50 protein-coding genes, 3 pseudogenes and 3 other annotated features (1 of these 56 cut by a window edge) are annotated in these 57,671 nt (G+C 34.8%); of the genes and pseudogenes, 38 read left to right on the top strand and 15 right to left on the bottom strand.

Annotated elements, in window-relative coordinates; translation table 11 throughout:
- The 9 genes and pseudogenes from V7S50_RS19440 to V7S50_RS19400 form a co-directional block, all read left to right on the top strand.
- Positions 1-956, top strand: partial view of a molybdopterin-synthase adenylyltransferase MoeB gene (locus V7S50_RS19440; RefSeq protein ID WP_242251727.1) — the 3' portion only. The gene continues 58 nt to the left of window position 1, outside the view; the window shows 956 of its 1,014 coding nt (coding positions 59-1,014); the start codon falls outside the window, past its left edge; it ends in the stop codon at positions 954-956.
- Positions 957-999: 43 nt separating this feature from the next.
- Positions 1,000-2,289, top strand: a complete 1,290-nt coding sequence (locus V7S50_RS19435; RefSeq protein WP_242251728.1) for a molybdopterin molybdotransferase MoeA — start codon at positions 1,000-1,002, stop codon at positions 2,287-2,289.
- A 44-nt stretch (positions 2,290-2,333) separates the two neighbouring features.
- On the top strand, positions 2,334-2,804 hold the full coding sequence (locus V7S50_RS19430) for a molybdenum cofactor biosynthesis protein MoaE (protein ID WP_098198684.1): 471 nt from the start codon (positions 2,334-2,336) through the stop codon (positions 2,802-2,804).
- Positions 2,801-3,031 (top strand): molybdopterin converting factor subunit 1, encoded by a 231-nt coding sequence (moaD, locus tag V7S50_RS19425; protein ID WP_063222701.1) that lies wholly within the window; start codon positions 2,801-2,803, stop codon positions 3,029-3,031. The genes V7S50_RS19430 and moaD overlap by 4 nt, the downstream gene beginning before the upstream one ends.
- 80 nt (positions 3,032-3,111) lie before the next feature.
- Entirely contained in the window at positions 3,112-4,281 is a 1,170-nt protein-coding gene (gene narK, locus V7S50_RS19420) for a nitrate transporter NarK (protein ID WP_063222700.1), read from the top strand.
- Between the two features lie 271 nt (positions 4,282-4,552).
- Positions 4,553-4,750, top strand: a complete 198-nt coding sequence (locus V7S50_RS19415) for a PspC domain-containing protein (RefSeq protein ID WP_097949668.1) — start codon at positions 4,553-4,555, stop codon at positions 4,748-4,750.
- A 501-nt stretch (positions 4,751-5,251) separates the two neighbouring features.
- Positions 5,252-5,461, top strand: a pseudogene (locus tag V7S50_RS19410) (amidohydrolase family protein); the annotation flags it as partial.
- A gap of 90 nt (positions 5,462-5,551) precedes the next feature.
- The gene (locus V7S50_RS19405) at positions 5,552-6,469 is read left to right on the top strand and encodes an AEC family transporter (protein WP_242251927.1); all 918 of its coding nucleotides are present in this window, start codon (positions 5,552-5,554) and stop codon (positions 6,467-6,469) included.
- A gap of 303 nt (positions 6,470-6,772) precedes the next feature.
- Positions 6,773-7,195: an STAS/SEC14 domain-containing protein gene (locus V7S50_RS19400; RefSeq protein ID WP_097949747.1), complete on the top strand. Its 423-nt coding sequence runs from the start codon at positions 6,773-6,775 to the stop codon at positions 7,193-7,195.
- A 193-nt stretch (positions 7,196-7,388) separates the two neighbouring features.
- Here V7S50_RS19400 and V7S50_RS19395 read toward each other — a convergent pair whose 3' ends face one another.
- The 7 genes from V7S50_RS19395 to V7S50_RS19365 form a co-directional block, all read right to left on the bottom strand.
- On the bottom strand, positions 7,389-7,859 hold the full coding sequence (locus tag V7S50_RS19395) for a precorrin-2 dehydrogenase (RefSeq protein WP_097949665.1): 471 nt from the start codon (positions 7,857-7,859) through the stop codon (positions 7,389-7,391).
- On the bottom strand, positions 7,852-8,562 hold the full coding sequence (locus V7S50_RS19390) for a sirohydrochlorin chelatase (protein ID WP_242251729.1): 711 nt from the start codon (positions 8,560-8,562) through the stop codon (positions 7,852-7,854). Before V7S50_RS19390 ends, V7S50_RS19395 begins: the two co-directional genes overlap by 8 nt.
- Positions 8,559-9,983: a uroporphyrin-III C-methyltransferase gene (locus tag V7S50_RS19385; protein ID WP_097949663.1), complete on the bottom strand. Its 1,425-nt coding sequence runs from the start codon at positions 9,981-9,983 to the stop codon at positions 8,559-8,561. The genes V7S50_RS19390 and V7S50_RS19385 overlap by 4 nt, the downstream gene beginning before the upstream one ends.
- Positions 9,984-10,042: 59 nt before the next feature.
- Positions 10,043-10,360 (bottom strand): nitrite reductase small subunit NirD, encoded by a 318-nt coding sequence (gene nirD / locus V7S50_RS19380; protein ID WP_000616692.1) that lies wholly within the window; start codon positions 10,358-10,360, stop codon positions 10,043-10,045.
- A gap of 15 nt (positions 10,361-10,375) precedes the next feature.
- Complete coding sequence (nirB, locus tag V7S50_RS19375) at positions 10,376-12,781, bottom strand: NADPH-nitrite reductase large subunit (RefSeq protein ID WP_242251730.1); 2,406 nt, start codon at positions 12,779-12,781, stop codon at positions 10,376-10,378.
- A gap of 208 nt (positions 12,782-12,989) precedes the next feature.
- Complete coding sequence (gene ric / locus V7S50_RS19370) at positions 12,990-13,697, bottom strand: iron-sulfur cluster repair di-iron protein (RefSeq protein ID WP_242251731.1); 708 nt, start codon at positions 13,695-13,697, stop codon at positions 12,990-12,992.
- 202 nt (positions 13,698-13,899) lie between these two features.
- On the bottom strand, positions 13,900-14,763 hold the full coding sequence (locus V7S50_RS19365; protein ID WP_252209209.1) for an excalibur calcium-binding domain-containing protein: 864 nt from the start codon (positions 14,761-14,763) through the stop codon (positions 13,900-13,902).
- A 206-nt stretch (positions 14,764-14,969) separates the two neighbouring features.
- Between V7S50_RS19365 and exsG the strand changes: the two genes are divergently transcribed.
- Both exsG and V7S50_RS19355 read left to right on the top strand, forming a co-directional pair.
- Positions 14,970-15,122 carry an exosporium protein ExsG gene (exsG, locus tag V7S50_RS19360; RefSeq protein WP_000395678.1) on the top strand — a complete coding sequence of 51 codons (153 nt, stop codon included), beginning with the start codon at positions 14,970-14,972 and terminating at the stop codon, positions 15,120-15,122.
- Between the two features lie 182 nt (positions 15,123-15,304).
- On the top strand, positions 15,305-15,514 hold the full coding sequence (locus V7S50_RS19355; protein WP_000830253.1) for a hypothetical protein: 210 nt from the start codon (positions 15,305-15,307) through the stop codon (positions 15,512-15,514).
- A 94-nt stretch (positions 15,515-15,608) separates the two neighbouring features.
- Here the strand turns inward: V7S50_RS19355 and V7S50_RS19350 are convergent, their stop codons facing one another.
- Positions 15,609-16,448, bottom strand: a complete 840-nt coding sequence (locus tag V7S50_RS19350) for an arylamine N-acetyltransferase family protein (protein WP_242251735.1) — start codon at positions 16,446-16,448, stop codon at positions 15,609-15,611.
- 549 nt (positions 16,449-16,997) lie between these two features.
- Between V7S50_RS19350 and V7S50_RS19345 the strand changes: the two genes are divergently transcribed.
- On the top strand, positions 16,998-18,599 hold the full coding sequence (locus tag V7S50_RS19345; protein WP_242251737.1) for a lipase family alpha/beta hydrolase: 1,602 nt from the start codon (positions 16,998-17,000) through the stop codon (positions 18,597-18,599).
- A gap of 169 nt (positions 18,600-18,768) precedes the next feature.
- Here V7S50_RS19345 and V7S50_RS19340 read toward each other — a convergent pair.
- Positions 18,769-18,852 (bottom strand): annotated as a pseudogene (locus V7S50_RS19340) (preprotein translocase); the annotation flags it as partial.
- 235 nt (positions 18,853-19,087) lie between these two features.
- Here V7S50_RS19340 and spoVS point away from each other — a divergent pair.
- Positions 19,088-19,363, top strand: a complete 276-nt coding sequence (spoVS, locus tag V7S50_RS19335; protein WP_016088106.1) for a stage V sporulation protein SpoVS — start codon at positions 19,088-19,090, stop codon at positions 19,361-19,363.
- A gap of 96 nt (positions 19,364-19,459) precedes the next feature.
- Here spoVS and V7S50_RS19330 read toward each other — a convergent pair whose 3' ends face one another.
- From V7S50_RS19330 to V7S50_RS19320, 3 genes are all read right to left on the bottom strand, one after another.
- Positions 19,460-19,960, bottom strand: coding sequence for a YxiF family protein (locus tag V7S50_RS19330; RefSeq protein ID WP_242251739.1), 501 nt, complete (start codon positions 19,958-19,960; stop codon positions 19,460-19,462).
- 157 nt (positions 19,961-20,117) lie between these two features.
- Positions 20,118-20,375: a hypothetical protein gene (locus V7S50_RS19325; RefSeq protein ID WP_063222818.1), complete on the bottom strand. Its 258-nt coding sequence runs from the start codon at positions 20,373-20,375 to the stop codon at positions 20,118-20,120.
- 255 nt (positions 20,376-20,630) lie between these two features.
- Positions 20,631-21,431, bottom strand: coding sequence for a hypothetical protein (locus tag V7S50_RS19320; protein WP_242251741.1), 801 nt, complete (start codon positions 21,429-21,431; stop codon positions 20,631-20,633).
- 109 nt (positions 21,432-21,540) lie between these two features.
- On the opposite strand from V7S50_RS19320, the gene V7S50_RS19315 reads away from it, so the two are divergent.
- The 15 genes from V7S50_RS19315 (at position 21,541) to ileS (ending at position 40,475) form a co-directional block, all read left to right on the top strand.
- On the top strand, positions 21,541-22,188 hold the full coding sequence (locus tag V7S50_RS19315; protein ID WP_242251743.1) for an HD domain-containing protein: 648 nt from the start codon (positions 21,541-21,543) through the stop codon (positions 22,186-22,188).
- Positions 22,185-24,080 (top strand): ABC-F family ATP-binding cassette domain-containing protein, encoded by a 1,896-nt coding sequence (locus V7S50_RS19310; protein WP_242251745.1) that lies wholly within the window; start codon positions 22,185-22,187, stop codon positions 24,078-24,080. Before V7S50_RS19315 ends, V7S50_RS19310 begins: the two co-directional genes overlap by 4 nt.
- Before the next feature lie 75 nt (positions 24,081-24,155).
- The gene (locus V7S50_RS19305; protein WP_242251746.1) at positions 24,156-24,887 is read left to right on the top strand and encodes a Bax inhibitor-1/YccA family protein; all 732 of its coding nucleotides are present in this window, start codon (positions 24,156-24,158) and stop codon (positions 24,885-24,887) included.
- A 106-nt stretch (positions 24,888-24,993) separates the two neighbouring features.
- On the top strand, positions 24,994-25,248 hold the full coding sequence (locus tag V7S50_RS19300) for a DUF4318 domain-containing protein (protein ID WP_242251748.1): 255 nt from the start codon (positions 24,994-24,996) through the stop codon (positions 25,246-25,248).
- Between the two features lie 158 nt (positions 25,249-25,406).
- On the top strand, positions 25,407-25,745 hold the full coding sequence (locus V7S50_RS19295) for a single-stranded DNA-binding protein (RefSeq protein WP_098264272.1): 339 nt from the start codon (positions 25,407-25,409) through the stop codon (positions 25,743-25,745).
- Positions 25,746-25,909: 164 nt separating this feature from the next.
- Positions 25,910-27,037: a conserved virulence factor C family protein gene (locus V7S50_RS19290; protein WP_242251749.1), complete on the top strand. Its 1,128-nt coding sequence runs from the start codon at positions 25,910-25,912 to the stop codon at positions 27,035-27,037.
- A gap of 3 nt (positions 27,038-27,040) precedes the next feature.
- Positions 27,041-27,424, top strand: coding sequence for a thiol-disulfide oxidoreductase DCC family protein (locus tag V7S50_RS19285; RefSeq protein ID WP_063223264.1), 384 nt, complete (start codon positions 27,041-27,043; stop codon positions 27,422-27,424).
- Between the two features lie 83 nt (positions 27,425-27,507).
- Positions 27,508-27,942 (top strand): BrxA/BrxB family bacilliredoxin, encoded by a 435-nt coding sequence (locus V7S50_RS19280; protein WP_000063705.1) that lies wholly within the window; start codon positions 27,508-27,510, stop codon positions 27,940-27,942.
- Between the two features lie 49 nt (positions 27,943-27,991).
- Entirely contained in the window at positions 27,992-28,768 is a 777-nt protein-coding gene (locus V7S50_RS19275; RefSeq protein WP_242251751.1) for a class I SAM-dependent methyltransferase, read from the top strand.
- A gap of 40 nt (positions 28,769-28,808) precedes the next feature.
- Positions 28,809-29,023, top strand: a binding site (T-box leader).
- Positions 29,024-29,068: 45 nt separating this feature from the next.
- Positions 29,069-30,757 (top strand): arginine--tRNA ligase, encoded by a 1,689-nt coding sequence (argS, locus tag V7S50_RS19270; RefSeq protein WP_242251754.1) that lies wholly within the window; start codon positions 29,069-29,071, stop codon positions 30,755-30,757.
- A 112-nt stretch (positions 30,758-30,869) separates the two neighbouring features.
- Positions 30,870-31,199, top strand: a complete 330-nt coding sequence (locus tag V7S50_RS19265) for a DUF2085 domain-containing protein (protein ID WP_242251755.1) — start codon at positions 30,870-30,872, stop codon at positions 31,197-31,199.
- A 29-nt stretch (positions 31,200-31,228) separates the two neighbouring features.
- Positions 31,229-31,447 carry a hypothetical protein gene (locus V7S50_RS19260; RefSeq protein WP_242251756.1) on the top strand — a complete coding sequence of 73 codons (219 nt, stop codon included), beginning with the start codon at positions 31,229-31,231 and terminating at the stop codon, positions 31,445-31,447.
- 149 nt (positions 31,448-31,596) lie between these two features.
- Positions 31,597-32,475 carry a class I SAM-dependent methyltransferase gene (locus V7S50_RS19255; protein WP_242251757.1) on the top strand — a complete coding sequence of 293 codons (879 nt, stop codon included), beginning with the start codon at positions 31,597-31,599 and terminating at the stop codon, positions 32,473-32,475.
- Between the two features lie 310 nt (positions 32,476-32,785).
- Positions 32,786-36,988: a bacteriocin-processing peptidase family protein gene (locus tag V7S50_RS19250; RefSeq protein ID WP_242251758.1), complete on the top strand. Its 4,203-nt coding sequence runs from the start codon at positions 32,786-32,788 to the stop codon at positions 36,986-36,988.
- Between the two features lie 92 nt (positions 36,989-37,080).
- Positions 37,081-37,320: a binding site (T-box leader), on the top strand.
- Positions 37,321-37,373: 53 nt separating this feature from the next.
- Positions 37,374-40,475: an isoleucine--tRNA ligase gene (ileS, locus tag V7S50_RS19245; RefSeq protein ID WP_242251760.1), complete on the top strand. Its 3,102-nt coding sequence runs from the start codon at positions 37,374-37,376 to the stop codon at positions 40,473-40,475.
- Between the two features lie 51 nt (positions 40,476-40,526).
- Here the strand turns inward: ileS and V7S50_RS19240 are convergent, their stop codons facing one another.
- Entirely contained in the window at positions 40,527-41,612 is a 1,086-nt protein-coding gene (locus V7S50_RS19240) for a DUF418 domain-containing protein (RefSeq protein WP_242251762.1), read from the bottom strand.
- A 1-nt stretch (position 41,613) separates the two neighbouring features.
- Entirely contained in the window at positions 41,614-42,198 is a 585-nt protein-coding gene (locus V7S50_RS19235; protein ID WP_242251763.1) for a TetR/AcrR family transcriptional regulator, read from the bottom strand.
- A 277-nt stretch (positions 42,199-42,475) separates the two neighbouring features.
- Between V7S50_RS19235 and V7S50_RS19230 the strand changes: the two genes are divergently transcribed.
- Complete coding sequence (locus V7S50_RS19230) at positions 42,476-43,987, top strand: M36 family metallopeptidase (protein ID WP_242251766.1); 1,512 nt, start codon at positions 42,476-42,478, stop codon at positions 43,985-43,987.
- 106 nt (positions 43,988-44,093) lie between these two features.
- Here the strand turns inward: V7S50_RS19230 and V7S50_RS19225 are convergent, their stop codons facing one another.
- Positions 44,094-44,573, bottom strand: coding sequence for a hypothetical protein (locus tag V7S50_RS19225; protein WP_242251768.1), 480 nt, complete (start codon positions 44,571-44,573; stop codon positions 44,094-44,096).
- 63 nt (positions 44,574-44,636) lie between these two features.
- On the opposite strand from V7S50_RS19225, the gene V7S50_RS19220 reads away from it, so the two are divergent.
- From V7S50_RS19220 to V7S50_RS19180, 9 genes and pseudogenes are all read left to right on the top strand, one after another.
- Positions 44,637-46,019, top strand: coding sequence for a UDP-N-acetylmuramoyl-tripeptide--D-alanyl-D-alanine ligase (locus tag V7S50_RS19220; protein ID WP_242251770.1), 1,383 nt, complete (start codon positions 44,637-44,639; stop codon positions 46,017-46,019).
- A gap of 66 nt (positions 46,020-46,085) precedes the next feature.
- Positions 46,086-46,297: a binding site (T-box leader), on the top strand.
- A gap of 108 nt (positions 46,298-46,405) precedes the next feature.
- Positions 46,406-47,704, top strand: a complete 1,299-nt coding sequence (gene aspS, locus V7S50_RS19215) for an aspartate--tRNA(Asn) ligase (protein ID WP_242251772.1) — start codon at positions 46,406-46,408, stop codon at positions 47,702-47,704.
- Positions 47,705-47,900: 196 nt separating this feature from the next.
- Positions 47,901-48,665, top strand: a complete 765-nt coding sequence (locus tag V7S50_RS19210; protein WP_242251774.1) for a vWA domain-containing protein — start codon at positions 47,901-47,903, stop codon at positions 48,663-48,665.
- Positions 48,666-48,676: 11 nt separating this feature from the next.
- Positions 48,677-49,450 (top strand): hypothetical protein, encoded by a 774-nt coding sequence (locus V7S50_RS19205; protein WP_242251776.1) that lies wholly within the window; start codon positions 48,677-48,679, stop codon positions 49,448-49,450.
- A gap of 29 nt (positions 49,451-49,479) precedes the next feature.
- Positions 49,480-49,842 carry a hypothetical protein gene (locus V7S50_RS19200; protein ID WP_060630646.1) on the top strand — a complete coding sequence of 121 codons (363 nt, stop codon included), beginning with the start codon at positions 49,480-49,482 and terminating at the stop codon, positions 49,840-49,842.
- A 31-nt stretch (positions 49,843-49,873) separates the two neighbouring features.
- Positions 49,874-53,881 carry a type VII secretion protein EssC gene (gene essC / locus V7S50_RS19195; RefSeq protein WP_242251778.1) on the top strand — a complete coding sequence of 1,336 codons (4,008 nt, stop codon included), beginning with the start codon at positions 49,874-49,876 and terminating at the stop codon, positions 53,879-53,881.
- A gap of 127 nt (positions 53,882-54,008) precedes the next feature.
- Positions 54,009-54,281 carry a WXG100 family type VII secretion target gene (locus V7S50_RS19190; protein ID WP_000807831.1) on the top strand — a complete coding sequence of 91 codons (273 nt, stop codon included), beginning with the start codon at positions 54,009-54,011 and terminating at the stop codon, positions 54,279-54,281.
- Positions 54,282-54,364: 83 nt separating this feature from the next.
- The gene (locus tag V7S50_RS19185) at positions 54,365-57,040 is read left to right on the top strand and encodes a tetratricopeptide repeat protein (RefSeq protein WP_242251779.1); all 2,676 of its coding nucleotides are present in this window, start codon (positions 54,365-54,367) and stop codon (positions 57,038-57,040) included.
- A gap of 23 nt (positions 57,041-57,063) precedes the next feature.
- Positions 57,064-57,671 (top strand): annotated as a pseudogene (locus V7S50_RS19180) (hypothetical protein); the annotation flags it as partial.

Below are 57,671 nucleotides of genomic sequence, written 5' to 3'. Positions count from 1 at the left end.
GAAAAATAAGAGAAAAGCATGTGCTCCTAATTGGTGCGGGGGCATTAGGGGCTGCAAATGCAGAAGCGCTCGTTAGGATGGGAATTGGGAAATTGACAATTGCTGACCGTGACTACGTAGAATGGAGTAATTTACAGCGGCAACAGTTATATACAGAAGAAGATGCAAAGCAGTGTAAACCAAAAGCAATTGCAGCGGCAGAACATTTAAGAAAGATTAATTCTGAAGTGGAAATTGAACCAATTGTAACGGATGTCACAATGCAAGAAATAGAAGAGTTAACAAAAGAAGTGGATCTCATATTAGATGCGACTGACAATTTTGATACGCGTCTACTTATAAATGATATTTCACATAAAGAAAGTATACCTTGGATATACGGTGGGTGCATTGGAAGTTACGGTGTAACGTATACAATTCTTCCAGGGAAAACACCTTGTTTTCGCTGCTTAATGGATCATCCAATGGGTGGTGCAACATGCGATACAGCAGGGATCATTCAGCCAGCTGTACAAATGGTTGTTGCTCATCAAGTAACAGAGGCGATGAAAATATTGGTGGACGATTATAAGGCGCTACGAGGAACAATGTTATCATTTGATATTTGGAGTAATCAATATCTCTCATTAAAAGTAAATAGACAGAAGAAAAGCACATGTCCATCTTGCGGAAATGCACGTACGTACCCAAGTTTAACATTTGAATCACAGATGAAAACGGAAGTGCTATGCGGCCGGAATACAGTTCAAATCCGTCCAGGAATAAAGGGAGTTCTAAATTTAAACGACATTCAAAAACGATTACAAAAAAGTGTACATGTCCAAAAAACGCCGTACTTATTAACGTTTCTAATTGATGAATATCGTTTCGTTTTATTTGCAGACGGTAGGGCATTTATTCATGGAACAAATGATGTGAAAATAGCAAAACGATTATATGCAAAATATATAGGATGAATATAGAGAAAGAGTCCCCTTATTAAAACGAGGTGAAAAAGGAATGTTACAAACACGTATACCAGTTTCAGTGGCAGAAGCAGTTGCACGAGTAATGAAATACGCTCATCAAGGTGAAATAGAAGAGGTTTCTCTTATAGAAAGTTACGGAAGAATTCTTGGAGAAGATGTTATTGCAGATCATGATATCCCTCATTTTAATCGCTCTCCATACGACGGGTTTGCGATTCGAGCAGAAGATACAAAAGAAGCAAGTAGCAGTAATCCCATTCTGTTTGAAGTGATTGGTGAAATTGGAGCAGGTTTTGTTTTTACAGAAGAAGTGAAAGCATTTCAAGCTGTCCGTATTATGACAGGAGCCGCAATTCCGAAAGGGTGTAATGCGGTTGTTATGTTAGAGCTAACGGAAGGATTTGAAGAAAAAGAAAAGACGTATATGAAATTAAAACGCTCCTTCGCCGCCGGTGATAACATTTCTTTTAAAGGAGAAGATGTAAAACAAAATAGCATCCTTGTGAAAAAAGGGACTGTTATTAATCCTGGAGTGGCAGCACTTCTTGCTACGTTTGGTTATAGTGCAGTACATGTTGTAAAACAGCCGGTTATTGGAATTGTAACGACAGGAAGCGAACTGCTTGAAGTACATGAACAATTAAAGCCAGGGAAGATTCGAAATAGTAACTCCTATATGATAGCTGCACAAATTGAACGAGCGGGCGGAGTTGTACAGTATTATGGACAATTCGCTGACGATTTTGAGACGTGTTATAACACTGTGAAAAAAGCGATAAAAGAAGTCGATATTTTAATTACAACTGGTGGCGTTTCGGTAGGAGACTATGACTATTTACCTGCTATTTATGAGAGATTACAAGCTAATGTACTTTTCAATAAAATAGCAATGCGACCAGGAAGTGTGACAACTGTAGCTGAGTTAGAAGGAAAACTATTATTTGGTCTATCTGGTAATCCTTCAGCTTGTTATGTCGGATGTGAATTATATGTTCGACCAGTCATTGGAACATACTTGCATAGAAAAGATCCGCACGTATATCGTGCAGAGGCAATTTTACAGAAAGACTTTCCGAAAGCAAATCCGTTTACTCGGTTTGTAAGAGGGAGAGTAGAGATTGTAGATGGTCAATTACAAGTTACACCAGTTGGTTTAGATAAATCTAGCGCAATTTCTTCCCTTGCAGAAGCGAATACATTTATCGTTCTACCGGGAGGGACGAGAGGATTTGAAGCAGGGATAACTGTTTCGGTATTATTATTGGAATCGAACATGGGAAGTGAGTGGCCATGGAAAGAACCACTTCGATCATACAAGTAATAGAAAAATAGATTGCTAACTTATACGAAGATAAGAGGTGCAAAATGACACATACGTATTATGAAGTAATTGATACACCTATTTCAATTGAAGTAGTTACAAACAAAGTAATTCGGCGTGAGTGTGGTGCGGTTACTACTTTTATTGGCACTGTTAGAGAATTTACGAAAGGCCGTCGTACGCTTTATTTAGAGTATGTAGCTTATAAAACAATGGCGGAGAAACAGCTTGAGAGAATTGGTACCGAAGTAGGGGAGAAATGGCCTGGAACATATGTGGCAATTACACATCGCATTGGTACATTACAAATTTCTGATTTGGCTGTTGTCGTTGCTGTTGCTACACCACATCGGAAAGCGGCCTATGAAGCAAATGAATATATTATGAAGCGTATAAAACAAATTGTTCCGATTTGGAAAAAAGAGTTTTGGGAAGATGGAGAGTCATGGATAGGCGATCAGTTAGAGAAAACAGAATATGGTAATGGTGAGCCTGGAAAGGAGATGAGAATATGATTGAAGTACTATTATTTGCACATTTGCAAGAAGCAAGTAAGCCGTCCTTGCACATAGATTGTGAAAACATTACGGTTGCTGAACTAAAGGAAGTTCTCATAAAGAAATACAACGTAGTGATTTCAAGTGAGATAATGGTCGCTATAAATGAAGAGTATGCAAATGAGGGTGACATCATTCAAACTGGCGATGTCGTAGCAATGATTCCGCCAGTAAGTGGTGGTTGATTCTTTTCAGCCTAATCATGTAAGTACGTGATTAGGCTGGAGGGAATGAATATAACTATGCATACATAGGAGGGAACAGGATGAAAAGTCCTAATTTTCAATTAAGTTTACAAACTTCCAATCTAGTTATCGGTTTTATGGTGTGGGTTATTTTATCATCATTAATGCCCTATATTAAAGCGGATATCCCATTAACTGCGGGACAAATTTCTATGGTAACAGCAGTACCGGTTATTTTAGGTTCTGTTCTTCGCATTCCAATTGGTTATTGGACAAATCGTTTCGGAGCAAGAAAATTATTCTTTATTAGTTTTATTCTATTATTATTTCCTGTCTTTTATATTAGTGTTGCCAATTCTATGATGGATTTAATTATTGGTGGATTATTTGTAGGAATCGGTGGTGCTGTATTCTCTGTAGGAGTAACTTCTTTACCAAAATACTTTCCGAAAGAGAGTCACGGTTTTGTAAATGGTATTTACGGTGTCGGTAACGCTGGAACAGCAATTACTTCATTTTTAGCACCAGTTATCGCAACTTCAGTTGGCTGGAGAACGACAGTACAATGTTATTTAGTTTTACTTGCAGCGTTTGCACTTATGAACTTTTTATTAGGTGATCGTAAGGAGAAAAAGGTGAATACACCATTAATGGAACAAATAAAAGGTGTATATAAAAATGAAAAACTTTGGTTTTTATGTATCTTTTACTTTTTAACATTCGGATCATTTGTCGCATTTACAGTATACTTACCAAACTTCTTAGTATCTCACTTCGGCTTAGATAAAGTAGATGCAGGTATGCGGACAGCAGGATTCATCGTATTAGCAACAATTATGCGTCCGATTGGTGGTTGGCTCGGTGATAAGTTTAATCCATTTAAAATATTAATCTTCGTATTTATCGGTTTAACACTTTCAGGTATTATTTTATCATTTATGCCTAGTATGAACGTGTATACATTTGGTTGCCTACTAGTCGCATTTTGTGCAGGTATCGGTAATGGTACAATCTTCAAACTCGTTCCAATGTATTTCTCAGAACAAGCTGGTATTGTAAATGGCCTCGTTTCAGCTTTAGGCGGACTAGGAGGTTTCTTCCCGCCTCTAATTTTAACTTTACTATTCCAACTAACAGGTCATTATGCAATTGGATTTATGGCATTATCAGAAGTTGCACTTGCTTGTTTAATCATTACAGTATGGATGTATAGCCAAGAGAAACTGTTAGTGATGTTAAAGAATCATTAATAAAGAAAAAGAGCCGTCCCAAAGTATTTTGGGATGGTTCTTTTAGTAATAGGTTTCAACATGTTTTTATTGCTATCTCAACAAACGCTTGTTTTCTAAAAGAATGTGGTTTTAAAATGAAAAACAGAAGGCTTATGGGATTTTATGTTAAAATATAGATGTCAGAAGTTATTCAATTAAAGGGCTGGTTAGTTAAAGGAATCTTAAAATTCTTCCAAAGATCGAACTAATTTTTAGAATATAAACATTTAATTGGATCGGGGGTGTTTAGATGAAAAAACTATATAAGTCCACTAAAGATAAACAAGTATCAGGTGTATTAGGTGGCTTAAGCGACAAGTATGGAATTGATGTAAGTATCCTTCGTATAGTAACTGCATTATCAGCCTTTTTTACTAGTGGATTAACAGTGTTAATTTATATAATAGCTGCAATTGTTTTGCCTACAGATAAAGAAATTAAGAGATAAATGTATGAACTTAAATCTAATTCTACAATCGAGAACTCAGTTTTTTGTTTATTGAAAGTTTCCAAAGTAAAAGCAACAGTACGATTGTTATAAGACTGAAATGAACAAACGAAAAATCCTCATAAAACATTCGGAATATATCGAGAACGAAAATATTAACTTTTGAATTAAACGATGACTATTGATCACTAACGAATCGATAAATAGTCGCTCCTTTCTAAAGGTTATCTATTAATCTATATAAAAATATAATATATATTAATATTACAAAGTTTTAACAACATATGACTGTATTTATAACAAGAAAAACTTCATATTTTTAGGGCCAGATTTTTTGGTAAGGCTAATGGATATTGTGAAAAAGTACACTTAAAATAAAGAATAAAGTTTAGGTCGATAAGATAAAATTATGAATTTGTATAAATAATCCATAATTTTCTTTATGAGTCATATTTGATATGTTAAAGAAAAGAGAGGGAGGGAAATTGTGAAAGCTATTGATTTGGTCGTGGCAAATTAGATGTTGAGAATGCCTTAAAGTTGATTTATGAAGTGAACCCAGATGCACTTATGTTTGGAACAGATTTACCATCTACAAGAGCAAAAATACCTTTTGAGTATGGAGATGTCAAATTAATTCAACAGCTATTTGATGAACAAGCTACTGAAAACATTCTGTGTACGAATGCTTTCAAATGGTATTTTAGGTAGCGTCAGGGGCTACATTTGAATTAAATTTGTCCATTCCATATTTAGTAAAGAGTTTAATCCAACTATAATATATTTGGAATGAGGTTTTACATGTTTGTTTTTATTATATTAGACGTGATATTACCAATATTAATATTGATGCTAATTGGTGCAATCTTACAAAGAAAGTTTCAATTTAACTTAAAGCAGCTATCTACACTTATTACTTATTGCTTGATGCCAGCAGCTGTATTTGTGAATATATATGATATTAGTATAGAAATAGATCTGTTGCTCCAAATAATATACTATTTAATGCTTTATAGTCTGAGTCTGATCATAGTAAGTCATTTCATTTCGAAAATATTAAAGTTAGAAAAAGGAGAAAGTGCAGCTCTAAAAAATAGCATTTCGTTAATGAATTCCGGTAATTATGGATTACCAGTAAGTCAATTGATTTTCAGTCACAATCCAGTGGGGGTTTCCATTCAGATTTTTATTGTGATCTTCCAGAATCTTCTAACTTATTCATATGGGATATATAACTTACTATCAGCAACAAAAACAATCGGAAGTATTATTCAATCATTTCTAAGACTGCCTGTATTTCATGCGCTCGTATTAGGGGGTCTCTTTCAATCTTTTACAATTCAAATACCTAATTCTATCTTTCTACCTCTTAATCAGCTTGCGAATAGTTTTGTTGCAATAGCACTCATATTGCTAGGAGCGCAATTATCCAACATTAAGCTTAATTTTTCCCATCGAGTCATAACATGGGCTTTAATTGGAAGGTTACTGATGGGACCATTATTAGCACTTGCCATGATCTACCTACTAAACATTGATGGTATTGTTGCACAATCATTATTTATTGCAAGTTCTTTTCCTACTTCAAGAAATACATCAACCATTGCTATGGAGTATCAAATAGAGCCTGAATTACATGCACAAATCGTTTTATTTTCAACACTTTTCAGCATTATTACAGTAACTGTCGTTATTTATTTGTCATATATTTTGTTTTGAATATACGTGCAAAAACGAATAGATTTGAGGCGGTAAATGATGGACGGAAATCCCATCGATATGAGAAGAAAACTGTCTTTAATATATTGGGTTTCGTTTCCAATTGTACGATGTCTGATAATCAAGCGACTTAATTCAAAAAAGGAAACTCATTAGGGGTTATTTCGTATGCAAATCTTTAAAGCATCTACATATAGACTTGCGAAAAAAGACACAATCTCGCTTATAATTGACGTTACATGAGCTTAGGTTGATAGCGATGGGGTGGGTGTGTCAAGTAAGAATTTTATCTTTATTGATTTTATGCGGTTTTTCCGCATAATTGTAACTAAGGGGGATGATTCTAAGTTGAGTAAACAGAATATTAGCACAACGGTTTCGGGAGATTTGATTGTTACCCATCTAATTGGCCAGATTAAAACAGACGATGTGTATGAATGGTTTAATAGCTTTGAGCAGGTTTGTCAGCAATTTATTTCCGAGGGGCGGAAATACAAATTATTGGTAGATAGAAAAGGATACACTCCAAATCATTTTTCTGTTCAAAAAGTATGGAAAGATAAGTTCTTCAATGAAACTATTTTGAATCATAGTAAGGCAATTGCATTTCTTCTTGAAGAAGGGGAGATACTGAATTATTTGCAACAATCCAATACAAAAGAATCTGTGAGATTTTTTGATGATTATGAACAAGCGCTAATTTGGTTGAATGAATACCCAATATAAAAACTGAATTGGACGAGTTGCTCGTAATGTTGCACTTGTCATAAAATTTACTTGTTTACAAGTTGCCAACACCATTCATTTTCTGCGCAGATTACCTGTGGAATTTCAAAAAAGGAACCAAAACAAAAAGGACAAACGTTTCTAAAAAACGTTTGTCCAAAGGTAATTACTATTTTAGCTAAGAAATAGATTATTATTTGTGAGTACGAGAAAGCTTTTTTATAAGTTTAGGAAAAATAGATGTTAGTTCTTGCTTCAAACGCTTTGTAAACGATGGATCTTTACCTGAAGTTGAAATAGTGACAACATATTCATCATGTCGGATGACACCAGGTGTGTGAAACGATGATTCTGTACCATCACTTACAACGTTAACCCACTGGAAATCATGGGCGGCTTGTTTGACCATCATATTTATAGCATGTTGATTTGTAGCTGCATAAATAAGATGAGCATCTTTAATATCATCATTAGAAAAAGTTTTTTGCTTCCAATTAATATAAGGAAGTTCTTTCATTTCCTTGCAAATTTCTGGGCTGACAACGGTGACAAAAGCGCCTGTATCTTTTAATCCAGACGCTTTTCGATATGCAATTTTACCTCCACCAATGATAACAACCACTTTTTTATTTAGATTAAGCATAAGAGGGTACATGTTATACATACACACATTCCTCCATTCGTTCTAATAATGTTAACTTCATATATGTATCAAACTGAAGACAGTTGCAAGTTGTAACGTGATCGTATTTTTTTGTATGCAACTTAATTTTTTGAAGCAATAATCCAGTAAAGAGAAGGTAAGGCATGACATATACATGAGATGCAGTCGATGTTATAGTCTTGAGCTCAGCAGTAAAAGAGGGCGTTCCTTTCGTTAAAAAGGAACAACATACTCGCATACCGAGTTTTTGTTCGACAGCTGCTCCGATTTGTTGTAACTCATGTATCGGCTGGGGGTCACTACTACCTCTCCCTACGAGTAAAACACTACTACCTTGCATTGGCATAGTTTCACGTATTCTTTTTACTACAAGTTCAACCATATGCGGATGCGTACTAAAAGGTTGTACAACTGAAAATGAGATATGTGGATATTGCTTTTTCATTTTCGCTATCTCCAAAGGAATATCACATTTATAGTGAGCTGCTGCAAATAATAAAACAGGTACAATCATTATTTCAGTTGCACCCTCTAGTATTGCTTCTGTAACTGCATCCGAAATGGTAGGTGTCGTTAGTTCCAGAAAGGCTATTTTTTGAATCCTTTCGTTACGTTCTTTTATAACAGATTGAATAAAGTGAATGAATTGTTCGTTACCTTCTTGAAGCCGGCTCCCGTGTCCAACATATACGATTCCTTTCATTGTCTCACCATGTCTTTCTTCATAATAATTTCTTGTAATGAATGATCTACATTATGAAATCCGACTTTATTTGCATAGTGTAAAGTTGGAATATCAGTGTAGGAGAATGGGAGAGTAAGAATATCGATAAAGCCAAGACGTTTTATTTCTGCTAGAAACGTATCAATAGAAGCACGTCCTTCAAATACAATGCTATCCCATGAGAATTCAGAAAGCATACGAGAATGAATTTCATCGAAGCGATGGTCAATTGTATATTCATGAGTCATCATATAAGAACCAGCACCAATTTTTTCTTGAATAAAAGCAATTCGGTTAATATTTCTGCCTAAATAAACAGTAGTATCGGAAGAGAACTCTGCTTGTTTACTTAGTAGCCCATATTGCATAAGTTTTTCTTGAGTGGCAACGTTTATATACTGCAGTTTTGCCTGTAAGGAACGAATATCTTTCTGGTGTTTACTGCATGATCGCATCAAGATTTCTACACTTTCAGCTGAACAAAATACTAGGCGATCAACGCTAAAAATCTCATTGGTTTGTTTAGATGTTAATGTGTATTCTTTCTTTTTGAAAGTTGGAATTTGATATATTTCTGCACCGGACTCTTGTAACATTTGCTTGATTGCGCTTTTTTTATTTGTTGCAGATGCAACTAAAACCTTCTTGCCATGCAATGGTTTACGTTCTTTCCAAGCGATTTGATTACGTAAAGAAACAACATCACCAACAATTGTCATAGAAGGGTTAGAAATATTTTCGTTTTTGACGATAAGAACAATGGTTGAAAGTGTACCTGTGACAACGCGCTGTTTACCAGTTGTACCCCATTCGATAACTGCTACTGGTGTATCTTCTTTTTTTCCTGCTTGTAGTAAGTTTTCGCAAATTGTAGGTAAGTTTTTTATACCCATGTAGTAAGCGATTGTGTCGCTATTGTGGGATGAATTATATTTTCCATGATCGGTTAAAGGGCCTTTTGCATGTCCAGTTAGTAATGTGACGCTATTACTGTGGTTGCGGTGGGTGAGGGGGATACCTGCATAGCTACTAGCGGCGATGCTAGATGTAATGCCTGGTACAATTTCATATGGAATATTCGCAGATGCTAGAGTTTCTGCTTCTTCACCAACACGGCCAAAAATAGATGGATCTCCGCCTTTTAAGCGGACTACGATTTTTCCTTCCTTCGCAAATTGAAGGAGGTGTGCGTTAATCATTTCTTGTCGCATAGTATGATTCTTTGGCATTTTTCCGCAATAAATAAGTTCACATGTTTCTTTTGTATAGTTAAGAAAGGTAGGATTTAATAAGCGGTCATATAAAACAATATCTGCACGCTTTAAACAATCTATCGCTTTTTTTGTAATAAGTCCTTCATCACCTGGTCCTGCACCAACTAAATATACATATCCGTTCATATTCGCACCTCATCTATTTTTATGTAAAAGGAAGCCAGGGGAAGGCTTCCTTTTATAAATTACATGTATATATAAATATCACCATCAATAACTTCTACTTCGTATGTTTGAATACAACCGTCATCAGGTTTTTGAACTTCACCTGTTAGTAATGAAATTTTCCAATCATGTAGTGGACAAAATACGAATTCACCAGATACAATTCCTTCGGCTAATGGTCCGTTTTTATGAGGACAACGATTTTCTACAGCTCGAATATCGCCATTTGAAAGGCGGAATAGGGCGATAGACATACCTTTCATTTGTACCTCTTTACCGATTTGAATAGGAAGATCTTCTGCACGCATAACTTTTATTTTTTCTTTCGTTTGTATCATATAGATCACAGCTCCTTATTTCACAGTTTCTACTTCATACATCGCTTTTAATGATTTCGTTTCTAGTGCTTGTCCCCAAGCTTCTTTATATGTGCCACGAGCTGTTTGGAAACGTTCATTTAACTTAGTGACCATATTTACATCTTGCAGTATTTCTTTTATGTGATCGAAGCCTAATCGTTCAGTCCAGTAGGCAGTACGCTCTCCGTAAATACCAGTTTCACGATAATATTGCATGTAAGCTGTAGCGATGCGAAGGACATCATCTTCAGTAGGGACAACCATTACAAAATCAGCCTCGCGTACTTCCGTACCACCATTTCCGCCAATATAAAGTTGGTATCCATTTTCGACACAAACAACGCCAAAATCTTTCGTCAATACTTCCGCACAGTTACGCGGACAGCCCGTTACACCCATCTTCATTTTATGAGGTGTATCTACCATTTCTAATGATTGTTCAAGGAGCATACCAAGTCCTAATGAATCTTTCGTACCGAAACGGCAGAAACGAGAACCAACACATGATTTTACATTACGAAGTGATTTTGAATACGCATATCCCGAAGTCATATTTAAGTCAGCCCATACGTTAGGTAAATCTTGTTTTTTTACACCATATAAGCCGATTCGGCTCGCACCTGTAATTTTCACAAGAGGGACGTCATATTTTTTCGCAACTTCAGCAATTTTCATTAAATCATCAGCTGTTGTAACACCTCCGTACATACGTGGAATAACAGAGAATGTACCATCATGCTGGATGTTACCATTCATTCTTTCATTAACGAAACGAGACGATTTATCATCTTCATATTCTTCTGGAATGGCCATACGTAAATAGTAATTTAATGCAGGACGACATTTCGAACAGCCATCTTCATGTACAAAACCAAGAACATTTCGTACTTCTTTTGGTGATTTTAAGCCTTTCTCATGAATCGCCGCTACGACTTCATCACGGGATAAAGGTGTACATCCACACATACCGGCAGATTGCGCTGAGGCATCAAAAGCATCTCCAAGTGTATAAGATAAAACTTGTTCGACAAGCGGACGGCATTTACCACAAGACCCTGCGGCTTTCGTACAGCCTTTAACTTCTTCAAAAGTCGTTAACTCTTGTTCTAAAATGGCATGAATGATTGTACCTTTCGTAACACCATTACATCCACAAATCGTGTCATCCGCACTCATTGTAGCAACGTCAAGTTCACATTCTTCACCAGCTTTGTGAAGAATGGAAGCTGGTGTATATTCTTGTATATCTTCTTCTTTCTTTAACATACTAAAGAGGCGTGTACCATCAGCTGTGTCACCATATAAAACGATACCGACGACTTTATTGTCACGAATTAATACTTTCTTATAGGAACGTTTACATTCATCAAAGATGGATATTGCTTTCGTTTGATCATCTTCATAAATTTGACCAGCAGAGAATAAATCACAACCAGCAACTTTTAATTGCGTACCGACGATACTGCCCGTATATCCATCAGTTTGTAAATTCGTTATATGTTTTGCTAATATTGCACCTTGTTCATAAAGAGGAGCAACAAGTCCATATGCGATACCGTCATGCTCTGCACATTCGCCAACTGCATAAATGGATTCATCATTTGTTAGCATATAGTCGTTAACTACGATACCGCGATTGACAATTAAACCAGCATCTTTTGCTATTTGCGTATTCGGGCGTATTCCGACAGCCATTACGATTAAATCACAATCTACAACTTCACCATCTTCAAATTGAATGCCCTCAACATGTTCTGTGCCAAGAATTTTTACAGTTTTCTTTTCCATTAGAAACTTCATGCCTTGTGCTTCTAAATCTTCGCGCAGAAGAGAAGCGGCTTTCGTATCTAGTTGCTGCTCCATTAAGCTAGGCATTAAATGAACAACATGTACGTCCATTCCTAAGTCAATAAGACCTCTTGCGGCTTCTAAACCAAGTAATCCACCACCAATGACAACGGCCTTTTTCTTTTCTGTAGCAGTATCAATCATAAATTGTGTATCTTCAATTGTTCGAAATCCTGTTACACCAGGAAGGGTGGAGCCTTCAACAGGTAAAATAAAAGCACTAGAACCTGTTGCGATAATGAGTTTGTCATATGTAAGAGTACGATTCTTTTCTGTGATAATGATTTTTTCTTCTCGGTTAATACTTTGAACTCTTTCGTTTGTATACAAAGTTATTTCGTTTTCTTCGTACCAACTGTATTCATTCATAATGATATCTTGCATATTTGTTTTGCCTTGTAAAACATGAGAGAGCATAATGCGATTGTAGTTTGGATGTGGTTCATCTCCAAAAATAGTAATCTCATATGAATCACTATCATGTTTTAATATTTCTTCCATACAACGTATGCCAGCCATACCATTTCCGATCATAACTAAACGTTTTTTCATTTTCGTTTCCCCTTTTTATGTGAAATATTGAACAAAGGATTATATTTTTATTATAGAAAATCAAAAAAGGGAGAGATGTGATATTTATCACATTTTTATAATGATTCACAATTTGTTAAAATTCGGATTTGTGTGAGGGGAATGTGGATATTTTTCGCAAAATGAAAAAGCAGGACATAAGTATGTATACTCATGTCCTGCACTTTATTTATGCTCTCGTAATTGCACGTGGAAATAAAATATTATTCTCTAAATGAATGTGCTCAAATAAATCAGACTCTAACGCTTCAAGACGTTGATAAACAAGTCGATAAGTGCCGCAAGCTCCTTCTGGAGGAGTAAAGTCATTTGTTACTTTACGAAGTTCTTTTATAATATTTCCGGCATGATTGTGCTCATTTTCTAGTTCATCTACTACTTTACGTAACTTTGCATAGTTTTCATCAGTTGGATTTTGTTCTAATTCTAAAATTAATGGGAAATCTTTCGTTTCTTCTTTAATTAAATGTTGTTCTAATTCCATTTTAAGTTCATGAAATAGCTTATGAATTTGAGCTAAATGAGGCTGATTCGCTCCATGAACGCGTAATACTTTCGTTACATATGGGCTTAACTGCGGCAACTCTTCATTTAAATAACGATGATGCTTATTAATTACATAATCAATCAATTCACGATAAGAAGCATTTTTCCAATCAATTTCAGATTCGTTTAATAGTTTCGTATTATGATAAAGCGTATTTAATTCTGTAAGTACTTCTGTTGCTGATAAATTTCTTTCATTAATTGCATCAATAAGTGTTTTATTACCACCACAACAAAAGTCTATTCTATATGATTTGAAAAGATCACTAGCTTTCGGAAATTGTGTAACAATCTCACCGACAATAGAAGTTTCAGTAAATGTATGTTCCATATGAATGCCTCCATAAAGTTTGAATGTAATATCTAAATTAAGAATAGCGATAAATGAAAAACAATGTGGTGATTGAAATCACTTATTATGTGTCAGTTTTAAGTATAATAAAATGAACTTTATAAAAGGAAGAGGGAGGGGAATTCGTCGTGATAGTTTCTGATAATAAAAAAGAAGCTTACTAGAAGCTTCTTTTTTACTACTATTTTTCGCATGCAACTCCATCGCCATCACGATCAAGATGTGAGTCATAACCTGGTTGTCCTTTATATAGGGGAGCTTTCCCAGCAGATCTAACTGCGGCACAATTTTTGTAATATGCACTACTAGTATTTCCTGAAGCAGGTTGTGTTTGAGTTTGCTGTGATTTTTTCTGTTCCTCTTGTTGTTTGCGAGCTTGTTCATCAGCCAGACGTTTTTGCTCTTCTTGTTGTTTGCGAGCTTGTTCATCAGCCAGACGTTTTTGCTCTTCTTGTTGTTTGCGAGCTTGTTCATCAGCCAGACGTTTCTGTTCCTCTTGTTGTTTACGAGCTTGCTCATCAGCCAGACGTTTTTCATCCTCTTGTTTATGAGCTTGTTCCTCGGCTTGAAGCTTCTCCTTTTCTTGCTTTTGAGTTTTTTCGTCCGCTTCTTTTTTTTCTAGTTCTTTTTTGTCGCTATCTTTGTGTTCTGTAGTGTTAGAAGCAACTTGTTTACTAGTTGCTGCCGTCTTTTCAGAAGAAGGAGCTGAAATACTTAATAATGCAACAAAAATGACAAATAAAATAGCAGTGATAATAAATTGTTTTTTTGCTACACCTGTCTTTTTAATTACAGATAAAATTGCCAGAACAAGGAAGAAAACAAATAAAACAAAACTTAAAATAGAAAAGAATTCAACAATTGGGTTATTAGAGGACTCAGCACTAGTTATTATTAATACAATTGAAATCATAAAAAGAATAACGGCAGGACGACCATACTGTTTTGCTTTTCCATTTTTCTTAAAGAATGAAATGATACATAGAATTAAAAGAATAAAAGCAATTAAAAATAAAGCTGCACCAATATTACTCAAAATCGTCATTTTCATACCTCCATTTGTAAGATTTTCACTATTGATTATATAGGAACTTATTGGATATTACACGATTTATATAAATTTAGAAAATTAGTATTTTAATAGACTGACAAACATTTATTGTTATATAAGGAAAAATAGATATATTTACTATTACGTTTTTAAAGAGAATTCATAAAGTATAGTATGTCGATTGAAAGGAGGAGATTTGAATGGAATTTCAATTATTGGTAACTTGTATATTACAAGAAGGTAATGCGTTCTTTTTAGTAACGAAAGTAGACGATGTAATTACGTTGAAAGTACCGATTACAGCAGGAGTAGCTGGTTTATTTTTAGCTTTAGGTGTACCAAGATGTTCTTAATTTAAATCTCTAGAGTAGAAAGAGGAGGACAAGCCTCTTTCTACTAATACATAATTATTTTATGTAAACTAAAGTATTCTTTTTGTAATAGCACGTTTAAAATGGACATGCATATACTATAATGTTTCATTGGAAGTTATTGATATTTTTAAGCTATGAAAATAAAAGAGGTGCTATTATATATGAAAAGAAGAACATTTGATATTCCAGTTACATTACGAAGAGAGTGGTTTTTAATAGAGTTGGCTCATTTAACGAAAAAATATGGAATTGAAATTGCAACTAGCAAAATGGAAGCTGCACCGTTTTTAAGAGATCAAGTTACGGAATCAAAAATAGGATCAGGGCTCCAATACGATAAATATGATGATGAGTATATCATTGAAAATTAAAGGTAAGAGCAAAACAAATTTCTTTATAACAAAATATAAAATAAAGCAGATTCTAAATATGGAATCTGCTTTATTATGGAATACTTCTAGTCAACTAGCCTCTTTCTAGTATTTTTCCTACATATTTCACTTGCGTTATTCCAAAAGATTCACGAAGAATGCGAGCATAATCTTTTGATTCTATTGGACTTTTATTTTTTGTGCCTTTAAAGGTTTCTGTATAATTTTTATTTGTTAATGAAACGTGACCATAATCAGTTAATTTACAAGTAATAGCCCCTTTATTAAAAGGAGATTCTTTATGCTCTACAATTACTTTTTGAATGTTATTCACTTTTTTCTCATCTATTGGATCTAAAGTGAAAGCATAGCCTATTTTCCATTCATGTGAAGGTTCAGATTGCAAGAAATTTGTAGATTCTCCGTTAGCCCCTTTTCTCATTTCTAAAATGTGTGTACCTTTTCGGGTAGTTCGTTTGCGAATTCGATATTCTCCCGTTTGAGAAGAGATGACTTCTCCATTAAAAGGGACTGGATGTAAAGGTAGATGAGATGCAAAACCTGCATCTATAACATAATCTTTATGATTATGATTTAATATGAGAATGACATGACCATCATCGGGTTTCCATTTATTATCGTAAAGATCATAAACAGTACCAGCTACTTTATATACTTGAAATCCACAATCAATTAAAAAGTAATACAATAAGGAGTTTAATTCATAACAAAGACCGCCTCGTTTTTGAATAAGTAACTTTTCTACTAAGTTATTTTTTGAGATGTTTTTAATAGTACCAGCCATAATATCGAGATTTTCATAGGGGAGAATCAAGCCCATTTTCAAGAGAATTTCATCTAAATCATTAAATGTTATTTCTTTTGCAGGAATTTTTAGTCGTTTAAAAAACTCCTTTTGTAAATTGGTCATCATAAAGCATTCTCCTTTCTTTTTACAGAATTTTCTTCTGCTCACCGCTAGGTTAGTACTTCTAAAAATTTAATTCAAGTCTATAAAAATTATCACAATATATGTTTCTGGAAATATTATTTTCTATTCGGAAATTTCAGTTTAATATTTAATGATAGGAAAGTCTTACAATATAAGCTTCTATTCGTTTAGTTTGTATTTAATTAAATAAAAGTACATATCTTCATTAAGTTTTTTTATAACTAGCTGGTAATAAAGTGTTTTTTTACTAAAGTTTTTTCAAGATTTGTATGTTTTATATAAACAATAATAATTTAGGGAGATTTAGATTCAGTAAAGTTAACAATTGTTGAGAAACTTTTTTGTAGCGTTCTCTCAAAAGGAAGAGATAGAATCAAAGAGAATAACGTGTGTAAAGGAAGAAGGGGTACTAGTAATCTCTTGAGAATAGGGAAAAGATCTTGTTTAAGTAAAGAGATTATCTAGTATTAAGAGAGAAGATAAAAAATATTACAAAGAGCACCTTCTTTCAAAAAAAGTGGGGGGAGTAACATGCGATTGATGAGAAGATGTGTTGCCTTACTAATTGTATTTTTTATCATGGTTCCAATGATTAGCACAAATGTGCGAGCAGAAGTTGTAAACGAGCTTAAAACAGGATTTCCAGATCAAGAAGTCTTTACACCTGGAGAATGGTTTTTAGGTCAAAAACCAGCTAATTATGATGAGAATAAACCTCCAATTCTCTTTGTGCAAGGAAGGAATGGGAATGCTGATAGTTGGTATGGAAAGACAGTGTATCACGATATGAATGATATGTATGACTATGCTTTGAAAGCAGGCTATCAAACAGTATTTATACAATTATATGATGCTGCTGGGAAAGGATCAGCTAGTCAGTGGGATAACGGAAAATTGTTAGCACAAAAATTAGAAGAAATATATAACCATTTCGGTAAAAAAATTAATATTGTAGCACATAGTAAAGGCGGTATCGATACACAAGCTGCATTAGTAGGATATGGTGCAAATCGATTTGTCGGAAATGTGATTACGCTTGCGACGCCACATCATGGATCAAATTTAGCGGATTTATCATACAGTTGGTGGGCAGGGTGGCTTGCTTCTATATTAGGTCAAAAAGATGATGGTACGTATTCATTACAAATGGGTGAAATGGCAAAATTTCGTTCAACGATTGATAATAATCCAACAGCTAAATTAAACCGTTATTATACAGTTACTGGGACTAGCTGGGGCCCTGTATTTTCGGCGTTATCAATGGGCGGATTATATTTGTCATCATACGGTTCAAATGATGGACTAGTAAATGAGTGGAGTGCTAAGCTGCCGTATGGAACTCATTTATTTACAGATTCCAGATTTGATCATGATAATATACGGAAGGGATCAGCTGTTTTCTCACGAATTGAACTATATTTACGTACAGCAAATGTACCGGTTCCAGCTTTAGTAGCATCCAGCACTAGTACAAATGAAAATATAGAACAATTAAATACAACTTCCAATCAAAACATTTTAGGTGGGGAATTGCCACAAAATCAGTGGATAGAGCAAACTGTTACGGTTGATAAAAAGGCAGGAGGAATCGTTTCTATATTAACTGCTTCTTCGGATGTAGAAGTACAAATGATATCTCCAAAAGGAAAAATGTATACAAATAAGGATAGCGTTATAACTACTGGTGAAGATGAATCTTTCTTTGGTGGTGCGACAATTAGAACATTTAAATTTGATAAAATGGATGTAGGAGAATGGAAAGTTAAAATGATGGCGAAGCAGTCGAAAGATGCATACTTAGTTGTAAGCGATTACAAGAGCGACGCACCATTTGTACTTCAAATGCCTACCAAAGTTAAAGCGAATAAATCTGAGTATAAACTGAAAAAATCACCTGTGGCACCTGAAATGAAAGGGGATCTTTCCATAACAGTAAGAGTAGTTAATAAAGAAGGAAAACTAGTCTCTGAATTTAATGAATTACAAAATGTGAATAACAATACATTTACTGGTGCTTTGAAGAACATAAAGCAACCAGGAGTATATAACGTTACGATGGATATAAAAGGGATGAATAAAGAAGGACAACCATATAATCGTACAATTGTTAAGTCGGTTTATGTAGAGAAGTAAGAAAGAATGATAAAAAAGTACCGAACTTTTGTAGTAGAAGAGTTTGGTACTTTTTTCATGTTTATTAGATTAACAGAAAAGTATGTTTTATGAGGGAAACGATAGAAATCAAAAGAACATTATTCAATAAAAAAAATGCTGAAATAGCATCTGAATGTGAAGATGAATATTAACTTAGTTTTATAACTGTTAATTCAACTGAATTAATACCATTATCACAAGTTACAATACTTTGACGATTAAAACCAGTATCCTCAGTTTCAATGATGTAATCGTTTAAGTGAATTCCTGTATTTTAAATGTTTGTATATTAGGGTTTATAGTCATCGGACTTTATTTACGTAGCAGGGCAGGAAGAAGACAAAAAGTATCGAATGAATGTACATATATAGTATTGTTTGCTTTTGGTGTGAATAGTAGTAAAAGATACGTTGAAATATTTAGTATGGTAACGAAAGAGTAATTAAATAATAGAGGGAGCAACTTACATGGAAAATATATTAAAGGTATCTTCAAAATCAAAACCAAATTCAGTTGCAGGTGCAATAGCAGGTGTACTAAGAACAAGTGGTAATGTGGAAATTCAAGCGATTGGGGCTGGTTCTTTAAATCAAGCGATTAAAGCAATTGCAATCGCAAGAGGATTTGTTGCTCCAAGTGGTATTGATTTGGCCTTTGTTCCAGCATTTCAAGAAGTTACTATTAATGATCAAGAAAGAACGGCGATTAAATTAATTATAGGTCCTAGGAAGAGAAGATCTTAAAAGAAAGTTTTGATATGAATAATTTGAAAAGGTTGATAGATAAAGTAATAAAAAGACCACTCTCATTTTTGAAGTGGTCTTTTGTATTTTCGTATTTCATATTGTGGATACGCCCCACATACTGAATTCGTAGTGGTATTCAGTGCGCTCAATAACAATCCCGAATTCTAAATCGTCCCCAACTAATACAAAATCTGCATATCCAGTTAGAAATCTTGATATGGTTGATAACGCTTCTAAATTCTCAAATACTTCAGTAATGTTCAGTTTAACTGCTTCAAATTTACCACCCTTAGAGAAAAAGAGTCTCCCTTCATTAACTGGAAATTTAATAGTTTTAGCTATTTCTTTTAACAATGCTATTGATAGTCTTCCGTTTTCTTCATAATTAGTGCTACCAAAATTTTTTATGTTTGAAGTTTGTGCTAGCGTATTAAATAAGTCTTTACAAAATAAATCATTAGATTCTGGATCCATAAATGAGTCCATAGAAACTGTAACAATATTAGAAAGTTCGTCTATCAGTTCTTTTCTACTACCATTTCTTTTTGCTTTCATTTTTAGAATTTCAATTCGGCTTTTATTCATATTACTCAAAATTTTTCACACCTTTACTCGCGTCGTGGGTGAATAAAACCCTACTGACTAAAGTTTTACTTGTTTTTCTAAAAAGGGGATACATGCAAGTTTCCTTTAAGATTCTATCAGTTTGTTCTTCTACATATCTGAGTCATTTTTCAAAGTCGGTTTAATATTATTTATTTTCATTTAGCATAGTCTCTAATTTATCTAATTCAATAAGTAGAGAATCGTCAAATCTTTTTACGAGACCAGTTTCAGTATAGGCTCTCACTGCACCTTTAATTCCACGAGATTTACTTTGCTGATAAGTGGCTAAACGGTTTAATCGTTTTAATAAATCTTTATAGAAGGGATCTTCTTTTTGTATATTTTTTAAAATTTCAATTACTATCTCAATTTGATTTAATAGTACAGTTTCATTTTTAGACATATATATTTTCCTCCCTTTCCTAATTTAAATTATAAGATAATAGGAAAAAATAAACAGAGAAATAATGAATGGTTTATAAAATGAAAATTTATCAAATACAGTTAAATTAAAAGGCGATTATTTGCTCATATTTTCCACTCAATTAATATGAAACTACTGTTTTAAAACATATAACAAATAAAAAGCGTCGCAAATGCTTGTATAACAGGCATTTTTGACGCTTTTATAGTTTTATTTAATAAAAAATAAACAACCCTAAAACTGCTCATTCTTCTCCCAAGATTCAACAATATAATGCGCAATCGTCGGATTAAATCCTTTACCAACTAAAAACATAATTGCAGCAACCTCTGTTAAAGCATGTTTGTGTGATGTATGTTTCGCTTCATTCAAACCGTAATCTACCCAAGGTTTTACGAAATCTAGCACAGGTTTCTTTAAAGGTAAAAACTGTGTACCGACAACTTGTTGAATTTGTTGTTGTGTTGGTTCTGTAATTGGTCCAGGTGGTAAGATTTGAGGCTGTGTAATATCGAATGTAGGTCCAGGCGGTAAAATTTGTGGTTGAGTCGGATCAATTGTTGGTGGTTTAGGTGGTGAGACACGTGCGTTGTAGTTTGGTTGATACATTTGTTGTTGGTATTGCGGTTGTTGAGACTGAGTTGGGTATGGGTTTTGTTGAAATTGTTTTTCTTGATTTTGTGGTGCTGTATATGGATTTTGAGGGTACTCATAATTCGGACGTGTATCATATGGATTTTGTTGATATTCAGTTTCTTGATTTTGCGGTGTTACAAATGGATTTTGCTGAAATTGTTTTTCTTGATTTTGTGGTGCTGTATATGGATTTTGTGGATATTCATAATTTGGACGTGTGTCGTATGAGTTTTGTTGATAATTAGTTTCTTGATTTTGCGGCGTTGCATATGGATTTTGTTCATATTGTTGCTCTTGCTGTTGTAACTCTTGTTCTTCATATTGTTCTGTATATCTTTGTTCTTGTTGCTGAGGATAAAATGGTTGTTGTGGGTAAGGCGGTTGATTATTATAGAACATATTTATTCCTCCTTCATGATGATGCCTACCACCCAGTGTATGGGCGGACAAGAAAATATGTGATGAAAAAATGCGGGCGTGTTACAATAAGTAACTGGGTGAAGATAAAATGACAAAACAAGAAAAGGTTCAAAAAACAATTACTTTTGTAAAACATATTTTAGAAAAAGATGCGAGTGGGCATGATTGGTATCATATTGAGCGCGTACATAAACTGGCGATTTCTTTATCCGAGCAAGAAGGAGGAAATCGTTTTATAATTGAATTGGCAGCATTACTTCACGATGTGGCAGATGAGAAGTTAAATGAAAGCGAAGAAGCAGGAATGAAAAAGGTTTCTGATTGGTTAGAAGAGTTACATGTTGAAGAAGAGGAAAGTAAACATGTTCTTCATATCATCGCCAATATGTCTTATAAAGGTGGTCATGGCGGTAAAGTTGAGTCACTTGAAGGGAAGATTGTTCAAGATGCAGATCGCTTAGACGCTCTTGGTGCAATTGGAATAGCTCGCACATTTGCATATGGTGGAGCGAAAGGGCGATTAATGTATGATCCAACTATTCCTCCGCGTGAAGTGATGACGAAAGATGAATATAGAAAAAATAATGACCCATCTCTAAATCATTTTTATGAAAAACTTTTAAAACTAAAAGACCTAATGAATACGAACGCAGCAAAACAAGAGGCTGAAGTTCGTCATCGTTATATGGAACAGTTTATTGAACAATTTATGAAAGAGTGGAATGCACAAATATGAAAATGTTAACTGTGGAAAACTTATCAAAATCATATGGAGAAAAACCGTTATTTGATGGATTATCATTTAGTATTGCAGAAGGACAACGTGCCGGAATTATCGGTGTAAATGGTACTGGTAAATCAACGTTATTAAAAATTATTGCAGGGGCAGAAATTCCTGACACAGGTGATATGACTCATTCACGTGGGTATACAATTAGTTATTTATCACAGCAACCTGAGTTTGATGAGAAATTAACAGTATTAGAACAAGTCTTCCATGGTGATACACCTTTAATTCGTCTTCTTCGTGATTATGAAAAGGCGCTATTACATATCGAAAAAGATCCAAGTAATGAAAAAGTACAGGAACAATTATTTGCAGTGCAACAACGTATGGATGCGATGAGTGCGTGGGAAGCAAATGCGAATGCCAAATCATTATTAACGAAACTAGGAATTACGGATTTCACAGCAACTGTTGGAAATTTATCTGGTGGGCAGAAAAAACGTATTGCGATGGCGCAGTGTTTTATTGAAACACCGGACCTATTAATTTTAGATGAGCCTACGAACCATCTTGACCATGAGACAGTTGAGTGGTTAGAGGAATATTTAGCGCGATATACAGGTGCGGTATTACTTGTAACCCATGATCGTTATTTCTTAGATCGTGTGACGAATCGTATTTTCGAATTAGATAATGGAAAACTGTTTAGTTATGAAGGGAATTACAGTACGTTTTTAGAAGCGAAAGCACTTCGTGAAGAGCAAGAACTTGCGCAAGAATCAAAGCGTCAAAACTTATATCGCCGTGAACTAGCGTGGATTCGCCGTGGGGCAAAAGCTCGTTCGACAAAGCAAAAAGCACGTATTCAACGTTTTGAAGAGATAAAAGGTCAAGAAGGACCAGCTGCAAAACAGTCTGTTGATATTGCACTTAGCGGTAGCCGCCTTGGGAAAAAAGTACTTGAGTTAAAAGATGTAACAAAAAAATTCGGTGATAAAACGGTATTGAACAATTTTAATCATATTGTGAAACCAGGCGATCGTATCGGAGTTATTGGAGCGAATGGAAGCGGGAAATCTTCGCTATTAAATATGCTTGCAGGTAAGTTATCTCCTGATAGTGGTGAAATTGAAGTTGGGCAAACTGTAAAAGTTGCTTATTATACGCAAGAAAATGAAGAGATGAATTTAAATCAACGTATGATTGAATACATTAAAGAAATTGCGGAAGTTATTCATACGACAGATGGAAAAGTAATTGGTGCGTCTCAGATGTTAGAACGTTTCTTATTCCCGCCACATTCACATGGTACACCGCTTGGTAAACTATCTGGTGGCGAGAGAAGACGTTTATACTTATTACGTATATTAATGGGAGAACCGAACGTACTATTACTGGATGAGCCTACGAATGATTTAGATACACAAACATTAACAGTGTTAGAAGATTATTTAGAAGATTTCCCAGGTGTCGTTTTAACTGTATCGCATGATCGTTACTTCTTAGATAAAGTAGTTGATGAATTGTTCATCTTTGCTGGCGGAGGCGAAGTACGTGAATTTTTAGGTAGCTATACTGATTACTTAGAAATGGAAAAAACGAGAGAGCTCATTGAGAAAGCGGAAGTGCAAAAAGAGAGAAAAGTAGTAGAAGAAGCACCGAAACAACAACGTAAGCGTAAACTTTCATATAACGAGCAACGCGAATGGGATACAATTGAAGATACAATTGCAGGACTTGAAGAAAAACTGGAATCTATTGGAGAAGAGCTAGCGAATGTTGGTTCTGATTTTACGAAAGCTCAAGAATTGTCTGAAACGCAGCAAAAAACAGAAGAAGAGCTAGAAAAGACGATGGAAAGATGGAGTGAACTATCGGATATTGTTGAAGGATTAAAATAAAAACAAGCTGCATATATTGAAAAGTAAAGAGAAAAACTTTACACTATTGGTAGAACCTATTTTAGGAGGGAAAAAATGAGAACATCTAATCCAATGTTGAAAAAAGAGGCATTTCGTAAAGAGGGAGCAAGCGCTTCTGCGATGACGATTGGCGGAACAGTAGGCAAAACGTTCATTATGCTTATCTTGCTACTTGCAACGTCTGTCTATTCATACATACAGATGGTGCAGGGCACGATGAAAATGCCGGTGTTAATTGGTGCATTAGTAGTTGCAGCAATCATCGCATTTGCATCTATGTTCTTCCCGCGTATTTCACCTTTTGGTGCACCGATCTATGCAGCAGTAGAAGGGGTTGTATTAGGTAGTATTTCAGCAGTTTATACAATGAAATTTGGCGATTCTATCGTTTTAAATGCTGTATTACTAACAATCTCAATTCTATTTGCAATGTTAGTGTTATATGCAACACGCGTAGTAAAGGTAACGGATAAATTCCGTACAGGCGTGATGGCAGCAACACTTGGAATTATGGTTATGTATTTAGTCGTATTTCTACTAAACATGTTTGGTGTGACTGTTCCGTACATTCACCAAGGCGGTACAATCGGTATTATTATTAGTGCAGTTGTTATCGTAGTTGCTGCATTAAACTTATTACTAGATTTCGATTTAATCGAAAATGGTGTACGTAGTCAAGCTCCGAAATATATGGAGTGGTACACTGCGATGGGACTAATGCTTACATTAGTTTGGTTATACTTAGAAATTCTTCGTTTCGTTTCATACTTTACGAAAAATGACTAATAAAAAAATCCTGCATGAAAAATGCAGGATTTTTTTATTTTCAAAGATAAATTGATGATGTGGTATAATATGGATGTTAATAACTTTAAATTGAAGGGGATGGAATATGATGAAAGAGAAAAAAGGGATTATGAAAAAACTATTTTCTAAAAGTTTTTTCATAGAACTAGATGAAGCTTTAACGTATCCATCATCGGAAGTTATTACTTCAGCTATCGTAGGGTATGCAGCTGAATGTAATGAACAACTTAAATTTGAGAGTAAAGTAAAATCGATTACTTTTTATTTAGGAAGTGTATTGTACCGTGTTGAAATAAAGATGGCTCGCGGAGGATATTACATATCCTGCAGTGAAGTATAATTTTTTGAAACCTTACATGTTTATAATATGTTAGGTTTCTTTTTTGTTTTTATAAGATATGAAATAATTTTTTTACTATAAAATATATTATTTTACACTTTTTACCCTCCACACATTTTTCTTTACAATGAAGAAAAATATGTGAGGTGGTATAACTTATGATGAATCGAGTTGTATTAATCGGTAGATTGACAAAGGAGCCAGAATTATACTACACAAAGCAAGGCGTCGCTTATGCACGAGTATGTGTTGCGGTGAATAGAGGTTTTCGAAATAGTTTAGGTGAGCAACAAGTAGATTTTATTAATTGTGTCGTTTGGCGAAAATCGGCTGAGAATGTAACTGAATATTGTACGAAGGGGTCTCTTGTTGGGATTACAGGGCGTATTCATACGAGTAATTACGACGATGAACAAGGAAAGAGAATATATAGAACGGAAGTTATGATTGAGAGTATTACCTTTTTGGAGAGAAGACGGGAGGGCGCATCGCAATAAGAGAGGACTTTAAACAATGGTTTGGGGGAATTAGGTGGAAAGAGAAAGAATGAAAAAGTATGATGATGGAAAGAAATCAGCAAGATAAAGCATCCGAGTAGGTTTAGAGAGGTGGAACATGTTACAATACACCTAAGAACACGCAATAAAGGAGAGTTTTTTACGTGAAGATTAAAGCAATTGAACCGACGCCAAGTCCAAATACAATGAAAGTTATTTTGAATGAAGTATTACCATCGGGAGCGCGTAATAATTATACAAATGAAAATAAAGAACAAGCGCCAATGCAAGTGCAAGAAATTTTGAAAATTGAAGGCATTAAAGGTGTATATCATGTAGCCGACTTTTTAGCGGTGGAGCGAAATGCAAAGTATGACTGGAAAGTTTTATTACAACAAGTTCGTGCTGTTTTCGGCGAAGAAGTAGTAGAAGAAAGTGAAGAACAACAACTTGCTCATTTTGGAGAAGTGAAAGTGTTTGTTCAAATGTTCTTTACAATTCCCATGCAAGTAAAGTTAACAGATGGAACGACGGAAGAACGTGTTGGTTTACCAGATCGTTTTAAAGAATCAATTATGAAAGTTCAAATGTCTGCACCAAACGTTGTAAAAGAACGTAAATGGGTGGAACAAAGTACACGTTACGGTAATTTTGAAGAAATCGGGAAAGAAGTAGTAGAAGAAATTGTTGCTGCTTATTCAGAAGAACGTGTAAATGAAACGGTTACAGAATTATTAAATCAGGCAGGGGCTGTTGAAGTAACGATTCAAAGGCGTGAGCCATATAAAGTAACAGAAGAGATGATGAAAGATGCTGACTGGAAAAACCGTTTTGCAGCATTAGAACAAATGGATCCTACAGAAGACGATATTCCAGTGTTGAAGATGGCGTTAGATGATGAAAAAGTTTCAATCCGTCGTTTAGCAACAGCATATTTAGGTATGGTAAAAGGTGATGAAGTATTACCGTTATTATATAAAGCACTATTAGATCGTTCAGTAAGTGTACGCCGTACAGCGGGCGATTGCTTATCAGACGTAGGTGACCCAGCAGCGATGTTCGTTATGATTAAATCTCTGAAAGATCCAAGTAAATTAGTACGCTGGCGTGCAGCGATGTTCTTATTTGAACTTGGAGATGAAAGTGCGATTCCAGCATTAAAAGCAGCGCAAGATGATCCAGAGTTTGAAGTAGCAATGCAAGCGCGTCTAGCATTAGAGCGTATTGAGGGCGGAGAAGAAGCAAAAGGTTCTGTATGGAAACAAATGACGGAGTCTCGTAAAGGGGAATAATGTATGATTGTTTTCTATGATAGTTGGTGTCCGATGTGTACGGCGGTTGCAGATCGTACGAAAAAACTAGATAAAAAGGGTAAGATGAAATTTGTTTCATTTCGAGATGAAGATATAGTTGAGAGGTATGAAATTTCTCAAGAACTACAAAGTAAGATGGAACAAAGGTTGTATATTTTAAAAAATAGTAAGTGGTATGACGGAATTCATAGCATACATGTATTAGCAAAGGCTGTTCCATCTTATTGGTTTGCAGTGCCTTTTATAAAGCTATCTATCGTACTTGGATTTGGAAGTAAAGTATACGATTATATCGCTAACAATAGAAAACTTGTCCCAGTTGGACATTGCCGTGAAGGGGTTTGTGAAATCCCTTCAAAAAAATGAAATCATCGTTATGTTTCTTTTGCACCTATTAATAGAGCGTGATATGATGAACTTGGAATGAAAGTTGAAGGAGAGATTACAAGATGTCAAATGCTTATGAAGAATACATGCGCCAAATGGTAATTCCAATGCGCCAAGAATTAGTACGTTCTGGATTTGAAGAGTTAACTACAGAAGAAGCTGTAACAGAATTTATGGAAAACACGGCAGGCACAACTTTAGTAGTTGTAAACTCTGTTTGTGGTTGTGCAGCTGGTTTAGCACGTCCATCAGCAGGTCAAGCAGTTGTTCGTGCTGAAAAACAACCTGATCATCTTGTAACTGTATTCGCAGGTCAAGATAAAGATGCTACTGCAAAAATGCGTGAATACTTCGGAGAAATTCCTCCATCTTCACCATCAATGGCATTATTAAAAGGAAAAGAAGTTGTTCACTTCATTCACCGTCATGAAATTGAAGGTGCAACTATGGACGAAATTATTACGAACTTAGAACAAGCTTTCGAAAAGAATTGCTAAAGAAGGGGGAGAGTAAATCTCCCTCTTTTCTTTATATAGAGGTGAAACAATGATAGTAACAACAGCAGGAAGAACAAACAAAGAAATGACAGATTATGCAAATAAGGTAGCAGCAGAATTAAATAGTTCTTTCGTTAAACGTAATGACATACCAGTACATACACTGCATGAGCAGTATGAACAAGATATACTTGTTGTGGGCAAAAACCGATTAGCTATTTATCCAAAAGGTACGGAAGAGTCGTTTTTCTTTCATCCAAACTCAGCGATGTTTCGTGTGAAAAGGTTAATGCGCGGAGAACACGATCCATTTGTACAAGCTGCTAAATTAGAGAGCGGAATGACAGTGTTAGATTGTACGCTCGGTATGGCATCAGATAGTATTGTAGCTAGTTATATTGTTGGTGAAAGCGGAAAAGTAACAGGACTTGAAGGCAATGAATATATGGCTTACATCATGGGAAATGGTTTGCAAACATGGTCTTCATCCGTTTCTGAAATTGATGAAGCAATGCAACGAATTAATGTAAAGCAAACGGGGCATTTTGAGTTTTTAAAACAATGTGAGGATAATAGTTATGATGTTGTTTATCTGGATCCAATGTTTGAAGAAACTGTCATAGAATCAGATGGAATAAAAGGGTTAAAACACTTCGCTTTGTATCATGATATTACTGACGAAACAATTGCGGAAGCGAAGCGTGTGGCGAGAAAGCGTGTCGTTCTGAAAGATCATTTCCGTAGTTCTAGATTTGAAAAACATAATTTTCACGTATACAAAAGAAAAAGTGCTAAGTTTCACTTTGGTGTAATTGACCTTTGCTAATTGTTTGAAAAGATGTATAATAAGCAATAATTAATTAAATATACTGTCTGTGATGAAGAGAGTAGTCTTTTTTAGACGGAAAGCGAGCTAGGGATGGTGTGAGCCTAGTGCGGAAGAAAAAGATGAAGCGCACTTCGGAGATGCTTCTTGAACGAATAGTAGAGTAAGCCGAGGCCCCCTGTCCTCGTTATAAACGGGAAAGTGGTTTGTAATGAACAACAAGGGTGGTACCACGGGTTAAAACTCGTCTCTTTTTTAGAGACGAGTTTTTTGTGTTTTAAAAAATAAGGAGGTTATTTCATGGATTATAACACGCATTTTGCGAAAAGTTTATCCAGTATTTTAAAGGATGAATTAACGCAAAACCAAATTTTAGAATTAATTGAAACACCGAAACAAGATGATTTTGGAGATGCAGCGTTCCCATGTTTTTCACTTGCGAAGCAATATAAAAAATCACCAGCTTTAATCGCAAAGGAAGTTACGGAGAAATTAAGTGACCCGTTCTTTACGAAAACAGAGGCTGTTGGTCCTTACGTAAATGTATTTTTTAATCGTGAAACTGTAAGTGATGCAGTATTAAAAACGGTTTTAGCGGAGAAAGAAGAGTACGGCCAAAATCACATTGGCTGTGAAAAAACGGTCGTTATCGATTATTCCTCTCCAAATATCGCGAAGCCTTTTTCGATGGGGCATTTACGTTCTACAATGATTGGAAATTCCCTGAAACATATCGCTGAAAAATGTGGCTATGAAGTTGTAGGAATTAATTATATTGGGGATTGGGGAACACAGTTTGGAAAGTTAATTACCGCCTATAAAAAATGGGGAAATGAAGCAGTAGTTAAAGAGGATCCAATACGTGAACTATTTAAGTTATATGTTCAATTCCATGAAGAGGTAAAAGACGACGAAGAACTAGAAGAAGATGGACGCGCTTGGTTTAAGAAATTAGAAGAAGGTGATGAAGAAGCAGTTGAGCTTTGGAATTGGTTCCGTCACGAATCCTTAAAAGAATTTTCTCGTATTTATGAACTTCTCGGTGTTGAATTTACTAATTATCAAGGAGAAGCTTTTTATAATAATTTAATGGAAGACTTTATTGGGATTTTAGAGGAACATGATTTGCTTGAAGAGTCAGAAGGTGCATTAGTTGTTAATTTAGAAGAAGAGGGAATGCCGCCTTGCTTAATTAGAAAATCAGATGGTGCGACTATTTACGCAACGCGTGACTTAACAGCAGCGTTATATCGTCAAAACACATACGCATTTGATAAAGCATTATATGTAGTTGGCCCGGAACAAAGTTTACATTTCAATCAATTTTTCACTGTATTAAAAAAGCTTGGATATACTTGGGTTGATGGAATGGAACATGTACCGTTTGGGTTCATTTTAAAAGATGGTAAGAAAATGTCGACACGTAAAGGGAGAGTTATTTTACTTGAAGAGGTACTTGAGGAAGCAATCGAACTTGCAAAACAAAATATTGAAGAGAAAAATCCAAACTTAAAGCAAAAAGAAGAAGTAGCAAAGCAAGTCGGTGTTGGTGCAGTCATCTTCCACGATTTAAAAAACGAACGTATGCACAATATCGAATTTTTATTAGAAAACATGCTGAAATTTGAAGGTGAAACAGGCCCATATGTCCAGTACACACATGCACGTGCTTGCTCTATTTTAAGAAAAGAAAGTGTAGAATTTGAAACGTGTACGTTTGTATTAAAAGATGATCATAGTTGGAGTGTCGTAAAATTACTAAACAAATTCCCGCAAATAATTGAAGCAGCCTTCACCAAAAATGAGCCATCAATCATTTCGAAATACGTATTAGATGTAGCACAATCGTTTAATAAATATTATGGAAATGTGCGTATATTGGAAGAGAGCGAAGAGAAAGATAGCAGACTGGCATTAGTGTATGCTGTGACGGTTGTATTAAAAGAAGGATTACGTTTACTTGGGGTGGATGCTCCTGAGGAGATGTAGCATAGTAGTAAACTGACAAACCGGTTTTAGTATGAACCTGGTTTGTTTTTTTATTAGATATATAATTCTTTTGCAAAATCAATTAAAATCTTTTTAGAGAGGGTGATTCATATTGATCCGAACTTTAATTTTGCAAATTCCTTGTCATAGAAGAGCGGAAAGAAGTTTCCTTAAACTACAAAAGTACATACCTTTATGTGCGCGTTGTACAGGCATGCTTATCGGTATTTTAATGTTTCCAATTTATTTTTATATAACCCCTTCATTTCTTTTGGCAATCATACTATCATTTTCTGCTCAAATTCCGTTACTCATTGATGGTTTCACCCAAAAGTGGAAACGGAGAAGCAGCACAAATTTGCTAAGAGTAACTACCGGTGTATTAAGCGGTAATGGTATGGGGTTATCCATTTCGTCTAGTGTTATATGGATATTATCTTAAGGTATATAGTAACGGAGGTATTTACATAAATGTTCTGGGTTTACTTAATTCTAATTTTTATTTCAGGCGGAAGTGGAATCGGTTTTATAATTCAAAACAAGTATACAGAAGCAATAATAGCTTTTGTTATTTGCGCACTACTGATTTGGCTGCTGTATTATTATCTTAAAAGAAACAAAAGAAAGAGAAAATCAGATTGTGGTGATGTAGACTGTACGGATTGTTTAGATTGTGATTGTTCGAATTAAACTTCTAGTTATCTACCTTTCTTCCGAATTAAAAGCTAGCGTATCTTTAAAATACACTAGCTTTTTTGCTTTGAAATTTTAGGAATGACGTAGGAATACGGCTATTATATAGAGAACTGTAGTTTTGTATATAAAAGGAGGCGTTCAACTTGGAAACGTACGATTGGAACAGTAAACTAACATATTTAAAAAACACAAGAGACTTATATTACAATGACGATTATGTAAGCTTTTTAGTAAATACAGTTTGGAAGATCACTAAGCCAGTACATATCGTTGATTACGGTTGTGGATATGGTTATTTAGGCTTAATATTAATGCCATTACTTCCAAAAGGATCCAAGTATACAGGCATTGATAGTGGAAAAACATTAATAGCGGAAGCGAGAGAGTTGTTTCGTTTACTCCCATATGAATCAGAATTTATTGAGGGAGATGCTACAGAAATTGAATTGAACAATACATACGATATGGCAATTTGTCATGCTTTCTTGTTACATATGAGTTCACCAAAAACGATGCTACAAAAAATGATGCATTCAGTTAAAAAGGGCGGAAAAATAATCTGTTTTGAACCACATTGGATTTCAAATATGTCTTCATACGTGTTAGATGGGGAGGAGCAATCGGAAATTATTCAGCTAGGTATTTTGCAAAAATTATTTGAATGTGATACGAAGAGAAACGGTAAAGATGGCAATATCGGCATGAAAATACCGATGTATTTAAGTGAATTAGGTGTGAAAAATATTGAGTGTCGAGTGAGTGATAAAGTGAATTTTTTAGACGCTAATATACATTACAAAGATAAAAACGATTTGTATCATTCTTTAAAAGAAGAGGGAATAGCGGGCAATCCAGGAGATAAACAGCAATTTATAGAACGTTTAATGGCCAGGGAATTAACATATGATGATGCGCTAGCTCAATATGAAGCTGAACTACGATTTTTTAAAGCATATCATTTACATTCCTCTTTAGTATACGCTCCGAATATGAAAATTACATTTGGTGAAATAGTATGTTAAAGGGTAGTAATACGATGAAAAATGTCGCTGAATGTCGATATTCGACATATAATCGCTGATATATTTGAATTATCGCCGATATAATTTTATGTACAGAGTTCACCTTTCGAAAGATAAGATCCACATGTTACGTTATTACATATAATCAAACAAAATACAGAGAAAAACAATCATTTTTACTATATTTTGTTATAAATTTGAATAATATTAATTAATACCACTCATTATAAGTGATTTTAGTTGAATACCTACTATATGATGTGTAAAATCTAAGCAAGTAGCAGTTTAAATAAATATTCGAGGTGAATACATGCTAGATTTTAAGCAGTTAGATGCTTGTTTGAAAGACAAGAGATTTATAGATGGATTACAGGAAATAAATAATGAAATTTCATATATAAAAGAAAAGAATACTTTATCTTATTTGAAGAATTGGCTTGCTAATATTCCTTCACATAAAGAGTTTGATATATTAATACGTCTTACTGATGAAGGGCTTATGCACCAATACAGTTCATTCCTCATTCGCTATGCATATAAAAAATTCCCAAATATGAGAACGCTCTCTTTATATTGTGATGAGTTAATCGATGAGCGGAAAATACTTGAAGTAGAACAGTTGTTAAAAGATTCGTTAGAAGAGGTAAATAAAGAAGAAATAAAAGTTGATCTTTTAGCGAAAACATATTTTACGTTAGTACGATGTTTGCTAGAAATGAAACGAAATGAAGAAGCCCTTTTTTATATGAAAAAGGCAGAAGAGTACAGTGCACGTGCTGTATTTGATAAATGGGGCTACGTCTATATGCATACAGGTGAATGGGAGAAAGCAGAAGAACAATTTATAGCTGGCATGCAGCATAAAGATTGTGAAGAGTTATCTACCTATTTATTATCACAGTTATATGCGAATAAAGGAGAACAAAAACGTGCATTACAGCTAATTGATGATGCGATTGTAAAGTTCCCGCAAGTACCATATTTTCATTTTGAAAAGGTAAAATATTTATTAGATTTAGAGAAGTATGAAGAGATGTTAGCGGTAATAGATAATATAAATAATCAGCTCCCTTATCATGCTTATAAAGCTTATTTTGTACATTTACGTGCAGAAGCGTTTTACAAAATGAATAAACTTGTAGATTTACAACAGTTATTAAAAGAAGAAAAAAGTTTAAAAGAGTCTTTATATCATAATTTAGAAAAAAATCCAGATGGAAAAAAGGTTCACTTACCTATAGTTCCAATTGTACAAAAGGATAATTATTGTGTGCCGACAAGTTTAGAAATGATGTTGCAGTTATGGGGAGAAAAACGTACACAAGATGAAATAGCAGAGTTTATTTTTGATATGACTGGCTCGAAGTTTTCAGATACTGTTTCTTATTTAGAAGAATTAGGTTATGAATATCGTTATTTTAAAGGGAATGTGGAAAATTATAAGAGACTGCTAGATCAGGCGATTCCCGTTTTATTAAGTATAGATATTGAGCATGCTTCACATGTGCAAGTGCTAGCTGGATATGATGATACGTTACAAGCTTTTTATGTTCAAGATCCGAACTTTATAGAACCAGTTATTGTGGAATATAGTAAGTTACAAGAAAAATATCGTTATACAGGTTGTTTAGCGATTACGTTTGTTCCGAAAGAAAAGAAGGAACAATTATCATTTTTAAATGAAGAAGAAAATCATTATTTTAAATCCATTTTTTCTTTAACGGATCATTTAGATGAACAAGATAAAGATGGGATTCATAGCTTAGTACAGTTTTTAAAAGAGACGAGTGATAATCCGAATACGTGGTTATATACGATTAAACATTTAGATGTTGAAGTAGATAATAAGTTTATTTTATCTTGTATTGAAAAGTTAATGGAGAGGTTTCCGAACTCAGATTTTGTTAAATTACATGGTGCGCAGTGCTTTATTCGCCTTCAAGAATTAGAAAAAGCAGGGCAAATGCTCGCGAGTGTTGAGAAGAAAAATAATCGTGCTTTATATCATTTAATAAACGGAAGATATGCTTTTGAACAGGAAAGTTATATAGAAGCAATTTCAAGTTTTCGTTCCTCATTACAATTAGATGCAGATCAGCCGATTGCTTGGAGTTTTCTCGCATTATCATATATGTATATCGATCAATCTGAAAAGGCATTGCAGTTTTCTCAAGTTGCTTTAGAACGTAGTCCAGAAAGATTCACTTTAACGAATCACGGGTTAATATTAATAGATTTAGAAAGATATGAAGAAGCGTATGAAATCTTTAACGATCTGTTAAAAGAGTATAAAAATGAAGCACATGTATGGTATGAGCGAGCGAGATGTGCGCATCATTTAGGGAAATTATATTTAGCGATAAAAGGGCTTAAAATAGCGATTCATTTGGATAGCAATGCACCTTACATTTATACGAAACTTTCGGAAATATACGAATCTGATTTGAAGGATGAGGAAAGTACGAAAGAAATTTTATCAAAAGGTATTGAGAATTGTGATGATAAAGCACCTCTATACGTAAAATTAGGTGATTATCACTTTCAAAATGATAGTCTGGAAGAAGCAGAAGTATTGTATAAGCGTGCTTTAGAAGAAAATGATGAGGATGTTTATTCTCATTTCGGACTTACACAAGTTTATATGGCAAGAGAGCAATACATGGAAGCAAAAGAATATATTCTCGGTATTGAAAAACAAATTGAAAAGAGTCAAGATTTTCATATGAATGCGGGAATGGTTTTATGGGATGCTGAGGTTGAACTTGGTGGAAATGAAGAAGGGTTTAAAGTAGCGTTGTCTAAGTTAGAGAGTGGTATAAAGCAGAGCGAATATAATGTAGCAAGTGCGTTAGATGAATATGTGAATCGAATTAAAGGAACTGTATTTGTACAACGAGGGATAGCATTTTTAAGAACGCTACACAAAGAAAGAAATGAAGTAAGTGAATTCGGTTGTTATACAGGTATTTTATATGAATCTATTGGGCAGTACGGCCAAGCGATGAAAAGATATAATCAGGCGATAGAACAAAAGGCAACAGCATTACCTTATTACCGAATTGGTGAAACACTTATGGCATTAGGGCAATTGGTGGAAGCAAAACAAGCGTATGAAACATGTTTAGAGCTTGATGGGAATTTCGTAGGTGTACATTTACAGCTTGCAGAAATATACGAAAAAGAAGAAAACCGCTCTAAAGAACAAAGTCATATGGTTCAGGCAATGAAAGAAGAGCCGCTGCATATTAATATGGAATATTTGGCACAGCTTTCAGTAGAGATGAATCTTCAGGAAGAGTTACTGACTGAACTGGAACAATTAGCAGACGAAGTACCTGAAATATGGCGATTAGATGCGATTGCCTACGTATATGGAGCGATGGATGAAATAGATAAAGAACAAGCGCAGATTGAAGAAGCACTACAAGTAGATGGTGAGCATACAGAAGTTCTATATCATTATGCAAAAGTATTAGTGAAAAATAGAAATGCAAAAGCGATTGAAATTGCAATGAAAGTGATACAAAAAGATGTAAAGAATGAACGTATATTTGATGTATATGTAAAAGCGACAGAACAACATAAGAAATTGTCTAACATACGAGATTTTCTTCATACATTAAAAGTGAAAAAAGTAGAAAGAAGTATGGCATTTATGTATGCTGCATCTGCGGTTACAGAAAGATGGATTGAACGTCAACAAAATGAACAGCCGAAAAAATCCATATTTACGAGAGCTTTTTATCGTATGAAAAACCGTGCGAAAGAAATTTCGATTATTACTACAATCATTGATTTATATGAAATTTCCTTAAAGTTAAATTCGAAAAATAGTATGGCAGCGCAGCGATTTGCACTATTTTACGAGAATGTGGCGATGTATAAAGAGGCAAGAGATGTATTGCAAACATCGTTAGAACATAAATGGGATTACGATGTAGCGAAGCAACTTGTAAATCTTTTCATAGAGTGTGAGGAAGAAGATATGTTACGAGATGCTTCGGAATTAACAAAGCAAATGGTTCGAGAGTTACCAGATGATTATGATACCCTTCTTCTGCAAGCACAAGTCTACTTTAAAGCAGGGGAAGTAAGAAAAGCAGAAAAGATTACCTTACAATTAACGGAGCAAACGCCGTTTGTAAGTAGAGCGTTTCTTACTTTAGGAGAAATGTATCAAAGTCAAGAAAGGTTTGAAGAGGCAATTCATGTATTGAAAAATGCTTCTATACACCATCCAAATGAAACTGCAATTCTTCTTTCTTTAGCATCTTCGTATCATGGTGCCGGACAAACGATAAAGGCAGAAAAAATAACAAATGAAGTATTAACAATTGATGAGAGTGATTTGTTAGCAAGATACGATCGTGCTTGTTATTTAGCACAGTTAAACAGAATGGAAGAGGCGAAAGAAGAGCTTGAAATTGTACTTCGTGAGGATGAGTCAGGATTTTTCGCTGAACTTATCGAGGATGATGAAAACTTAGCAGCATTGCGAGAATTTGAAAAGTAATTGTATACGAATAGGGAAAAAGAGTAAAAATATATTTTGAATTAGTTGACAATTTATTGCCCGATGGAATAGAATAGCTTTTAACAAAGTATACAAATCTGAAGACGAGAAAGAGTAAAATAGTGTACTGTTCCCCAGAGAGCCGGTATATTGCTGAAAGCCGGTGTGCAGACGTTATTTGAAAATCATCTCCGAGGAGCCGAGGCTGAAAGTGAGTAAGCCCGGACGGATGTCTACCGTTACAAAGAACACGTATGATAGTACGTTGCTAAGTGCTATTAGTGAAGAGCTAATAGAATTAGGGTGGTATCGCGGGTAAACCCGTCCCTACTTCATAGGGACGGGTTTTTTGTGTGCTTTAAAATATTCAAAGGAGTGATTGTAGATGAAGAAAGTAGATGTAAAAGAGTCAGCTGTAGGGAGAGAAACACGTATTCGTAAACAGTGGAACGAGCAAAGCATTTTTGAGCAATCAATTCAGAATCGAGAAGGCGCACAATCTTTTGTGTTTTATGAAGGACCACCAACGGCGAACGGACTACCGCATGTAGGTCATGCACTTGGACGAACAATTAAAGATGTAGTAGCAAGATATAAAACGATGGCTGGTTATAAAGTATTAAGAAAAGCGGGATGGGATACACACGGTTTGCCTGTAGAATTAGGTGTTGAGAAGCAACTCGGTATTTCTGGTAGACATGAAATCGAAGAGTATGGAATTGAGCCATTTATTAAGAAGTGTAAAGAGAGTGTATTCACATACGAGAAGCAGTGGCGTGAATTCACTGAAAGTATCGGTTATTGGGTAGATATGGATGATCCATACGTTACGTTAAAGAATCCATATATCGAAAGTGTATGGCATATTTTAGGGACGATTCATGAAAAAGGATTATTGTATAAAGGGCATAGAGTTTCACCATATTGCCCAAGTTGTCAAACTTCACTAAGTTCACATGAGGTTGCACAAGGGTATAAAACAGTAAAAGATTTAAGTGCAACAGTTAAGTTTAAAGTAAAAGGTAGTGAAAATGAATATTTCCTAGGTTGGACAACAACACCTTGGACACTTCCAGCAAATGTTGCACTCGCTGTACATCCAAATATGGAATACGTTAAAGCGAAACAAGAAGGTCATGTATACATTGTTGCGAAAGAACGTGTACAAGATGTATTAAAAGAAAACTATGAAGTACTATCTGTTCATAAAGGGGAAGAATTATTAAATACTTCTTATACAGCACCGTTTCCAATGAAAGAAGTTACAAATGGTTACCGTGTAATCGGAGCAGATTTCGTAACGGCAGATAGTGGTACTGGACTTGTTCATATCGCTCCAGCATATGGGGAAGACGATTATAGAGTCGTTCAAAGTGAAGGATTGTCATTCTTACATGTTGTAGATGAGAAAGGTGAGTATACAGAAGCAGTACCATTTTTGAAAGGTAAATTTGTAAAAGATTGTGACGTAGATATCGTTCGTTATTTAGCGAAGGAAGGTTTACTATACCATAAAGAAAAGTATGAACATAGTTACCCGCATTGCTGGCGTTGTGATTCACCGCTTCTTTATTATGCAGGAGAGAGTTGGTTAATCCGAACGACTGCAATTAAGGAAACATTTTTACAAAATAACGATACTGTTACTTGGTATCCAGATCATATGAAACATGGACGCTTTGGTAAGTTTTTAGAAAACATGGTGGACTGGAATATTAGCCGAAATAGATATTGGGGAACACCATTAAATGTTTGGGAATGTGAAAGTTGCAATCATCAATTTGCACCGAAAAGCATTGCTGATTTAAGAAAGCATAGTACGAAAGAAACACCGGAAGATTTAGAATTGCATAAGCCGTATGTAGATGAAGTGCAAGTTTGCTGTGAAAAATGCGGAAGTACAATGAATCGTACACCAGAAGTAATTGATGTTTGGTTTGATAGTGGTTCCATGCCATTTGCGCAATATCATTATCCGTTTGAAAATAAAGAGTTATTTGAAGAACAGTTTCCAGCAGATGTAATTGCAGAAGGAATTGATCAAACACGCGGCTGGTTTTATAGTTTATTAGCTGTATCAGCACTATATACAGGAAAAGTACCGTATAAACGAGTGTTATCACTAGGGCATGTTCTAGATGAGGAAGGACAGAAAATGTCTAAAAGTAAAGGGAATGCACTAGATCCAGTTGATTTAGTAGAGAAGTTTGGTGCAGATGCTCTAAGATGGGCTCTACTCGTTGACAGTGCTCCGTGGAATGCAAAGCGTTTTTCTGAAAGAACAGTACTGGAAGCAAAATCTAAATTTGTAGATACGTTAGTCAATGTGTATAGCTTCTACGTTTTATATGCAAATTTAGATGAGTATAATCCGAACGAAACGTATGATGTAAAGCGGACGAAATTAGATGAATGGGTATTATCAAGATTGCATAGCACAACGAAAAAAGTGAGAACAGCGCTTGATGATTATCAATTTACGAATGCAGCTCGTGAAATCGCGGCGCTTGTAGATGAAGTAAGTAACTGGTACGTAAGACGATCACGTAATCGTTTCTGGGAATCTGGTATGAATGCTGAAAAAGCAGCTGCATATGAGACACTTCATGAAGTGCTTGTAACAATTAGTAAACTAATTGCACCATTTACACCGTTTGTCGCTGAAGATATTCATTTGAATTTAACTGGAAGTAGCGTTCATTTAGAGGATTATCCAGTTGTAAATGAAAGGTTACTACAGCCTAAATTAGAAGCGGAAATGGATGCTGTTTTACAAGTTGTTGAACTTGGAAGAAGTAACCGTAATCAACATTCTTTAAAAGTAAAACAGCCGTTAGCAGAACTTGTATTACTGGAGCATAACGAGAATGTTATGGATTGGGAATCTTATCGTGATATCGTTATGGATGAACTAAATGTAAAATCGTTCCACGTTGAACTAGATGAAACGAAGTATACATCCTATCAATTAAAGCTGAATTTTAAAACGGCGGGACCGAAGTTCGGTAAGAATGTAAATGCAGTAAATGGTTGGCTAAAACAATTATCACAAGACGAGGTACAAAACTTTGTATCTACAGAAAGAGCAGTTTACGAAGCAGCCTCAGGAGAAGAAGTAGTTGTAACAGCTGAAGATGTAATGGTTGAAAAAGTTGCAAAATCAGGCTTCTCTAATACGACTAACGGACAATATACAGTAATGTTAGATACAAATGTAACGGAAGAATTGTTACAAGAAGGAGTAGCACGTGAGTTTATTCGCGCCGTTCAAGAATATCGTAAGCAGTTGAATTTACCAGTAAATTTACGAGTGGATGTTATTCTTGATACAGAGGAAGAGCTGAAGCAAACATTAACGAATCATAAAGAGTTGTTGGAAGAAAACTTACTCGTTAAACAATTTACATTTGGTCACTTAACGAATGAAGACGATGAACTTTCATTAGGTGAGACAAAAGTCCGCATTAAATTAAGTGCTGCTCAGTAAAGAAAAAAGGAAGTTGGAATGATTCCAACTTCCTTTTTGTATGAAGGTAAATTAACTAGCTAATTTCCTCATAATCCATTCGATAGGTCCTCTAGAAAATTTCTTTCTCCATAATATGCTAAACAAAATACTGAAAATGAAAAATGCAGTAGCAAATAATAAAACAAAAAGTAGTGTTTGATGTTCCATTCTATTTAATAGAATTAATGTCCCAATCCCGATAAATACATGACTTACATAATGAGTTAATGTTAATTGTCCGGTTTGTACAATGGAAGTAACAAACCAATTATTTTCAAATTTTTCAGTGATATAGAGGCAAATTATTAATATAGAAAAGGCTGATCCAGTAGCAGATAAAATGTATAATAAATTTGGTAAAATGGGTCCTGTATTAAACAAAAATGTAGCTGCCTCTTTGCCGATGTATGGAATAAAGTAGTAGGTAAGTCCTTCTGATAAAAGTTCTGTCAATATTGTGGTTGTAATACCGAGAAAGAGTAATCTCTTTCTAATTCTCCTATTATGAAGGTCTAGTCGGCCAATTATCATACCGATTAAGAAGAACGAAAACCAAGGGAAAAAAGGGTGATAACCATTAAAGAATAGATTGCGAAGAAAACCGTTTACTGTCCAGAAGTCTACATAGTTTATAAATGGAGTAGGGCCTCCCCAACCTTCGAAAGTATTGAAAGTAAGCTGAAGAGATTGTGCCAAGAGTAGGATAATAATAGATAACAATAGTAATGCTTTTTTTCGTACTGTAATGAGTAATGCAGCAACGAAAAGGTAAACACCGTAGTAGTGTAATATATCCCCAGTCCACTCCATTACGTATAAAAGTAATCCTAAAATAAATAAGAATAGTGCCCGTTTCCATATGATTTTTCGTCTATTAGAAATTTTTATTTTTTCATTGCTAGCAACAGATGATCTAGTCATTAAAGATATGCCAATTCCAGCAAGTATAACAAATAAGGCAGAAGCTCTACCTTCAAAAAGTGACATGAAAGTTATTAAAAATGGGGGACCATTTCCTTCTGCACCTGTTATCACCATAAAATTAACAAGCAGCATACCAAACATCGCCAAAGCTCTAGCAAAATCCAATCCGATAATGCGCTTTTTTGTATTCACTTCAATCCCTTCTTTCAAAAATGCTGTTTACAGCCTCAATCCATATTTGTTTATAATTCATATCTACATGTAACATCATAAAATTCCCGATATTATCAAGCACTAATGCTAACATATGAGCTTTTGAAACTAGGTTTTTATTTTCAATTAATTGAAGTTCAGTTGCTTTTGTAAGGAGTGATTCAAATCCTTGTAAATATTCTGTTTGCACAGTTAGTAATCGCTCTTTGTACATATCGTTTCTTGAAGATAGTAATACATATTCTTGCAACACACGATTAAAATATGGATCGTTAAGCTGTTCATCTATCATTTTAAAGCCAATTTCAACACATTTCTCAACAAAATTTTCTTTCGTAAATGCTTCTGTATCGAAAAACGCAGAAAACTGCATAGCCTTGCATAATTCAGTAAAGATAACTTCAATTAAAGAATCTTTAGATTTAAAGTAATAATATATAGATGGTTTTGCAATCCCAACTTCCTCAGCAATCATCGTATAAGTTGTTTTAACAATGCCGTATTCAGCAAATAATCGGTAACTAACATCCATAATTGAAGAGAAGGTTTCTTCACTTTTACTCATTGTAACGCCTCCTTTCATAAAACATATCATGAATTATTTTTATTTTCAACCTACCGTTAGGTAAAAACAAGTCTGTTCTTCATACGGTTCTTTTAAAAATTTATTTCATTTTACATGCAATTATTGAGAAAGTTTCATCTGTAATAAATACAAAGGTAATAGAATTGTTCATAGAGAATTAAACGTAGATTCAATTTTTATCCATCCATTTTGTAAAGAATGATTGCCTAGTGGTAATGGGAAAAGGTTGGGCTACTTTATTAGGGGGAGTGGTTCTATGTTTAATAAAAAAATGGTGGCAATGGCGATGACTGTGCCATTAGTAATGGGGACGCTTTCTACTGTTTCTGCAGTAGAGACAAAGAAACAAGTAAAGGTGGAAGCTTATTCGCCACAGAAAAAAGCTATTGAATATTTAAAAGGGAATGCCAATCAGTACGGATTAAAGCCAGACCTTTCAGACTTGCAATATATTTCTACAACAGAAACGCCTGTAGCTTCATATGTTAGGTTCCAACAAGTTGTGAATGGTGCACCTGTATTTTCAAATCAAATTACAGTAACTCTAAACGGAGAGGGAAAGGGTGTACTTGCTGTTTCTGATTATCAGCCTGTTACAGGTGTGAAGCAAGTAACGGAAAAAATTAGTGAAAAAGATGCAATACAAAAATCAATGGCGTATGTTGGAGAAGCAAGTGAGCAAAACTTATGGGCTCCTACAGATAAAGAATTTGGATACGTTATTGAAGAGGGAATTGCTCGTCCAGTATATAAAGTGGTTGTCCATTCTAATAATCCATTTGGTGCATGGGAAACATTTATTGATGCGGAAAATGGAAAGTTAATTAAAAAGGTGGATATAAACCGAAAAGTAGAAGGAACAGGAAAAGTATTTTTACCTAACCCTGTCGTATCAAGTGGGAGTTTAGCAGGATTAAAAGATAATAACGATGCAGATTCAACAGCGCTAACGAATCAATTAAAAACTGTTACGTTAAAAGGTTTAGATGGGACAGGATTTTTAATTGGAGAGTATGTAACGATATCTTCAAAAGCGAGAACAAAATCTACAAACTTACAATTCAACTATACACGTGCAAATGATAGCTTTGAAGATGTGATGTCGTATTATCATATTGATACATTGCAGCGTTATATTCAAAGTCTTGGTTTTCAAAATATTAACAATCGTTCCATTAAAGTAAATGTAAATGGAACAACAGCTGATAACTCATTTTATTCACCATCAACAAAGGCTTTAACTTTCGGTACTGGAGGAGTCGATGATGCAGAAGATGCTGGCATTATTGCGCATGAATATGGACATTCAATTCAAGATAATCAAGTTCCTGGGTTTGGAAGTTCACTAGAAGGCGGAGCGATGGGAGAAGGATTTGGTGACTTCTTAGGTGCTACTTATGAAGATGCTGTATCGACTACAGGTTACGGAAAAGCGTGTGTTGGAGAGTGGGATGCGGCGGCTTATTCTAGTTCAGATCCAACGTGCTTACGCCGATTAGATACGAATAAAGTGTATCCGAAAGATATAAAAAATCAAGTACATGCTGACGGTGAAATTTGGTCACAAGGACAATATGAGATGGCACAAGCTTTTGGCCGTGATGTTGCAACAAAAATTATTTTACAATCACATTGGTCATTAACGCCAAATTCTAAATTCAGTGATGGAGCAAAAGCGATTAAGCAAGCAGATGCTCTTTTATATGGCGGACAACACGCTGCTGATATCGATCGTATTTGGGCGGCAAGAGGAATTAGTACGAATTAATATAAAAAGTCGTGGCGTTATAAGCCACGACTTTTTAATTTGCTTAAGAACTGGTACTAGTAAATTAAGCTATATGAATGATAGTGTGAATTTATCCGCATTCCATTTATTTTTTCTCGTCTTTAAAAACAAAATGCTCTTTAAATTTCCTAGACTCAACTTTTTGACCGTTTCTCATTGAGCGGAAAGGGTGTTCTTGCCAAGTAATGATTATATCAACCTCATCTGCTTTTGTAGAAACAGGGAAGTTAGCATGTTTAAATCCGATTTTCCCGCTTGCGAGACGACTTTCTTTTCGTGAAAAGAGTTCGTATTTTGTTTTCATATTTGGTTCATTACGAAAGACTTCAACTTGAACGTTATATACTTCGTTTTTGCCAACATTTTTTACTGAAAATTGATAGGTTTGAAATTCATCTTTTTTAGCTTGAAGTACCTTGTTGCTTATTTTTTTCGGTTCATCAATATTCACTTGCCATTGATCAGAGTTTTGGGAGATGGGTAAAGATTTTGGTGAGTAGGCGTATGTTTCATTCACTACAATTAGGCATAACAAAAGAAGAAAGAAACTAATCGCTTTTTTCATATTAACACCTCACTATAAAATTTTTATTAATATGCGTAAATAAAACGGTAAATATGTAATTAAATGGAAAAAGGTGATACTTTGATTCAAATGAATTTGAAAAAACTTAAAGAGATAGTAAATGGAGAAGGATTACAAGAATCCTTTCATCTTATAGAGGTAGATGGTGTCTGCATAAATTCCAAAAATATTAAAGAAGGAAATTTATTCGTTCCAATCATTAGGGTGAAAGATGGGCATGAGTATGTGAAAGAGGCAATGGATAATGGGGCTGTCGCTTCCTTATGGAAAAAGTCTTACGGTACTCCGCCAAAAGGGATTCCAATTATATTTGTAGATGAAACTTTGTTTGCTTTGCAACAATTGGCACAATTTTATCGAAGCGAGATAAATGTAAAAGTAATAGGAATTACCGGTAGTAATGGCAAGACTACGGTAAAAGATATAATAGGAGGCATTTTAAGTTCAACTTATAGAGTGCATAAAACAAAGGGAAATTTTAATAGTCAAATCGGTTTGCCGTTAACAATTTTAGAAATGAAACGAAATACTGAGTTCTTAATACTTGAAATGGGAATGAGTGAAAAAGGACAAATTCGAAAATTATCACGAATAGCTCAGCCAGATGTAGCGATTATTACAATGATTGGACAGTCTCACTTAGAAACGCTTGGATCAAGAGAAGAGATTGCGAAGGCTAAATTTGAAATTGTAGACGGATTAAATGACGATGGACTGTTTTTATATAATGGTGATGAGCCATTACTTTCTCAAAATATTAATATGCTAGGTATAGAATGTAAGTCATTTGGTGGAAAGTATACAAATGATTTGTTTCCAACAAACGTACAATTAGATGAATATGGTGTTCATTTTAAATTAAATAATTCAAAAATACAGTACGATGTTCCCTTACATGGAAAACATAATATTTTTAATACGATTGTCGGAATCGCTGTAGGTCAATTTTACAAAGTCCCTATAGAAAAAATACAAGAAGCATTGCAAGAAATAAATATTACACAAATGCGCTTTCAGTTTTTAACCGCTAAAACAGGTTTTACAATTATTAACGATGCATGGAATGCCAGTCCTTCCTCCATGAAGGCTGCAATTGAAACGTTACAGAAATTAAATGTCTATAATAAAAAAATTATAGTGATTGGGGATATGTTGGAGTTAGGGAGGAAAGCTGAAACATATCATAGAGAAATTGGTAAAATGTTAAATGAGGAGAGCATTCAATATGTATTTACGTATGGAGAGTTAGCCGAAATTGTAGCGGAAGAAGCAAGAAAGAACTATCATACAGGAAAAGTACAGTCATTTGATAATAAAGCCGAGATAGCAGAGGAAGTATTGAGAGTTATAACGAAAAAGGATGTTGTTTTATTGAAAGGTTCACGTGGAATGGCTTTAGAGGAGATTGTACAAAACTGGATGTGAAAAATAAAAATATATTTAAAAGTGCTTGCATTTTATAGGGTGAAGAGATAGAATACTCTGTAAATATAAAAAGTGATGATCAGGAAAAGTACATGATGCAAAGGTCTACAGAGAGCAATCGGTTGCTGGAAAGATTGCGATACCGCATGATGGAAAGACACCTGTGAGTGTTGTTTTGAACGTGATAATTAGTAAAAGCAAACGGTACCTACCGTTATCAGGGCTAAGATGGTCATTATGACAATTTGGGTGGTACCGCGGAAAAATCCGTCCCTATTTTTAGGGGCGGATTTTTGTATTCTTTGAAAGGAGGTGAGTGACCGTGGATGATGACGATGACAACAACAATAACGTAAATAAATATAAAATTACTGGAGGGAAATGTAATGGGTCAAATCATGAAACGTTCACTCACAAAAGAATGTACGGAGCAAAGCGGAAAGGTTGTATCACTTCAAGGATGGGTAAAAAAGATTCGTCATCTAGGTAATGTTAGTTTTTTATTATTACGGGACAGAACGGGAGTAATTCAATGTGTATTAGAAAACGAGTTAGCTGGATTCAAAGTCGATGTAGAAAGTGTTGTCCACGTAATTGGTGAAATAGTTGAGACGTCAAAAACAGAATTAGGCGTAGAAGTACTTGCTCACGAAGTGAAAATATTAAATGGCGCAGAACCACTTCCGTTTGAAATAAATAAAAAGAAGTTACAAGTTGGCTTAGATCAACTACTGAATGAGCGGGTATTATCATTAAGACATGAGAGAACCGCAGCGATATTTAAAGTGAAATCTACACTCGTTCAGAGCTTTAGTGAATTTCTTATAGAGAACGATTTCACACGTATATTTACTCCGAAAATTGTTTCGCAAGGGGCAGAAGGAGGAGCGAATGTTTTTAAGCTTCCATACTTTCAAAAAGAAGCTTATTTAGCACAATCACCACAGTTTTATAAACAGATGATGGTAGCTGGGGGGTTAGAACGTGTTTTTGAAGTTGCACCTGTTTACAGAGCGGAACATCATAACTCTTCTCGTCATTTGAATGAATATATATCGTTAGACGTAGAACTTGGATTTATTCATGATTTTTATGAAGTGATGCAATTAGAAACGGATGTTTTACGATATATGTTTCAACAAGTAGCAAAAAACTGTGAAAAAGAACTACAACTATTACAAATAGAAGTACCTATTATTACAGAAATACCTAAAATCACATTGTTAGAAGCGCAAGAAATTTTGAAAAATAAATACCGGAAAGAGTCGCCAATTGGAGATTTAGATACAGAAGGTGAAAAGCTACTAGGCAAATATGTGAAGGAAACATATAAGAGTGAGTTAGTTTTCATCACATATTATCCGAAAGAAGCTAGGCCGATGTATACGATGCCGAATAAAGAGAATTCATCTATTACTGATTCATTTGACTTATTATATAAGGGATTAGAAATAACATCAGGGGCACAGCGAATTCATAATTATGATCTGTTACTTGCTTCTTTTAAAGAAAAAGGATTACATCCAGATACATTTCAATCTTATTTAAATACATTCCGATACGGTTGTCCCCCACATGGTGGTTTTGGAATTGGATTAGAGAGAGTTGTATACAAACTATTAGAATTAACAAATGTACGAGAGGCGAGTGCTTTTCCGAGAGATTGTACGCGTCTTATACCGTAATAATAAACCCCTTCTATAGTATAGAAGGGGTTTATTCCTTTCAACATATGTTAAAAGGAATAAATTTTTTGTGTGAAAATATGTAAATTATATTAAGAACATTTTATAATGAATTGAGAAAAAGAAAATTCATAAGTTATAATGAAATATGAATATAAAAAAAGTTCATATAATAATGTATGGAAGGGTATGAAACATGCTATATCAAACACAAGCAACACAACAAACACCAGCGTATATAATTTACCTTCTTGATGTAAGCGCATCAATGAATCAAATGATGGATGCAGGGGGAGAAGAAAAAAGAAGAATTGATATTGTAACGGATGCTCTTTCTTTAGCAATTCGCCAAATGGTATTTCGTTCAACAAAAGGTAGTCGCTTGCTTCCAAGGTATAAGTTATCTATTTTAGCCTATAGCGATCATGTTTTTGATTTATTGGGCGGTGTGAAAACAATAGACGAGGTAGCAAGACTGCGCCCATTAGAAAAAATTCAAACGCATCGCTTAACTGATACAGCAAAAGCTTTTTCTGTAGTGGAGAAGTTATTGCAAAAGGAATTACCAAATTTACAAGATGGACCAGCTCCTGTGGTTTGTCATATGACAGACGGTGCTTCAACTGGTGAAGATCCAGAATTAATTGTGCGAAGAATTATGGATATGTCTGTACCTGATGGAAATGTGCTAGTTGAAAATATTTTTATTTCAGATGAAATTATGCAAGAACAAATTACTAATATAAAGAAGTGGGAAGGAATTATGTCAAATACAGAAATTACGGATGAGTATGGTGCAAAGTTGCAAAAACTTTCATCGCCTATTCCTCAAAGCTATCGTGAGATGATGACTGAATATGGTTTCCATATTGCAGATGGTGCGGTGATGATGTTTCCTGGTACAAATGCGGATTTAGTGTCACTTGGATTTCAAATGTCTGCTGCGACGCCGGTTCGGTAGGAGGGAGAAATATGGTGAAATATATCCTGTCGCAAGAGAAAGAAACGGTATTGCAAGAAAAGAAAAGCAAACATTTTACTTATCGATATAGTTATGTAAGAGCAAAAGAAACACAGGATTTAAATGAGAGTGGACAGGACTTCCTAGTATTTCAAGATAATGGAACTAGTTTCATATTTGCGTTATGTGACGGTGTAGGGCTGTCTTTTCATGGTGAAATTGCTGCGGAGTTTCTTGGTATGAAGTTATTAAACTTGTTTGAAACATGTCAAGAAAGTGAACTGGATATTACTACATTATTAAATGAACAGTTAAAAAATTGGATAGAAGAAGCTTCAGAGGAAGTGAGTGCATTTCGATTGCCAGAAGAAACACCGTGGTTACTACGCGATGTTTTGGAAGAAAAGCGAAAACAAGGTAGCGAAGCGATGTTTATTGGCGGGAAAATAGAACGCATTTCAAATCAAGATAAGGCACAAATAACGTTAGTTTCACATGGTGATTCATTTGTGAAATTGTTTCAAAATAATGAGAATTGTTCGGATGTAATGAAGTTTGAGAGAAATATAGAGAAAAGATGGTCTACACAGCGTGGCATTATCGGTGGGGAATTGGCCGTTTTTTCAAAGACATTATCTAGACACGAAGCTAATCGGATAGTTATTCATTCAGACGGACTTGTGTCGCTTAAACAGTATAACTTTGAGGAAGTGTTAAAAGAAATTGAGAGGGCGCAGAACTCCCCGACAAGCGATGATATTTCATTTTTAGATGTTTCTTGGTAACAAACACGATGGAAAAAAGGTGAATAAAAGTGGAAGAGATTATTGTGACATACATAAAACAGTCAAATGAAGAGATAGATATTGCAATTCCTAATGATGTGAAAGCAGTGCAAATTATTGAAGCAATTTTACATCATGAAAAAATAGATGAAGCATTGAGCGGTATCTATGAAATTAGAGTGGCAAAAGATAAAGAAGAATGGCATTCTATTCGAAATGATGAAACGTTGCGCGATAATGATGTGTGGGATGGACAATATGTAATGCTATATAAAAAAGGATCGATTATCCCTTCTTTTGAAATGCTACCGGCAGAAGAAGTTTATAATGAACCGGTTAAACAAGATATATCTACTAGTGAAGAAGATTATGTATGGAAAATTATTGAGTAATAGTTTTTGAATGGGGAAGGAGAAATGTTTTGTGCAAAAATCACCGTATTTTCAACGCTCTCCGCGTGTGAAAGTAGATATACCAACAGGGGATGTTATTATTCATGATCCGCCGAATATACCGGAGGAGCCGAAGTTTTCAATTGAAACAATGTTACTGCCAGCAATGATGACGGTTTTAACATTGGTATTATATTTTGTAATGATGAAATTTATGAAGATGAATTCAAGTTATATGCCATTAATGATGGTTTCAAGTATTCCAATGTTGGGATCATATGTAATTACAACGATGGGGCATTTCCGTAAAAAGAAAGAACATCGTCAAATGGTTGAACAATTACAAACAAGATATTTAGAGCAAATTCAAAAGCATCGAGTGGAATTAGATACGCTAAAGGTTGAACAAGCAAAATATTTAATTACACAAAATCCAAGCCCATTAAAAAGTGTACAAAGAATTGAAAACCGAGACAGTAATTTATGGGAGCGTACACCTGAAAGTCCAGACTTTTTAGATATTCGTATTGGTACAGGAGAAAGACCATTCCTTGTAGAATTGAAGGTACCTGAGCAGAAAGGTTATGAAGAAAATCCATTAGTTACAGAAGCGCAAAATGTGAAAAGGGATTTCAATACGATACCAAATGGACACATTTCAATTTCTTTGAAAAAAAACGACGTAATTGGTGTAGTCGGAAATAAAGAAGATAGACTAAACTTTATTCGAATTGTAACGACACAAATTATGACGCATCATGCACCGAATGAAGTGAAAATAGCAGCCTTTTATCATGAGAAAGAGAAAAAACAATGGGATTGGATGAGGTGGCTTCCTCACGTATGGGATGAACAGAGAAGTATGCGCTTTTTATCTGAAAATCAACAAGATGCACAGAAACTAGCTGAAGTACTATTTACCCCACTTAATATGCGTAGAATCTATAATTCTTCTGCGCAAGCGGATGCAAAAGTTCCTTTAATTCCAATGTACGTCTTTTTCTTATCAGCGAGAGAATTTTTAGAGGATGACCCTTTAATTCCAATGTTACTTAGAGAAGGTGAAAGTGTAGGAGCTTCTACATTTATTTTTGCGGAACAAAAGGAACGCTTACCGATGGAATGTGATCTTGTAATAAGCTTAAATGGAGAAAATGGTGAGTTAGTAGAAACGTTTTCAAGTTCAGCTGAAAATAGTGGGACAACGCGTGCTAGTTTTAAAGTAGATCGACTTTCATTCGAGCGATGTGAACTAGGAGCGCGAAGCATTGCTCCAATTCGAATGAAAAGTTCTACAGCAGCCAACATTCCGAAAGTATTAACATTTTTAGACTTGTTTCAAGCTAAAAACATGGAAGAGTTACAAGTGCTAGAGAGATGGAAAGAAAATAGATATCCGACTTCATTACCGGTTCCAATTGGTGTGAGAGAAGGAAGTAAACCTGTTTTTCTAAATATTCACGATAAAATAGAGAAAAAAGGGCATGGTCCACACGGTCTAATGGCTGGTACAACAGGATCAGGAAAAAGTGAAGTGATTCAGTCTATAATAGCAGCGTTAGCAGCAACCTATCACCCTCATGAGATGGCATTTATGCTTATCGATTATAAAGGTGGTGGAATGTCAAACACATTTGCTGGATTACCACATATTATTGCATCTATTACGAACTTAGAGGATCCAAACTTAATTGAGCGTGCCAGAATATCATTAAAGGCAGAATTAGAGCGGAGACAAAAATTATTCATTCAGGCTGGAAATGTCCAGCATCTAGATGAATATTATGAAACAAGCTGGCGTGAAAAAGAACCTTTACCACATTTATTTATTGTTATTGATGAGTTTGCTCAAATGAAAAAGGAACAACCTGAATTTATGGACGAGCTAATTAGTGTCGCTGCCATAGGAAGAACTTTAGGGGTCCACTTATTATTAGCAACTCAAAAACCTTCAGGGGTTGTAAATGACAAGATTTGGAGTAACTCGCGTTTTCGAATTTGTTTACGTGTACAAGATGACGCGGATAGTCGTGAAATGTTAAAGATTCCAGATGCATCTAAAATCAATGTACCAGGACGAGGGTATCTCCAAGTTGGTAGCAATGAAGTATTGGAATTATTCCAATCTGCATGGAGCGGAGCACCTTATAATCCGGATGAAGAGAAAGTTCTTGATATTGTTGACTTTACAGAAGTGAAGCTTTCCGGTGAAAGAATAAAAGTGAAAAAGCGTCCAAAACCAATGACAAATAGTCCAAAGCAATTACAGGCTTTTATTCAATATGTACAGAGCGTATCAGAAAAAGAAAATATTAAAGCATTACCAGGACCATGGCTGGATCCATTACCAGAAAAATTATTGTTAAAAGAATTTTATGCTATGGAAAATTGGACAATTGCTGATTGGAATAAACCGAAAGAATATTTACAAGTAACAGTAGGATTAATTGATGATGTTGCAAATCAAGCACAATTTCCTCAGAAATTAGATTTACAAGAAGGGCATTTAAATATTTATGGTATGCCAGGTACAGGAAAAACGACGATGTTGCAAACAATTATTATGTCCTTAGCTGTATCTCATACACCAGAAGAAGTGAATTTCTATGTTATTGATTTTGGTCGAATGTTCTTAGATTTTAGAGATTTACCTCATATAGGCGGGATTATACAAGAAGGCGAAAATGAGAAAATGAAACGTCTATTCGGATTTTTAAAGAAGGAAATCACGCATAGAAAAGAGAGTTTTTCTAATATCGGTGCAAAGTCATTCTCTATGTATAACCGAATGGTAGAAAAGAAAATACCAGCTATAGTAGTAATGGTAGATGGTTATATAAGGTTCAAAAATGAATTTGAGAAAGAAAATGAAGTATTAGAATTATTATTACGCGAATCAAGTACATACGGAGTATATTTCTATTTCTCTCTGAATCAAACAATTGATATGTTCGATCGTGTTCGGAATAATATACCGATGGCACTTACATTTGAATTGCAAGATGGAACAGAATATCATAACTTAGTTGGCAGACCTAAATTCCCATTAATTGAAGTTCCTGTTGGCCGTGGATTAATGAAAGGGCAACCGCCGGAACTATTCCAAGCAGCATTGCCGTTTATTGGTGAAAGTGAACTTGAGTACTCTCAACAATTAAAAACAATTATTCAAAAAATGAATGGAGAATGGAATGGTGAAAAAGCAAAAGCTATTCCAATGGTACCTAAAGAAATATTTGTAGAGCATATGATTGAAGAATTAGAAACAGCCCAAATTTCAGCAGGTATAGAAACAGAGGACATTCGTTTGCAAAGTTTTTCTTTAGACGAAATGAGTCATATATTTGTTGGGGGAAGAATAGAAGGTGGAAAAACATCGCTATTACAAACGCTTCTGTTCACGACTGCATACCAATACTCTCCAGAAAAGGTTGAGCTATACTTAGTAGATCTTGGTGAAAGACCTACAGGCATATTAGCTCTGGGAGATTTACCTCATGTAAAGAAGAAGGTTACAGATAGTATGCAATTAAAAGAAATGTTAGATGAATTGTTAGAGTTAATAAATAATAGAGAAGCAGTAATGCCTTCTATAGATTCAAACGTAACAGTGGAGTTTTCATATAAGAGGATAATCATTGCAATTGATGATATTGATCAAATGTTAACTGTATTATCTACTGATTATGAGGCAAAAAACAAAATGGAACTAATAGTCCAAAATTGTAAAAATAAAGGGATTCACTTTATGACTGCGGCTACTACGTCTAGCTTAAATAGCTATTCACATGAAAAATGGTTTGCAGAAATTAGAAAGAGAAGTATTGGTTATTTATTGGGAACGACACAAAATAACGATGTGTATTTCTTTAATATGAAACTGCCACATACTGAAATGGATCAAGAATTATTAAGCGGGGATGGATATTGCATACGTAGAAAGCCAATCAAAATAAAATGTGCATATACACCATTACATTTACTTCGCACGATGACAGATAAAATTAGTGTGAAATGGTCTGAATTAAAAGTGAAATAATATTAAAATAGGGTTAAATTACTAGAAAATAGAATTTTTTTGTAATTTAACTCTTTTAAAATTGTATGAATATAGTTTATAATCTAATTGTTGTATCATTTATGATTTGAAAGGGGAAATTATTACGATGGCAGAAATTAAAATCACACCAGAAGAACTTGAAAGAATCGCAGGAAACTTTAAAAACGCAGCAGGAGAAGCACAAAGTCAAATTAATAGACTTGAAGGCGATATTAATAGTTTAGAAGGACAATGGGCTGGGGCAACACAAGCGAAGTTCCGTGGAGAATTTATCCAATCTAAACAAGCAATGCAGCAATATATTCCAATCTTAGAGGGTATTTCAACAGACTTAAAACGTATTGCTGATAAATTCCGTAACACAGATAACGCATACTAAGAATAGAACAATTGCAAAAGATCAGGAGCTATTGTTCCTGGTCTTTTTTTTGAAAAATTGTTATACGAGAGTAAGGGGATAAAATGGGATTCCGACCAGAAGTAGGAGAAAAAATTAGTCTTAATAAAGATGTTTATCGTTTTGAGAAACACCCAGCTGTAATTGGTATTGAAATGCCCTATGGTCAAGAGGGAAGACAAGGAACAGTCTATCAATTACAACAGGAAAATGGTGTGGAACGAATTGCATTAAAAGTTTTTAAGGAACGCTATCGCGAGGAAAAACATCAACTAGCATTTTTGAAACCACTTTCTTCCTTAGTAGGTCTTAAAGTATGTTCACGCTATATCGTTACTAAAGAAGAACATACATCTGCAATCGAAAAATCAGAAGATCTTGCTAATAGTATTGTAATGCCTTGGATTGAAGGTCCAACTTGGGCTGATATTTTACAAGAACAACTAATGTTATCAAAAGAACAATGCTTCTTTATTGCAGAAGCATTTCTTACAACACTTAAAATGATGGAGGAAAATGAAGTTGCTCATAATGATTTATCGTCTAGCAACGTACTCATACCTTTCTTAAGTGAAAATCGAATTGAAGGCCAACACTATATCGAACTTGTTGATGTTGAGCAAATGTATGGTCCAAAAACGAAAAGACCTTCGTTATTGCCAGCAGGTTCAGCGGGCTACGCACCAATGTATTTAAAAAGTGGAGTATGGCAAAAAGAAGCCGATCGATTTGCAGGTGCCATTTTATTAGGAGAAATATTGAGTTGGTGTAGTGAAGAAGTTCGAAATAAAAAATGGACGGATGCAAGTTACTTTAAAACGGAAGAAATGCAGACAGAATGTGAAAGATATACGTTACTTCAGCAAGTATTACATAATCAATGGAATGGGGAAATTGCAAAATTATTTAAGCAGGCATGGAGTAGTAACTCTTTCGCAGAATGCCCAAGCTTTGCACAGTGGTACGATGTATTTAATAGCGTGAGAGAAAGAATAAAAATTGATGCGGAAAGGCAGTCAGCAGAAGAACACTCTCTTTTTGTATCAAAATGTTTGGAAATTGCAAGATTATTAGAAGAGAGAGGATTTAAACAAGCGGCATTATATGAGTATAAAATAATTTTCAATTCACTCAATCCATCAACAGCTCTGCAAAAAGAACTCGCATATATCATTCAAACTATGGAGAGTCAAGAGCCTGAAATAAATAAAAAAATGGTCCTACAGCATTATTTGGAATTAGCTACTGAATTGGAACGAGAAAACAATGCAGCATTTGCTTGTTTCGTCTATTCACGAATCGTACAATTTCCAAACATTGATCAGGCATTAAAGCAGGAAATTGAAAGCATTATTGAAGAGATAAAAGAAGGACAAGGAACAGAGTCGCAGCAAGAAGTAGCAGCTACAATTACAGTTCCAAATAGTATTCTACAGAGCCGGAAACAGACGAAAAAACAAGTGGAATATGATATAGATGATGAGATTTTAAATGCAAAAGCATCAAATCAACCACTTACAGTAGCGCATGAACAAAGTGAACCATCAGCTTTTTCTACATGGTGGAAAAAGAATAAAAAGCGAATTTTGATTATTGGTTCAACTGTAGTGGTTGTTATAGGTGGTTCAACGTTATTTTATTTCTACACAACAAACGCTAAATATCAAAAGTTTATGGAACAAGCACGACAAGCTTATGATGATAAAAAATATATAAAAGCAGAAGAAGCTGTTGGGCATGCAATTGCTGTGAAGGGTAAAGACGAGGCATATCTCCAATTAGCAACGATTTACGTTGCTGAAGGAAAAAATAAAATTGCAATCGATTATATTACAAAACTAATAAAAGATAGAGAAATAGATAAAGAAAATAATGAAGCTGCTTATTTATTAGCTTCAGCAAATTTCCGCATTGGAAAATATCAAGAAGCAGTGCAAAATTTTGAACAAGCGTTAGCGAATAATGCAAAAGGAATTGAACCATACAAAAAAGATGCGATGCGAGATTTAGCTGTAAGTCATATGAAAATGAAAGAATTTGAAAAGGCAGAAGATGTTATTGTCAAAATGAGCACGAAAACAAATGAGGATAAGGCAATTGTTTCGTATTTAAAAGGTCAACTTTCAACAGCAACTGTACAGTTAGACAAAGCAGAATCTTTCTTTAAAGAAGCTATTATGCAAGATTCAAAGAATGCCATATATACAATTGAACTTTCAAATTTATATGTGCTTTGGAATAAAACAAACTTAATTGATAGTGCGAAGAAAGAAATAAATTATCAACAAGCATCGCACATTTTACAAGTAGCGATTCAAAAAGATATGAAAAATATTGAGTTGTTAAATCAACTAGGAATTGTGTATTACGAAGCGGGCCAGTTTTATGAAACGCGAGATGGCGCAAAGAGTACTGCTGCATATCAGCAAGCGTTAGAAGCTTACAATAGAGTTGTCAGCAGTGGAACACGCGACATAAATACACTTGTAAATATAGGGATTTTATACGATAAAGTGGGACAAGGAAATGAAGCAGAGAAGCTTTTCACAGAAGCATACTCACAAAACGATGAAAATCCGCATGTGAATTTTGCATTCGGGATGTTTAAAATTAAACAGAAAAAATACGAGGAAGCAAGTCGCTTCTTAAGAAAAACAGTGCAGGCAAATGAAAATGAATCTGAAGTAAGAGCCGCGCAAGAAAAACTAACAGAAATGAAAACAAACGGTTGGATTCAATAAAGATAGGAAAAGGGGAAAAGGACATGGAGGAAAACAATAATAACTTAGGGAAAAAAGTCGCTATATCAGTAATGTCAGTAGCTTTACTAGGAACGTCAGGATATCTTGTTTATGACAAAGGCTTTAGGACAGCAGGAAAAGAACCAGTAAAACTAGCAAGTAATACAGAAGAGAAAAAAGATGATCGTATTACAGGGGGCGATTTACAATCTATGTTCCCAAATTTAGTCGCTGATCCTGCAAAAAAAGATGAAAAACCCGGCGAAAAACCAACTATTAATTTAGCAGATTTAATTGGAAATAATAAATCACCAATTACACCAGTAACGTATAAACCTGATGAAGTATCGGTGGAAAAGAAAGATCCACAAATCAAATTATCAGATGCACCAACTCCACAAAAGTTAGATTTGCCAACTAATATGGTTGGACCTGTGGCGGATATTCCTAAGTCACCAACCGAGGCGAATACACCAGTGGACCCTAAGTTACAGGTAGATCCGAACGCTAAGCCTTCAGTAGATCCAAATACGCCAGTGGTAGATCCAAAGCCACCAGTGGTAGATCCAAAGCCACCAGTGGTAGATCCAAAGCCACCAGTGGTAGATCCAAAGCCACCAGTGGTAGATCC

The organism is Bacillus sp. CCNWLW194 (assembly GCF_037120585.1).
In the GTDB taxonomy this organism is placed as follows: Bacteria; Bacillota; Bacilli; order Bacillales; family Bacillaceae_G; genus Bacillus_A; species Bacillus_A basilensis.
Note: the sequence above shows the minus strand (reverse complement) of the source record. Positions and strands in the feature narration are given on the sequence as shown.

Excerpts from the sequence above, each read along its gene's own strand:
- V7S50_RS19435 (WP_242251728.1), top strand. The coding sequence starts at position 1,000 with ATGTTACAAACACGTATACCAGTTTCAGTGGCAGAAGCAGTTGCACGA.
- V7S50_RS19395 (WP_097949665.1), bottom strand. The coding sequence starts at position 7,859 with ATGTATAACATGTACCCTCTTATGCTTAATCTAAATAAAAAAGTGGTT.
- V7S50_RS19355 (WP_000830253.1), top strand. The coding sequence starts at position 15,305 with ATGAAAAGAAGAACATTTGATATTCCAGTTACATTACGAAGAGAGTGG.
- V7S50_RS19415 (WP_097949668.1), top strand. The coding sequence starts at position 4,553 with ATGAAAAAACTATATAAGTCCACTAAAGATAAACAAGTATCAGGTGTA.
- exsG (WP_000395678.1), top strand. The coding sequence starts at position 14,970 with ATGGAATTTCAATTATTGGTAACTTGTATATTACAAGAAGGTAATGCG.
- nirD (WP_000616692.1), bottom strand. The coding sequence starts at position 10,360 with ATGATACAAACGAAAGAAAAAATAAAAGTTATGCGTGCAGAAGATCTT.
- V7S50_RS19260 (WP_242251756.1), top strand. The coding sequence starts at position 31,229 with ATGTTCTGGGTTTACTTAATTCTAATTTTTATTTCAGGCGGAAGTGGA.
- narK (WP_063222700.1), top strand. The coding sequence starts at position 3,112 with ATGAAAAGTCCTAATTTTCAATTAAGTTTACAAACTTCCAATCTAGTT.
- V7S50_RS19390 (WP_242251729.1), bottom strand. The coding sequence starts at position 8,562 with ATGAAAGGAATCGTATATGTTGGACACGGGAGCCGGCTTCAAGAAGGT.
- V7S50_RS19430 (WP_098198684.1), top strand. The coding sequence starts at position 2,334 with ATGACACATACGTATTATGAAGTAATTGATACACCTATTTCAATTGAA.
- ileS (WP_242251760.1), top strand. The coding sequence starts at position 37,374 with ATGAAGAAAGTAGATGTAAAAGAGTCAGCTGTAGGGAGAGAAACACGT.
- moaD (WP_063222701.1), top strand. The coding sequence starts at position 2,801 with ATGATTGAAGTACTATTATTTGCACATTTGCAAGAAGCAAGTAAGCCG.
- V7S50_RS19190 (WP_000807831.1), top strand. The coding sequence starts at position 54,009 with ATGGCAGAAATTAAAATCACACCAGAAGAACTTGAAAGAATCGCAGGA.
- argS (WP_242251754.1), top strand. The coding sequence starts at position 29,069 with ATGGATTATAACACGCATTTTGCGAAAAGTTTATCCAGTATTTTAAAG.
- V7S50_RS19385 (WP_097949663.1), bottom strand. The coding sequence starts at position 9,983 with ATGAACGGATATGTATATTTAGTTGGTGCAGGACCAGGTGATGAAGGA.
- V7S50_RS19325 (WP_063222818.1), bottom strand. The coding sequence starts at position 20,375 with ATGTCTAAAAATGAAACTGTACTATTAAATCAAATTGAGATAGTAATT.
- V7S50_RS19185 (WP_242251779.1), top strand. The coding sequence starts at position 54,365 with ATGGGATTCCGACCAGAAGTAGGAGAAAAAATTAGTCTTAATAAAGAT.
- nirB (WP_242251730.1), bottom strand. The coding sequence starts at position 12,781 with ATGAAAAAACGTTTAGTTATGATCGGAAATGGTATGGCTGGCATACGT.
- V7S50_RS19280 (WP_000063705.1), top strand. The coding sequence starts at position 27,508 with ATGTCAAATGCTTATGAAGAATACATGCGCCAAATGGTAATTCCAATG.
- V7S50_RS19315 (WP_242251743.1), top strand. The coding sequence starts at position 21,541 with ATGACAAAACAAGAAAAGGTTCAAAAAACAATTACTTTTGTAAAACAT.
- V7S50_RS19250 (WP_242251758.1), top strand. The coding sequence starts at position 32,786 with ATGCTAGATTTTAAGCAGTTAGATGCTTGTTTGAAAGACAAGAGATTT.
- V7S50_RS19350 (WP_242251735.1), bottom strand. The coding sequence starts at position 16,448 with ATGATGACCAATTTACAAAAGGAGTTTTTTAAACGACTAAAAATTCCT.
- spoVS (WP_016088106.1), top strand. The coding sequence starts at position 19,088 with ATGGAAAATATATTAAAGGTATCTTCAAAATCAAAACCAAATTCAGTT.
- V7S50_RS19295 (WP_098264272.1), top strand. The coding sequence starts at position 25,407 with ATGATGAATCGAGTTGTATTAATCGGTAGATTGACAAAGGAGCCAGAA.
- V7S50_RS19405 (WP_242251927.1), top strand. The coding sequence starts at position 5,552 with ATGTTTGTTTTTATTATATTAGACGTGATATTACCAATATTAATATTG.
- V7S50_RS19210 (WP_242251774.1), top strand. The coding sequence starts at position 47,901 with ATGCTATATCAAACACAAGCAACACAACAAACACCAGCGTATATAATT.
- V7S50_RS19275 (WP_242251751.1), top strand. The coding sequence starts at position 27,992 with ATGATAGTAACAACAGCAGGAAGAACAAACAAAGAAATGACAGATTAT.
- V7S50_RS19285 (WP_063223264.1), top strand. The coding sequence starts at position 27,041 with ATGATTGTTTTCTATGATAGTTGGTGTCCGATGTGTACGGCGGTTGCA.
- V7S50_RS19235 (WP_242251763.1), bottom strand. The coding sequence starts at position 42,198 with ATGAGTAAAAGTGAAGAAACCTTCTCTTCAATTATGGATGTTAGTTAC.
- V7S50_RS19205 (WP_242251776.1), top strand. The coding sequence starts at position 48,677 with ATGGTGAAATATATCCTGTCGCAAGAGAAAGAAACGGTATTGCAAGAA.
- V7S50_RS19230 (WP_242251766.1), top strand. The coding sequence starts at position 42,476 with ATGTTTAATAAAAAAATGGTGGCAATGGCGATGACTGTGCCATTAGTA.
- V7S50_RS19310 (WP_242251745.1), top strand. The coding sequence starts at position 22,185 with ATGAAAATGTTAACTGTGGAAAACTTATCAAAATCATATGGAGAAAAA.
- ric (WP_242251731.1), bottom strand. The coding sequence starts at position 13,697 with ATGGAACATACATTTACTGAAACTTCTATTGTCGGTGAGATTGTTACA.
- V7S50_RS19400 (WP_097949747.1), top strand. The coding sequence starts at position 6,773 with ATGCGGTTTTTCCGCATAATTGTAACTAAGGGGGATGATTCTAAGTTG.
- V7S50_RS19300 (WP_242251748.1), top strand. The coding sequence starts at position 24,994 with ATGATGAAAGAGAAAAAAGGGATTATGAAAAAACTATTTTCTAAAAGT.
- V7S50_RS19320 (WP_242251741.1), bottom strand. The coding sequence starts at position 21,431 with ATGTTCTATAATAATCAACCGCCTTACCCACAACAACCATTTTATCCT.
- V7S50_RS19220 (WP_242251770.1), top strand. The coding sequence starts at position 44,637 with ATGGAAAAAGGTGATACTTTGATTCAAATGAATTTGAAAAAACTTAAA.
- V7S50_RS19365 (WP_252209209.1), bottom strand. The coding sequence starts at position 14,763 with ATGACGATTTTGAGTAATATTGGTGCAGCTTTATTTTTAATTGCTTTT.
- aspS (WP_242251772.1), top strand. The coding sequence starts at position 46,406 with ATGGGTCAAATCATGAAACGTTCACTCACAAAAGAATGTACGGAGCAA.
- V7S50_RS19225 (WP_242251768.1), bottom strand. The coding sequence starts at position 44,573 with ATGAAAAAAGCGATTAGTTTCTTTCTTCTTTTGTTATGCCTAATTGTA.
- V7S50_RS19305 (WP_242251746.1), top strand. The coding sequence starts at position 24,156 with ATGAGAACATCTAATCCAATGTTGAAAAAAGAGGCATTTCGTAAAGAG.
- V7S50_RS19345 (WP_242251737.1), top strand. The coding sequence starts at position 16,998 with ATGCGATTGATGAGAAGATGTGTTGCCTTACTAATTGTATTTTTTATC.